46 protein-coding genes are annotated in these 57,671 nt (G+C 64.6%); 14 read left to right on the forward strand and 32 right to left on the reverse strand.

Annotated features, from left to right (window positions below; genetic code table 11):
• Together C0Z19_RS12220 and recC are read right to left on the reverse strand one after the other, a co-directional pair.
• A partial coding sequence (locus C0Z19_RS12220) for a UvrD-helicase domain-containing protein (protein ID WP_199180774.1) occupies window positions 1–1,300 on the reverse strand: 1,300 nt, incomplete at its 3' end.
• Window positions 1,297–4,797, reverse strand: coding sequence for an exodeoxyribonuclease V subunit gamma (gene recC / locus C0Z19_RS12225; RefSeq protein ID WP_102610104.1), 3,501 nt, complete (start codon window positions 4,795–4,797; stop codon window positions 1,297–1,299). The genes recC and C0Z19_RS12220, both read right to left, overlap by 4 nt.
• Window positions 4,798–5,014: 217 nt before the next feature.
• On the opposite strand from recC, the gene C0Z19_RS12230 reads away from it, so the two are divergent.
• Window positions 5,015–7,288: an FUSC family protein gene (locus tag C0Z19_RS12230; RefSeq protein ID WP_102610105.1), complete on the forward strand. Its 2,274-nt coding sequence runs from the start codon at window positions 5,015–5,017 to the stop codon at window positions 7,286–7,288.
• 15 nt (window positions 7,289–7,303) lie between these two features.
• On the opposite strand, the gene C0Z19_RS12235 is transcribed toward C0Z19_RS12230, so the two are convergent.
• Complete coding sequence (locus C0Z19_RS12235) at window positions 7,304–7,516, reverse strand: hypothetical protein (RefSeq protein WP_102610106.1); 213 nt, start codon at window positions 7,514–7,516, stop codon at window positions 7,304–7,306.
• A 114-nt stretch (window positions 7,517–7,630) separates the two neighbouring features.
• Complete coding sequence (locus tag C0Z19_RS12240) at window positions 7,631–8,083, reverse strand: Lrp/AsnC family transcriptional regulator (protein WP_102610107.1); 453 nt, start codon at window positions 8,081–8,083, stop codon at window positions 7,631–7,633.
• 159 nt (window positions 8,084–8,242) lie between these two features.
• On the opposite strand from C0Z19_RS12240, the gene C0Z19_RS12245 reads away from it, so the two are divergent.
• On the forward strand, window positions 8,243–8,911 hold the full coding sequence (locus tag C0Z19_RS12245; RefSeq protein WP_102610108.1) for a cysteine dioxygenase family protein: 669 nt from the start codon (window positions 8,243–8,245) through the stop codon (window positions 8,909–8,911).
• A 47-nt stretch (window positions 8,912–8,958) separates the two neighbouring features.
• Here the strand turns inward: C0Z19_RS12245 and C0Z19_RS12250 are convergent, their stop codons facing one another.
• Together C0Z19_RS12250 and C0Z19_RS12255 are read right to left on the reverse strand one after the other, a co-directional pair.
• Window positions 8,959–9,603, reverse strand: a complete 645-nt coding sequence (locus C0Z19_RS12250) for an NAD(P)-dependent oxidoreductase (RefSeq protein ID WP_102610109.1) — start codon at window positions 9,601–9,603, stop codon at window positions 8,959–8,961.
• A 158-nt stretch (window positions 9,604–9,761) separates the two neighbouring features.
• Window positions 9,762–10,214 (reverse strand): Rrf2 family transcriptional regulator, encoded by a 453-nt coding sequence (locus C0Z19_RS12255; RefSeq protein WP_102610110.1) that lies wholly within the window; start codon window positions 10,212–10,214, stop codon window positions 9,762–9,764.
• Between the two features lie 181 nt (window positions 10,215–10,395).
• On the opposite strand from C0Z19_RS12255, the gene C0Z19_RS12260 reads away from it, so the two are divergent.
• Window positions 10,396–10,977 carry a DJ-1/PfpI family protein gene (locus C0Z19_RS12260; RefSeq protein ID WP_102610111.1) on the forward strand — a complete coding sequence of 194 codons (582 nt, stop codon included), beginning with the start codon at window positions 10,396–10,398 and terminating at the stop codon, window positions 10,975–10,977.
• 18 nt (window positions 10,978–10,995) lie between these two features.
• Here the strand turns inward: C0Z19_RS12260 and C0Z19_RS12265 are convergent, their stop codons facing one another.
• The 5 genes from C0Z19_RS12265 to C0Z19_RS12285 form a co-directional block, all read right to left on the reverse strand.
• Window positions 10,996–12,633, reverse strand: a complete 1,638-nt coding sequence (locus C0Z19_RS12265; protein WP_102610112.1) for an ATP-binding response regulator — start codon at window positions 12,631–12,633, stop codon at window positions 10,996–10,998.
• Window positions 12,630–13,121 (reverse strand): response regulator, encoded by a 492-nt coding sequence (locus C0Z19_RS12270; RefSeq protein ID WP_102610113.1) that lies wholly within the window; start codon window positions 13,119–13,121, stop codon window positions 12,630–12,632. The genes C0Z19_RS12265 and C0Z19_RS12270 overlap by 4 nt, the downstream gene beginning before the upstream one ends.
• A gap of 19 nt (window positions 13,122–13,140) precedes the next feature.
• Window positions 13,141–14,742: a sensor histidine kinase gene (locus C0Z19_RS12275; protein ID WP_102610114.1), complete on the reverse strand. Its 1,602-nt coding sequence runs from the start codon at window positions 14,740–14,742 to the stop codon at window positions 13,141–13,143.
• Window positions 14,743–14,832: 90 nt separating this feature from the next.
• Complete coding sequence (locus C0Z19_RS12280; protein ID WP_102610115.1) at window positions 14,833–15,594, reverse strand: ABC transporter permease; 762 nt, start codon at window positions 15,592–15,594, stop codon at window positions 14,833–14,835.
• Complete coding sequence (locus tag C0Z19_RS12285) at window positions 15,591–16,526, reverse strand: ABC transporter ATP-binding protein (protein WP_102610116.1); 936 nt, start codon at window positions 16,524–16,526, stop codon at window positions 15,591–15,593. Before C0Z19_RS12285 ends, C0Z19_RS12280 begins: the two co-directional genes overlap by 4 nt.
• Before the next feature lie 537 nt (window positions 16,527–17,063).
• Here C0Z19_RS12285 and C0Z19_RS12290 point away from each other — a divergent pair.
• The 6 genes from C0Z19_RS12290 to C0Z19_RS12315 all read left to right on the forward strand — a co-directional run bounded on the left by C0Z19_RS12290 (window position 17,064) and on the right by C0Z19_RS12315 (window position 27,062).
• The gene (locus tag C0Z19_RS12290) at window positions 17,064–17,900 is read left to right on the forward strand and encodes an IclR family transcriptional regulator (protein WP_102610117.1); all 837 of its coding nucleotides are present in this window, start codon (window positions 17,064–17,066) and stop codon (window positions 17,898–17,900) included.
• Window positions 17,901–18,142: 242 nt separating this feature from the next.
• Complete coding sequence (locus C0Z19_RS12295) at window positions 18,143–19,531, forward strand: MdtA/MuxA family multidrug efflux RND transporter periplasmic adaptor subunit (protein WP_102610118.1); 1,389 nt, start codon at window positions 18,143–18,145, stop codon at window positions 19,529–19,531.
• A 24-nt stretch (window positions 19,532–19,555) separates the two neighbouring features.
• Window positions 19,556–22,684, forward strand: a complete 3,129-nt coding sequence (locus C0Z19_RS12300; protein WP_102610119.1) for an MdtB/MuxB family multidrug efflux RND transporter permease subunit — start codon at window positions 19,556–19,558, stop codon at window positions 22,682–22,684.
• Between the two features lie 52 nt (window positions 22,685–22,736).
• Window positions 22,737–26,033 carry an efflux RND transporter permease subunit gene (locus tag C0Z19_RS12305; protein WP_102610120.1) on the forward strand — a complete coding sequence of 1,099 codons (3,297 nt, stop codon included), beginning with the start codon at window positions 22,737–22,739 and terminating at the stop codon, window positions 26,031–26,033.
• A gap of 124 nt (window positions 26,034–26,157) precedes the next feature.
• Window positions 26,158–26,541, forward strand: a complete 384-nt coding sequence (locus C0Z19_RS12310) for a hypothetical protein (protein ID WP_102610121.1) — start codon at window positions 26,158–26,160, stop codon at window positions 26,539–26,541.
• 5 nt (window positions 26,542–26,546) lie between these two features.
• Entirely contained in the window at window positions 26,547–27,062 is a 516-nt protein-coding gene (locus C0Z19_RS12315; protein WP_102610286.1) for a hypothetical protein, read from the forward strand.
• Window positions 27,063–27,073: 11 nt separating this feature from the next.
• On the opposite strand, the gene C0Z19_RS12320 is transcribed toward C0Z19_RS12315, so the two are convergent.
• Together C0Z19_RS12320 and C0Z19_RS12325 are read right to left on the reverse strand one after the other, a co-directional pair.
• The gene (locus C0Z19_RS12320; protein ID WP_102610122.1) at window positions 27,074–27,637 is read right to left on the reverse strand and encodes a peroxiredoxin; all 564 of its coding nucleotides are present in this window, start codon (window positions 27,635–27,637) and stop codon (window positions 27,074–27,076) included.
• A 126-nt stretch (window positions 27,638–27,763) separates the two neighbouring features.
• Window positions 27,764–29,074 carry an EAL and HDOD domain-containing protein gene (locus tag C0Z19_RS12325; protein WP_102610123.1) on the reverse strand — a complete coding sequence of 437 codons (1,311 nt, stop codon included), beginning with the start codon at window positions 29,072–29,074 and terminating at the stop codon, window positions 27,764–27,766.
• Between the two features lie 275 nt (window positions 29,075–29,349).
• On the opposite strand from C0Z19_RS12325, the gene C0Z19_RS12330 reads away from it, so the two are divergent.
• The gene (locus C0Z19_RS12330; RefSeq protein ID WP_102610124.1) at window positions 29,350–31,182 is read left to right on the forward strand and encodes a putative bifunctional diguanylate cyclase/phosphodiesterase; all 1,833 of its coding nucleotides are present in this window, start codon (window positions 29,350–29,352) and stop codon (window positions 31,180–31,182) included.
• 75 nt (window positions 31,183–31,257) lie between these two features.
• Window positions 31,258–32,712: an HDOD domain-containing protein gene (locus tag C0Z19_RS12335; protein WP_102610125.1), complete on the forward strand. Its 1,455-nt coding sequence runs from the start codon at window positions 31,258–31,260 to the stop codon at window positions 32,710–32,712.
• On the opposite strand, the gene C0Z19_RS12340 is transcribed toward C0Z19_RS12335, so the two are convergent.
• From C0Z19_RS12340 to C0Z19_RS12355, 4 genes are all read right to left on the reverse strand, one after another.
• Window positions 32,709–33,395, reverse strand: coding sequence for an IQM protein middle domain-containing protein (locus tag C0Z19_RS12340; RefSeq protein ID WP_158242972.1), 687 nt, complete (start codon window positions 33,393–33,395; stop codon window positions 32,709–32,711). The two genes, C0Z19_RS12335 and C0Z19_RS12340, sit on opposite strands and share 4 nt — an antisense overlap.
• Before the next feature lie 419 nt (window positions 33,396–33,814).
• Window positions 33,815–35,155, reverse strand: a complete 1,341-nt coding sequence (locus tag C0Z19_RS12345) for an EAL and HDOD domain-containing protein (RefSeq protein ID WP_233196117.1) — start codon at window positions 35,153–35,155, stop codon at window positions 33,815–33,817.
• Between the two features lie 181 nt (window positions 35,156–35,336).
• A complete protein-coding gene (locus tag C0Z19_RS12350; RefSeq protein WP_102610127.1) occupies window positions 35,337–36,134 on the reverse strand; it encodes an ABC transporter substrate-binding protein in 798 nt (265 codons plus the stop codon).
• A gap of 331 nt (window positions 36,135–36,465) precedes the next feature.
• A complete protein-coding gene (locus C0Z19_RS12355; protein WP_102610128.1) occupies window positions 36,466–37,101 on the reverse strand; it encodes an FMN-dependent NADH-azoreductase in 636 nt (211 codons plus the stop codon).
• Between the two features lie 132 nt (window positions 37,102–37,233).
• Between C0Z19_RS12355 and C0Z19_RS12360 the strand changes: the two genes are divergently transcribed.
• Complete coding sequence (locus tag C0Z19_RS12360; protein WP_102610129.1) at window positions 37,234–38,073, forward strand: LysR family transcriptional regulator; 840 nt, start codon at window positions 37,234–37,236, stop codon at window positions 38,071–38,073.
• Between the two features lie 199 nt (window positions 38,074–38,272).
• The gene (locus C0Z19_RS12365) at window positions 38,273–39,481 is read left to right on the forward strand and encodes an MFS transporter (protein WP_158242973.1); all 1,209 of its coding nucleotides are present in this window, start codon (window positions 38,273–38,275) and stop codon (window positions 39,479–39,481) included.
• Between the two features lie 53 nt (window positions 39,482–39,534).
• On the opposite strand, the gene C0Z19_RS12370 is transcribed toward C0Z19_RS12365, so the two are convergent.
• Window positions 39,535–39,786, reverse strand: a complete 252-nt coding sequence (locus tag C0Z19_RS12370; RefSeq protein ID WP_102610131.1) for a hypothetical protein — start codon at window positions 39,784–39,786, stop codon at window positions 39,535–39,537.
• Window positions 39,787–40,076: 290 nt separating this feature from the next.
• Between C0Z19_RS12370 and C0Z19_RS12375 the strand changes: the two genes are divergently transcribed.
• Window positions 40,077–40,907: a hypothetical protein gene (locus tag C0Z19_RS12375; protein WP_102610132.1), complete on the forward strand. Its 831-nt coding sequence runs from the start codon at window positions 40,077–40,079 to the stop codon at window positions 40,905–40,907.
• 36 nt (window positions 40,908–40,943) lie between these two features.
• Here C0Z19_RS12375 and astE read toward each other — a convergent pair whose 3' ends face one another.
• The 14 genes from astE to hpnI all read right to left on the reverse strand — a co-directional run bounded on the left by astE (window position 40,944) and on the right by hpnI (window position 57,223).
• On the reverse strand, window positions 40,944–42,002 hold the full coding sequence (gene astE, locus C0Z19_RS12380; RefSeq protein WP_102610133.1) for a succinylglutamate desuccinylase: 1,059 nt from the start codon (window positions 42,000–42,002) through the stop codon (window positions 40,944–40,946).
• Complete coding sequence (gene astB, locus C0Z19_RS12385) at window positions 41,986–43,326, reverse strand: N-succinylarginine dihydrolase (protein WP_102610134.1); 1,341 nt, start codon at window positions 43,324–43,326, stop codon at window positions 41,986–41,988. Before astB ends, astE begins: the two co-directional genes overlap by 17 nt.
• A 20-nt stretch (window positions 43,327–43,346) precedes the next feature.
• The gene (gene astD, locus C0Z19_RS12390; protein WP_102610288.1) at window positions 43,347–44,810 is read right to left on the reverse strand and encodes a succinylglutamate-semialdehyde dehydrogenase; all 1,464 of its coding nucleotides are present in this window, start codon (window positions 44,808–44,810) and stop codon (window positions 43,347–43,349) included.
• Window positions 44,811–44,822: 12 nt separating this feature from the next.
• Window positions 44,823–45,857 (reverse strand): arginine N-succinyltransferase, encoded by a 1,035-nt coding sequence (gene astA, locus C0Z19_RS12395; protein ID WP_102610135.1) that lies wholly within the window; start codon window positions 45,855–45,857, stop codon window positions 44,823–44,825.
• A complete protein-coding gene (aruF, locus tag C0Z19_RS12400; protein WP_102610136.1) occupies window positions 45,854–47,029 on the reverse strand; it encodes an arginine/ornithine succinyltransferase subunit alpha in 1,176 nt (391 codons plus the stop codon). Before aruF ends, astA begins: the two co-directional genes overlap by 4 nt.
• Window positions 47,030–47,053: 24 nt before the next feature.
• Window positions 47,054–48,289 (reverse strand): aspartate aminotransferase family protein, encoded by a 1,236-nt coding sequence (locus C0Z19_RS12405; protein ID WP_102610137.1) that lies wholly within the window; start codon window positions 48,287–48,289, stop codon window positions 47,054–47,056.
• 158 nt (window positions 48,290–48,447) lie between these two features.
• A complete protein-coding gene (locus tag C0Z19_RS12410; RefSeq protein WP_102610138.1) occupies window positions 48,448–49,497 on the reverse strand; it encodes a GlxA family transcriptional regulator in 1,050 nt (349 codons plus the stop codon).
• Between the two features lie 100 nt (window positions 49,498–49,597).
• Window positions 49,598–50,395, reverse strand: a complete 798-nt coding sequence (locus C0Z19_RS12415) for an ABC transporter ATP-binding protein (RefSeq protein ID WP_175083961.1) — start codon at window positions 50,393–50,395, stop codon at window positions 49,598–49,600.
• Between the two features lie 52 nt (window positions 50,396–50,447).
• Complete coding sequence (locus C0Z19_RS12420; RefSeq protein ID WP_102610139.1) at window positions 50,448–51,161, reverse strand: ABC transporter permease; 714 nt, start codon at window positions 51,159–51,161, stop codon at window positions 50,448–50,450.
• A 15-nt stretch (window positions 51,162–51,176) separates the two neighbouring features.
• On the reverse strand, window positions 51,177–51,866 hold the full coding sequence (locus C0Z19_RS12425) for an ABC transporter permease (RefSeq protein ID WP_102610290.1): 690 nt from the start codon (window positions 51,864–51,866) through the stop codon (window positions 51,177–51,179).
• A 679-nt stretch (window positions 51,867–52,545) separates the two neighbouring features.
• Window positions 52,546–53,604, reverse strand: coding sequence for a lysylphosphatidylglycerol synthase domain-containing protein (locus tag C0Z19_RS12430; protein ID WP_102610140.1), 1,059 nt, complete (start codon window positions 53,602–53,604; stop codon window positions 52,546–52,548).
• Entirely contained in the window at window positions 53,601–54,515 is a 915-nt protein-coding gene (gene hpnK / locus C0Z19_RS12435; RefSeq protein WP_102610141.1) for a hopanoid biosynthesis-associated protein HpnK, read from the reverse strand. Before hpnK ends, C0Z19_RS12430 begins: the two co-directional genes overlap by 4 nt.
• Window positions 54,516–54,522: 7 nt before the next feature.
• On the reverse strand, window positions 54,523–55,944 hold the full coding sequence (gene hpnJ, locus C0Z19_RS12440; RefSeq protein WP_102610142.1) for a hopanoid biosynthesis associated radical SAM protein HpnJ: 1,422 nt from the start codon (window positions 55,942–55,944) through the stop codon (window positions 54,523–54,525).
• Window positions 55,945–56,044: 100 nt separating this feature from the next.
• Window positions 56,045–57,223, reverse strand: coding sequence for a bacteriohopanetetrol glucosamine biosynthesis glycosyltransferase HpnI (gene hpnI / locus C0Z19_RS12445; RefSeq protein ID WP_102610291.1), 1,179 nt, complete (start codon window positions 57,221–57,223; stop codon window positions 56,045–56,047).
• Between the last annotated feature and the right edge of the window lie 448 nt (window positions 57,224–57,671).

Genomic DNA, 57,671 nt, shown 5'->3' on the forward strand with positions numbered 1-57,671 from the left:
CATCCCGGCCCGCCCCGGCAAAGATGCGCTGGAAGATCGCGAACTGCAGCGGGTCGGTGTCCTGGAATTCGTCGATGAGCGCCGCCGGGTACCGCGCTCGCAGCGTATCGGCCAGCCAGGGATGGTCCGTCAATGCGCCGTATAGATTGGCCAGCAGATCGTCGAACGAGGCAAGCCGGCGCGTGCGCTTCATCGCGGCCAGCGCGTCGGGGGCCTGCTCGAGCCATAACGCGAGCAAGCCGAGCCAGCGCGCACGGTGAGTCGCCTCCGCCGTCTCGGAGGCCTTGGCGAGCGTGTCGGCCAGCGCGAAGAACGGATGCTCGGGCGGCGCGAACTTGACTTTCGTCGCCTTGGCGAGCGCCGTTGCGGTCAGCTTCAGCGCTTCGCGCGGCGGCGGCGCGTGGCAATCGCCTTCTGCTAAATAACGGCTCCATGCGTCGAGCGCCGCGCGCACCGCTTCGCTCTTGTGCGACGTTTGCTTTAGTCCCGCCTGGGCACTGTCGAGCAACCGCGCGATCGCCTCGCGCTCCTCGCGCCAAAGCGCGCAGGCCGCGTCGAAATGAGTTCGCGCCTCGTCGTCGCCTTCGGGCTCGAGCGCGGGCGCGCTGGCGCCCGCTGCCCCCCACCGCAGCTGCGCGAGCGGTTTCTTCAAGCGCCGGGCAAGCTGCGCATCGAGCGCGAGCGGCGTCGCGCCGCGCGCCACGAGCCACGCGGCAAACGCCGGATACGCGGCCGCAACGGGTTCCACGCGCTCGCGCCAGAACCCGGCGGCGAGCTCGAAGCGCAGCGAGGCGTCGTCGGCCTCCATCTCGAACGCGAACGGCATCGCGGCCGCAAACGGCGCCTCCTGCAGCGCGCGCTGGCAGAATGCGTGGATCGTGTGGATGGCCGCTTGATCGAACGTCGACAGCGCTCGCCGAATACGCTTGCCGGCCAGCTCGCGATCGAGCCCGCCAGGGCCGAGCGTCGTCGCGAGTAACTGCGCGACGAACGGATCGCCGCCGTCGTCGTCGATTTCGATCGCACGCGCGAGTTCGGCAAGACGCGTTCGAATGCGCTCGTGCAACTCGGCCGTGGCCGCCTTCGTGAACGTGACGACGAGAATCTGATCGGCGTTCAGATCGCGCTCCAGCAGCAGCCGGACATACAACGCGCAAATGTTCCACGTCTTGCCGGTGCCGGCCGAAGCTTCGATCTGATTGACGCCCGCCAGCGCGCACGTGAAAACATCGAGCGGCTCAGGTGGCGACGGATCGAATGCGTGGCGATTGCGCCCGCTGTCGTAATCGAAGCCGCTCATGCGTCGCCTCCTGTCAGATGCGCGATCAGCGGTTCGAAGACAATGCGCGAGAGCGCGCCGAACGGCTCGTCGAGCGTCAGGTCGAGACCGCGCCAGGCGATCTCGAGGGCAGCATCGTCCGATTCGCCGCGAACGCGATCGCTGATCCACACGCCCAGCGCCTCCGAATCGCCCCCGTTCGCCTTGGCCCATGCGCTCTTCGGGAAGAAGCGCAAAGGCAACCGGCGACCGGCGAGAAACAGCGCAACGAGCGGCGCGAGGTAAGCGAGCGGCGCCGCCACGCGCGAAAACGCGAAGCGCTCCGAGGCGCCATACCAAACCGTGCGGCACGGCCCGTCAGGCTGCGCCGCACAGTACGCGAGATGGGCGAGCCATGCGTGCAGATATTCGCGCGCGTTGGGACTCGCATAGCGATAGAGAATCTGGCCGGCGCCGGTCACCCGGTTCAGCGCGCCGTGCAACTGCACGGGCGCCGTTTCGCGCAGCGCCTCGCACAACCCCGCGTCGTGCTCGCCGAATAGCGCCACGCCGTCCGTGTCGGGCCAGCACGGGGCCACCGAGAGCGCAAACGGCACGCGTGCCGCGCCCGCGGCCAGGGCCGTTCGGACCTCGCCGGCCAGACGCGCGAGCGAACCGAGCTCGCGGCGCTTGAGCACATCGCCCGTCGCGCCGGCAGGCAGCTCGGGGCTCGTCTGCGCGATCCGCCATGCGCGCGCACGCGCCGTTTCGTCGTCGCCGTCGATCAAACGCGGCAGCAGACGATCGGCGAGCGCATCGCGGCCCGCGTAGTCGAGTTCGAACGGCTCGACTTCGAGCAACTCGCCCTGCGTCTTGTCGAGGACGACGCCCAGGCGCTCGCGCAGCAGCGTGCGCGCGGGGTGTTGCCAAAACCGTTGAAAGTCGACGAAGGCAATCGGCTCGGGCAGCTCGGGCGGCAACGGCTTGGCAAAGAACGCCGGCGCGACGGGGTCGGCCTCTTGCGCCAACCGCTCGGCAAGGCGTGCGCGCTCGGCATCGTAGGTGAAATGAGCGGGCGTGCCGCCGAAATAGGCCGCCGCAAACGGCTGCAGCGGATGCTCGACGATGAACGATTTGCGCGCAGCCTCGAACGCCGCGGGCGCGGCATCGGCGCCGACCTTCGCGCGGGCCAGATGATCGAGCAATTCATCGACGAGCGCCGCGGGCGGCAGCGGTGCGTTGTCGCGAATGCTGCGCCCCGTGTAGCTGATGAAGAAACGATCGCGGGCGGCAAGCAACAGATCGAGGAAGAGATTGCGCTCGTCGGCACGGCGCTGACGGTCGCCCAGCTGGGGCAGGGCCGCCATCAAATCGAATTCGTCGGCGCGCGCGAGACTGGGCAATACGCCGTCGTCCATGCCGATCAGGCAGATCGCGCGATAGGGCAATCCGCGCAGGCTGGTCAGGGACGAAAACGTGACGCCCCCCCAAGGCACGCCGCCGTGCGCGGCATCGTCGAGCGCCACCGTCAACGCTGCCCGCATGACGGCCGCCGGGGCCGCGGCCTCGCGTGCGCCGTCGCGCATCGCATCGAGCGCCTGTTCGATCGCGTCGCGCACGTTCGCGAGCGCATCGGCAAACGGCGGCGCTGCGTCGAACATGCGGGCGAGCGCATCGGCCAAAAGTGCGCTCCAGCCGTCGCACGTCAACGGCTCGCGCAAGCGCCGCACGAAACCGTATAGATCGTCGATGAAGCGGGCGAGCCGGCCCAGCAACGGCGCATCGCCGCCGCGCGGACCGGCGACCGGCAGCCAGGCGTCGACAGGATCGGCGTCGTCCGGCATCGCGTAACCGAGAAACAAACGCGTCAACGCATCGGCGAAGGTGTGGCGCGCGCCCGTCACGGCATGGGCTGCGGGCTCGCTTTGTCCCTCCGGGGCCTCGCTTGCGAGCCCGCGTCGCGCGCCAGCTTGCGCGAGCCAGCTCTGCACGAGATCGAGCGCGACGGCATCGATCCCGTAGCGCGCCGCGACCGCGTCCACGCGCAGCCATTCGACGACTTCGGGCGCCGTCACCCCGCGTTCGGCAAGCGCGAGCCAGTCGAGCAAAACGCGGGCAACCGGGTTGGCTTGCGACGGCGGCAGGCCCGTGATGCGATAGGGGATGCGGCTGCGTTCGTCGTTTTGCGTCGTGCCGAAGACGGCTTCGATGAGCGGCGCGGCCGCCGCGAGATCGGGGCAGGCAACGAGCACATCGGATGGCTGCAGCCCCGGCAGCGAGTCGCCCCGGCTTGCACGCGCCTCGTCGAACCAACCGAGAAGCCGATCGTGCAGCACTTCGAGCTGGCGCGACAGGCTGTGGCACACATGCACCTCGATACCGCGCGCGGCGCTTTGCGCCGCTTCGCTATCGTCATCAGGCGCACCCGATGCTTCCGGTGCATCGGGTGCTTCCGGCACCAGATCGAGCATCGCGTTTTGCACGCGAGCAAGCCAATTCGCTTCTTCGTTCTCGCTATAGCGCGTCGCTTCTCCCGACGCCGCGCCTTCAGTCAGCTCGTGCAACAGATGCAGGTGGGCCTGCGTTTGCCGGCCCCATTGCGCGAGCAGCGGATGACCGACCTCGTGGAAATCGAGCGTATCGGCGGCCTGAAGCGCAAGTGCCCTGCCCTCGGTGACGATGTCGAACCAGAACTGGCGGCACGGGTTCATCACGTAAAGACGCACGTCGATCCAGCGCGACAGCTCACGCAGCAGCGCAATGTAGAGCGGCGCGATCGTCGGCAGCGCGAACACGCTGACCGACGCGGGCCAGCGCGCCCGCATGACGGCGTCCAGATCGAGCGTGCGCACGAGTTCGAGGAAGCGATGCGCAGGCGGGGTGGCGTCGGCTACGCCTGCGACGCCGCTCGCGTCGGCGAGTTCGGTCAGCAGCTCACGCCACAGCGCGGCTTGCCAGCCTTCGTCTTCACGCACCGAGCCCGTGGCGTTCGCCGCGGACAACGGCGCAAGCCCACCCGGACCGGCGTCGAAGATCGAACGCCCCTGCTGCCAGCGCGCCAGCCATTCGGGGCGGTACGTCAGGTAGTGGTCGAAGACGGTGGCCACGCGCCGCGCAAGCTCATATCGCATCGGCAGATCGGCTGCATCGAGATAGCTGCGAAGACGTGCAGACTCGAGCCACGCGGCATGGCCGCGCGCCGGGTCGCCGCCAGCGGCCGTCTCGCTCGGCCCCGCCTCGCCCTGCGCGAACAAGCGATAGCAGCGCCAGGCGAGCCGCTCGATGCCGAGCGGCGAATGTGTCGGCACATCGATGACGCCGCCGATCTGCGTCCATAGCCACTGTGCAAGATAGCTGAAGTTGACGTTCGCGCAGATACCGCGCCGGGTGGCCAATTCAAGTTCCAAACGGCGACGCACGGCCGCGCTCGGCACAACGATCTCTTCGCTCGTCCAGGGATCGGACGGCATCGCGGCGAGGTCTTCGGTCAGCGCTTGGACGAGCGTTTCGTAGCGATTCGAATAGAAAAGCTGGAGCATGAACCCTTGGCGGTCGATGGAGCCTGGCGGCCTTCAGGCCTTGCCTTGAAGAGGCGCGCAAATGCGTCAGCATAGCAAACGCACCCGCCCTCGCGCAGGGCCGTCCGCCCCGCCCGGCCGGTTCGCCGCCGTCCATGGTGCCCGCGGCGCGGGAAATACGTTAGACTCCACGCCAACCCTTGTCCCTGCTCAGCCTGACTCCGCCGCCTCGAGATCGATGCGCTACTCGAAAGAAATCGAAAAATTTCTCTACGGCCAATATTTTTTCGGGGGACTGCGCATGGCCGTCGGCGTTTCGCTGCCGGCCGTTCTGTGCCTCGTCGTGTTTCGCCAGGCCGAGCTCGGTTTCACGATCGCAACCGGCGCGCTGGGCGCCTGCGTCGTCGATATGCCGGGCCCGCTCAAATACAAGCACAACGAGATGCTCGTGTGCAGCGTGCTCGGCTTCGTTTCCGCGCTTGCAACCGGGCTGGCGACGTTCAACGTCTTCGCGCTCTGGGCTACCGTCGTCGCGCTGACGTTCGCGCTGTCGCTGACGGTCGTCTACGGCAATCGCTGGCCGCAGATCAGCTTCGCGACGCTGTTCATGATGGTGATGACGCTCGAAGAGCACTTCACGCCATGGCATGCGCTCACGAATGCGGCCTGGATTCTCGCAGGCGGCCTTTGGTACACCTACTGGGCGACCTTCGTGTCGCAATGGCAGGCGCACCGGATCGAAAAGCAGGCGCTGGCCGAAAACGTGTTCGCCTGCGTCGACTATCTGCTGGCCCGGGCCGATTTCTACGACGTCGACGCGAACCTCGACGACTGCTACCGCAATCTCGTCGAACGGCAAACGACGGCGGTCGAGATGCAGGACGCCGCGCGTGCGATCGTTTTGCGCAATCTGCCGAAGCTGCGGCGCGGCAAGCTCGACGCGGGTCGCGTGAAGCTGTTCAACCTGTTTATCAACACGGTCGATCTGCACGAACTGTTCGTCGGCGCGCATACCGACTACCCGCTCCTGCGCAGCACGTTCGGCAATGCCGACGTGATGATGTTCTTTCGCGATTTGATCCGCAAAGCCGCGCGCGATCTCGAGGACGTAGGACTCGCTGTGCTGCACGACCGGCGGCCCGAAGCGCACGTGAACATGAAGGCGGAAATGCGCGCGATCGAATACGAGATCGAGCTCATGCGCAAGCAGGGGCTGCCCGAGCGCAACCCGGAGGCTTATGCGGCTGCCTCTTCCTCGTTCCGGCGCATCTGGAGCGGCGTCCGGTTCATCGACAAGATGAAAAAGAATCTCGCGGCCGAAACGCCGGTTGCCCAAACCGAGCTGCGCATCGACCATAAGTTGATGCGGTTCCTGTCGGGCAGGCGCGTGCCGCTGCGGCAAATCTTTTCGAACCTGACGATGGCATCGCCGAGCTTTCGGCACGCACTGCGCGTGACGATCGCCGTCGCTCTCGGCTTTTGGCTCGGCCGGCTGCTGCCGCTCACGAACGCGTACTGGATCGTCATGACGACGCTGATCATCATGAAGCCCGGCTATTCGCTCACCAAGCAGCGCAATACGCAGCGGATCGTCGGCACGGCGATCGGTTGCGCGGCGAGCCTCGGACTGATCTGGTTCGTCAAATTGCCCGCGGTGCTGCTCGTTTTCATGTTCGCATCGATGGTGATGAGCTACAGCCTGCTGCTGTTCAACTACGCGGCGAGCGTCGTATTCACCTCCTCGTACGTGCTGCTGCTGTTCCACCTGCTCGCGCCAGGCAGCATGCGCATCATCGGCGAGCGTGCGATCGATACCGTCATCGGTTGCGCGCTCGCGATCGCGGCGAGCCATTTGTTTCCCTATTGGGAATATCGGCTGATGGGCAATCTTGTCGAGGAGATGCTTGCCGCGACGCGCCAATATCTGGACAGCGCCTGGTGGTGGGGCAACGTGCGTCATGTCGCGGGTGGCAAGGCTGCCGAAATGCCAACGAGCGAGACGCCGCGCGACACGGTCAACGCGGACGAACGCGACTTCGGCTATCGGCTCGCGCGTAAGAACGTCCACATCGCATTCGCGAACCTCGCGCAGGCATTCCGACGCATGATGCTCGAACCGAAGTCGCAGCAACGCTTCGTGCCCGAGTTGAACGACCTGCTGGTGCAAAGCCATGCACTGGCCGCGCACATCACGGCCGCCGCGCCGCTGTTGCGCAGCATGGCGCAGCACGAGCCCGACGGCTCGCAGGCGCTGCAACGCGCGCTATCGGCCGTGCGCGAGAACCTTACGCGCGCGCAGGCGGGCAAGCCGCTGCCGACCGATCAGGGCGAAACGACGAAATTGCTCAAGCGCGACCTCGATACGATGGTGGTCGAGATCGAGCGAGCCGGCACCCAAACCGCTGAGTTCGTCGGCGAAATCAAGCTGCTCGCGCTGCAATGCAAGCAGATGCTGGCCGCATCGCTGCTGATCCGCAAAGACGTCGAGGTGATTCGTCTGCCGCAAACTTAAGGCATGAGGCAAGCGCTACTGTGATGCGCCGCTCGAGCTTGCGGCCGCGACGCCGCTCGCCACCTGGGCTGCCGTCGACGTGGCCGCGGCATTCTGCTCGTCGTATTCGCGCTTGCCTTTGATTGCGTTGTAAAGGAACGTGCCGATGACGATCAGCACGATAACGACGACGAGCACGGCGACGCGGGTTGTCGGATTAGGTTTGTTCGGTTGGCGCGGATCATTCATGGGAAGAGGTCTCGACGGGCATCGACAGGCCGCCGGAAAAATAAGAGATAAGGCGGAAGCCGGCATTCTACGCGCATCGGCACGGCGCCGACGCCGCCGCCGAAATGGCGCGCATCACCGCACCGGCAACGCCGTCGAGTACTTGATCTGCTCCATCGCAAAGCTCGAACTGACGTCGAACAGCGCCACCTCCCGGATCAATTGCTTGTAGACCCTGTCGTAATCGTCGATGTCCGACACGACGACGCGCAGCAGATAGTCGGTCTCGCCGCTCATCCGGTAGGCCTCCACGACTTCGGGAATATCGCGCACGGCCTGCACGAACCGGCTCGCCCACTCTTCCGTATGCTGATTCGTGCGCACGGCGACGAACACGGTGGTGCCAACGCCCAGCTTGCGTGCGTCGCATAACGCCACCTGCGCACGAATCACCCCTTCCTCTTTGAGCCGCTGCACGCGCTTCCAACAAGGCGTTTGCGACAGATTGACACGGCTCGCCAACTCGGCGATCGGCAGCGTCGCATCGGCCTGGAGCAGCTCGACTAGCTTCCGGTCGATTGCATCCATTCCCATTTCGATCTCCAGATAGAAAATTTTTCTACATTTGCCCGCTATCGTGAAATTATAGGGAAACTCTTTTTATCGATAAAACGATATAAATGCTCCATCGATCAATCGGACGTAAGCCGTCGTGCGGCGCGTCCCGCAACAAAAGGCACGAAACCCATGGGCCAACACTTCGAATCGTTATCGCCGTCACCCGTTGCGTCGTTCAATACGCGCGGCGTTGCCGTCCAACGCGCGCCGGCGGACGTTCACGCGGAAGCCGCCGCCGCAATCGACCGGTTGCGAGACGCGCTGGACGCCGCGTTCGCGGCGGTCCCTGACGGCGCCGATCCGGCCGAAGCGCAAGGCGCCGCGTTTGCGCAACGCATGCGAAACGCCCTCGCCCAAGCCGCTGCCGAGGAGGTCCTGCTCACACCGGAGCAATCCGAGGGCGCCGCGAACTGTTACCGGCGTCATCTGTTGATCGCCGATCCGCAAGGCCGTTACGCCGCGGCGGCGCTCGTGTGGCAGCCGGGGCAGGCGAGCCCCGTGCATGGCCATCACACCTGGTGCGGCTACACGGTACTCGAAGGCGTACTGCAGGAAACGCTCTACGAATGGGACGACGCCACGGACTGCGCCTCCGCGCTAAGGACGCAGGCGCGCGCCGCCGGCGCCGTTTCGTACGTCCGCGCCGGGCTCGCGGCGATACACCGGCTCGCCAATACGGGCACGCGGCCCGCAGTGTCATTGCATGTGTACGGCGTGCAGGGCGAGCGCATTGCCACGCACGTCAATCGCCTCGTCGCGACAGCGGTGGAACCCTCGCTCGACATGGGCGTGCGCTAGCGCCCACGTGGCGCCGCTTTCGGGGGCGACCGTTTCGCGCGCTTCGATCAATAGGCCGCCGTCGCAATGCGACGAACGAACCGGCCTGCTTCGATTTCATCGACGAACGCGATCGCGTAATCTTCAGCGGAAACCTTGCTTTCGCCATTCGCATCGACGATCAGCGTATCGGTTCCGGTGCGGAACGCGCCCGTTTTGGCGCCCGGCGCAATCAGCGCGGCCGGCGCAAAGAAGGTCCAATCGACATCGGTTACCGTTCGATAAAACGCCAATGCCTCGCGATGTGCCAGGGCCTGCGGCTTGTAGGCATCCGGGAACCCTTCGGTATCGACCAACTGTTTGCCTGGCGCAACTTCCAGCGAGCCCGCCCCGCCCACGGCCACCAGCCGCTTGACTCCTGTCGTGCGTGAGAGCGCCACCAATGCGCGGGTCGCGTCGACGACCTTCGCGGCTTCGGTACGCGGCGGAGCGTAGGCGCTGGCGATCACATCAAAACCCCGCACGCGCTCGGCACTCGCAGCCGCGTCGAACAAATCCGCGGCGATCACCGCCAGCGTGGGCAGCCCATCGATCGGGCGGGGGTGCCGCGCGAGCGCCGTCACTTCATGTCCGCGTGCAAGCGCTTCGGCCGCAATACGCGACCCGATCATGCCCGTCGCGCCGAAAAGGGCGATCTTCAAAGTTTTTTGCATGGCACAGCTCCTGTCAGAATGATATGTAACTATATCGATTACATTTTTTGCGTTAAAAAAAGAGGCCTCGCCTCTTGCCTGGTACCCGCCCGGCGGGCGTTCATCGCCTCGCCTCTCCCATCTCATCCCGCTGCAAGCCCCCCGGTGCCCGAGCGCCTCTACCTGCCCGCCTGCCCTGCGTTCGCCGCGCTTTCAGCCGCGATGACACCGGCAGTGACGTCGGCCAGCGTACGCGAGCCCAGCGACGCCTCCATGGCGAGCTGTGCATCATCGACGATACCGACAAGCACCTGCTGAATGTGCCGCCCGACCAAACAGGCCGGATTCGGTGTGTCGCGGTGAAGCCCGAACAAACGCGCCTCGTCGACAGCGCGATACACCTCGACAAGCTTGATCGCACTTGGCGCGCGCGCGAGCAATGCCCCCCCGCCCGCGCCGAGCTGCGACGTAGTCAGCCCTGCCTGCGCCAACATCGACAAGAGCCTGCGGATCAGCGCCGGATTGGTGTTGACGCTGCCGGCAATGATTTCCGACGACAAAGGCTCGCCCTGCTGCAACGACAGCAACGCCAGAATATGGACGGCGTAGGCGAAGCGACTGCTCGTATTCATGTTCGACCGACGGCTCAAAAGTGTAACCATCATAATTACATTTTAACGGCGATGCAAGGGCGACCGAAACGCGCATCGCCCGACGACGCGATCTGGTCACGCGCGAGGAGTACACTGCCCCTTCGCTCAACGTCTGTGCAAGCTGATTCCGTTTGTCCCCTCACCTGGAAAGGAGAAGGTCATGGCTGCGAAGAAGATTCTGTTTCTGACGGGCGATTTCGCCGAAGATTACGAAACGATGGTGCCGTTCCAGGCCTTGCAGGCGGTCGGACACACGGTAGACGCCGTGTGCCCCGGCAAGAAGGCAGGCGAGAAGGTGAAAACAGCAATTCACGACTTCGAGGGCGACCAGACTTACACCGAAAAACCGGGCCATCAGTTCACGCTGAACGCGAGCTTCGACGATGTCGATGCGAGCAGCTACGACGCGCTCGCCATTGCCGGCGGCCGTGCCCCCGAATACCTGCGGCTCAACCCCGGCGTGATCGAACTCGTGCGTCATTTCGCGCAGAACAACAAGCCGATAGCGGCGATCTGCCATGCCGCGCAGTTGCTCGCGGCGGCCGACGTGATTCGCGGCAAACGCATCTCGTGCTATCCGGCCTGCTCGCCCGAAGTCCGGTTGGCGGGCGGCGAGTATGCCGATATCCCCGTCGATGCCGCCGTGACCGATGCGCCGTTCGTCACCGCCCCGGCTTGGCCCGCGCACCCCGAGTGGCTGCGCCAGTTCCTCGTCTTGCTCGGTACGCGCATCGAACTTTGAGCGCGCGCGGCGGCTGCGCTATGCGCCGTCTGCGAACGCCGTCGTGCGCCCCGCCAAGGCGGCCACGACGACGACAAGCTCGAGCGGATCGATCGGCTTGGCCAAGTGCGTCTGGAAGCCGGCCAGCAACGCGCGGCGCCGGTCTTCGCTGCGCGCGAAGGCCGTCAGTGCAGCGGCCGGCGTCGTGCGACCTCGCTGCGCCTCCGACGTGCGCAAGCGGCGCATGAACTCGTAGCCGTCGACGCCCGGCAGTCCGATGTCGCTGACGATGACGTCGGGTGCATCCTTCAGGCACGCGCTCAAGGCCTCGGTGGCGGAAGCGAACACGAGCGTCTGAGCCCCCCGCTCCTGCAGTACGCGTTCGACGAGCTCGCGCGCGTCGGGCTCGTCTTCGAGCACGAGCACGCGCAACCCTTCGAGCGCGGGCGGCGTATCGAGCGGCAGCGGCTCGCCGTCACGCGCGCGCGCGAGCTCGGCGCCCGCCGCCGGCAATGTCACGACGAACGTCGCGCCGCGGCCCGTGCCATCGCTGCGCGCGGCGATCCTGCCGCCGTGCATCTCGACGAGTTGCCGCGCGATGGAAAGCCCCAGCCCGAGCCCGCCATGCTGGCGCGCGATCCCGGCGTCCTCCTGACAGAAACGTTCGAAGACGTAAGGCAGGAACTCCGCAGTGATCCCCTGCCCGGTGTCGGCAACGGTCAGCTCGACCTCGCTTTCGCCCCCGCGCAACCCGACTTCGACGAGCCCGCCTTTGCCGGTGAACTTGACGGCATTCGACAGCAGATTCCAGACGATCTGTTGCAGACGGGACGGATCGCCCAGCACGGCCGCGCCTGCATCCAGCGAGGAGACGATCCGAATGTCCTTGGCCTGCGCAGCAGGCTCGACTGAGCGGATGACGTATTCGAGCACGTCCACGAGATCGACGCGCTCGGTCTCGAGCCGCAGCTTGCCCGCCAGAATGCGCGAAAAATCGAGCAGATCGTCGACCATCCGCGTCTGTGCGCGCGCGTTCCGATCGATGACGTCCAGGCCCTTGCGCTGCGACTCCGACACGTTCGCATCGCGCAGCAAGAATTGCGTCCACCCGACGATCGCATTGAGCGGCGTGCGCAACTCGTGAGATAGCGTTGCGACGAACTCGTCTTTCATTCTCGACGCGCGCTCGGCTTCGGCGCGCGCCGCACGCTCGGCGGCGAGCAGCGCTTCACGCTCTTCGGCCAGCGCGCGAAAATGCGCCTCGCGCTGCTGAGCACGCTGCGCCTGCGCCAGCTGTCGCTCGATGCGCCGCTCGCGCAGCACGCGCTCGATCGCTTCGGGCAGGTAGTCGAGATAGCCTTCGCTCTTGGGTACGACATCGGCCACGCCCGAGCGCAGCGCCTCGATGACGCGCGCCTCGTCGGCGAACCCGGTGCATAGAATGGCCGGCAGCACGGGGCCTTGCGAACGCAGCGCGCGTAAAAAATCCAGGCCTGTCTCGGGGCCGCCTAGCGCATAGTCGATGACGATGACATCGGGCGCCTCGACCGCGATGATCTGGCGCGCGGCCGCCGCGCTCGCGGCGACGCTGACGCGATAGCCGGCTCGCGTCAACGAACGCGAAGCCAGCCGCAGCAAGCCTTCGTCGTCGTCGACGAACAATGCGTGTGGGTTCATCTGGCGCCCGCAGGCAACTTCACCACCTGCAAGAAAAACCCGAGACGCCGCACCGCCTCGATGAACGCGTCGTACTCCACGGGCTTGGTGACGTAGACATTGCAGCCGAGTTCGTAGCAGCGTTCGATCTCGCGCGGATCGTCGGTCGTCGTCAGCACGATGACAGGCAGCGACGCCGTGCGGCGATCGGCCTTGAGCCTCCGCAGCACCTCGAGACCGTCGATGCGCGGCATCTTCAGGTCGAGCAGGATCACAGACGGCGGCAACTCTTCGCGCGCGAACGCCGAGGTCTCGCTGAAGAAATAATCGAGCGCTTCCTGGCCGTCCGAAAAGCGCGTGAAGCCGTTCGTCAAGCCGGCCCGCCGCAGGTTGCGCTCGATCAGCGTGGCGTGACCGTCGTCATCTTCGATCAGGATGATGCCGACCGATTGCCCCGGAGTCGGCAGCGCCGTCGCGCTCTGGCCCGCGGGCCCGGTTGGGTTGTGCATGGTGTGCTTCCTCTGTTCGTTAAGCGGCGACGACCTGTTTGGCCGCTTCCGGCAGCGATAGATAGAACGTGGTGCCCTCGCCCTCCGTCGACTCCGCCCACACGCGGCCGCCATGGCGCTCGACCATGCGGCGCACGAGCGCAAGCCCGATCCCTTCGCCCGCGGCAATGCTGCCGTGCAGCCGCTGGAAGGCGTTGAACAGTCGGGGCATGGCCCCGGCAGGGATGCCGAGCCCGTTGTCCTTCACGTAAAAGATCCGCAGCGTGCGCACACCGGGCGGCGCGGGCAGCGCGCCGATCTCGATGCGGCCCGGCCGGTCGGGGTCGAGGTAGTTGATGGCGTTGCCGATCAGATTGGCGAAAATCTGCTCGAGCGCCGTCGGATCGCCCCAGACAGGCGGAAGTTCCTCGACGACGATCTCGGCATGACAATCGCGAATGGAGGCCTGCATGGCATCGAGTACGTGGCGGACCACCGAGCCGACGTCGACTTCCTGGCGCCGGTATTCGACGCGCCCCACGCGCGAAAGACGCAGCAGCGAATCGATAATGTGGGCCGCACGCAAAACGGCACTTTGCAGAAAGCGCAACGCCTCGCCGATATCTTCGTCGATGACCCGTTCGATACGTTCGCGCTCGTTCGGCGCAAACGACGATGAGCGCACGGCCTCGCGCAGATCGTCGCACGCATGGGTGAGCTCCTTCGAGAAACCCTGCAGGTTCACGAGCGGCGCGCGCAGATCGTGCGAGACGCTGTAGATGAACATCTCGTTTTCCTGCGTCTGCTGATGCAACGTCTCGTTCGTACGCGTGAGCTCGTCGGCGCGGCGCGCCAAGTCGCTCTGAAACCGCGCTTGCAACCGTTCCGACTCGAGCAGGCGCCGGCTCGTATCGTGCAGGATCTCGTCGAGCTGCGCGATCTCGTCGTTGCCCGACGACGGCGGACCGAGCGGCGAGCTCTCGGCCAAACGTTCGGCATTGTCCGACAAGCGCGCGAGCCGCCCGCGCAAGCCGCGCGTGAACAGGAACACGGCGAGCGCCGTCATCACGATCGAGCCGACGACGACGGCCGCCGTCAATTGCTGCTGCTGAGCGAGCGCATCGGCCGCCTGCACCGAGCGCACGGCGTCCATGCGCAGCTCCTCGTTCTGGAACGCGGCGAGCTGGGCGCGGAAGCGATCGACGACGTCGACGCTGGCCTGGCTGCGGAAACGTTCGAGCACGTCCTCGCGCCGGCCCGTGCGCAGCAAGTCCTGCACGCGATCCGACCACTGCCGATAGGCCTGGATCGTCTGGCGGATCTGCGCCGCGCGTTCGACCTGGACCGGATCGTCGGCGACGAGATCGACGAGGCGGTCGATGCGGCGATCGAGATCGATCCACAGCGTCACGGGTGTGGTCGACGAACGCTCGTTCTTCAGCACGGCGCCGCGCATGCGCACCGATTCGATCAGCACGGGCTCCAGGATGGCGCTCGTCTGCCGCAATACGTCCTTGCTATGCAACGACCATTGCTCCGCCTGCTCGGCGTCGTTTTGCGCTTTCATGAGCCCTGAAAGCAACGCGACCTCGACCAGCGTCGGAATAGCGATCAGCAACAGCCCTTTGGTTGTCAGTCTCATGCGCGGTCAAAGCGAATCGGAGGCCCGGCCGGTCGAGCGCCGGCGATTGACGCATTATGTCGACCTTTTAAGAGAATGACAAAGAGCGCGTCAGTTCTTCAATCGGTAACCGGTTTTGAATATCCATGCCACGATGCCGGTAAAAATGGCAAGAAATACGGCTGTCATCGCCAGGCTGACGCCCACATGCACATCGGCGATGCCATAAAAGCTCCATCTGAATCCGCTGATCAGATAGACGACCGGGTTCGCCAGCGCGATCGTGCGCCAGACCGGCGGCAAAATGCCGATCGAATAAAAGCTTCCGCCCAGGAATGTCAGCGGCGTCACAATCAGGAGCGGGACCACTTGCAGTTTCTCGAAGCCGTCGGCCCAGATTCCGATCACGAATCCGAACAGGCTGAACGTGACCGAGGTCAGGACGAGAAAAACGATCATCCAGAACGGATGTTCGATACGCAGCGGGACGAAAAATGCCGCCGTCGCCAGGATGATCAGCCCAAGCACGATCGACTTCGTTGCGGCCGCGCCGACGAAGCTCACGACGAGCTCGAAGTATGAAACGGGCGCGGCCAACAGTTCGTAGATCGTGCCCGTGAATTTCGGGAAGTAAATGGCGAACGACGCGTTGCTGATGCTCTGCGTCAGCAGCGAGAGCATGACGAGCCCCGGCACGATGAACGCGCCGTAGCTGATCCCGTCGATCTCGCGGATGCGCGAGCCGATCGCCGCGCCGAACACGACGAAGTAAAGCGAAGTCGAAATAACGGGCGAGATCACGCTTTGCATCAAGGTGCGCCAGGTGCGCGCCATTTCGAAACGGTATATCGCGCGCATCGCGTGATAGTTCATGAGCGCTCCTCGTTCTTGACCAGGTCGACGAAAATGTCTTCGAGCGAACTCTGTGTCGTCTGCAGATCCTTGAACCGCACCTGAGCCGCGCCCAGATCGTTGAGCAGCGTGACGATGCCGGCGCGCTCCGATTGCGTGTCGTCGTAGGTGTACGTAAGCGCGCCGCCGTCGGCCGACAAGTCGAGCCGATAGCCGGCCAGCTCGGGCGGCACCTGCGCGAGCGGCGCTTCCAATTGCAACGTCAACTGCTTTTTGCCGAGCTTGCGCAACAGCTGGGTCTTTTCCTCGACCAGCACGATTTCACCGCGGTTGATGATGCCGATGCGGTCGGCCATCTCTTCGGCTTCGTCGATGTAATGCGTCGTGAGGATGATCGTGACGCCCGTCTCTTTCAGCGTACGCATGAGCTGCCACATGTCCCGCCGCAGCTCGACGTCCACGCCGGCCGTCGGTTCGTCGAGAAACAGCACGGCCGGTTCGTGCGCGAGCGCCTTGGCGATCAGCACGCGCCGCTTCATGCCGCCCGACAGCGTCATGATCGCGTTGTTGCGCTTGTCCCACAGCGATAGCGCGCGCAGCACCTTCTCGAGGTGGGCCGGGTCGGGCGACTTGCCGAACAGCCCGCGGCTGAACGAGACAGTCGCCCATACCGTCTCGAACGCGTTGGTCGTCAACTCTTGCGGCACGAGACCGATCATCGCCCGTGCCCGGCGGTAGTCCTTGATGATGTCGTGGCCGTCGACGAGGATCTGGCCTTCGCTCGGATTGACGATGCCGCAAACGGTGCCGATGAGCGTCGTCTTGCCCGCGCCGTTGGGACCGAGCAAGGCGAAGATTTCGCCGCGGCGGATCTCGAGATTGACGCCCCTGAGCGCCTGGAAGCCCGACGCGTAGACCTTCGAGAGGTTCGAGATGGTGAGAATCGTTTGCATGGAACTCCGCGAAAGGGAATCGCAGTGGTCGCCCGAGCACCGGCTCGAGCAGAGAGCGACGATAGCAGAAGCGTGCCGCGGCTGCCGGGAACCCATGCGCCATGCATTCGAGCGGGAACCCCGCGCGCGGCCAGCAGCCAAACAGTGATCGCCGCGACCCGTGCGCCATGCCGAACGCGCGAAAAAAAAGGCGCCACGTTGCCGTGGCGCCTTAAAGAAGTTCTAGCCATTCCGAGGGCCGTGCTAGAACCTGAGAGACGGTATTTCGAACCTGAGATCTCTGCCGTGGCAAGCCGCCGGCCCGATCTGGCATCGCTTGGGACGCCTCGTTTCGAAATCAGATTCCATTCTTTCCCTTTCGGCTGACGAAGTCAAGATAATTTTTTCCGAAAAGGTAACAGGAAGCCCGAAAACGGAAACGATTTCACACTCTGAAAACGGCAAATATTACCTAATGCTGAGTTGATAGGCTTGGCGTAGACTCAGTGATAACCTCAGACTTGAAATCCAATTTCAAAAAACTGTCACGAGCCCACTGTGTCGACACCTTCCGACCCATCCGCCCGAGCCAAAGCCGACAAGGCCAAGGAAGGCTCCAGCGACGAGATCATCGCCCTCTCCCGCGGTCTGACGCTGTTGCGGCGCGTCGCATCCGCCGACGCGCCGATCAGCAACCGCGAGTTGGCCGAATTGACGGGCATCCCCAAGCCGACCGTCTCGCGCATCACGGCCACGCTCGTGAGCGCCGGCTTTCTCTTTCAGTTACCCGACAGCGAACGATTCGTGCTGACGGCCTCGGTGTTGGAATTGAGCAACGGCTTCTTGCGCAACTTCGACATTCGCGCGCGCGCCCGGCCGTTCCTGATCGATCTGGCCGAACGAACGTCGCTGTCTGTTCACCTGGGCGCCCGCGACCGGCTCGATATGGTCGTCATCGACGCCATTCGCCCGCGTTCGGCCGTCCTCGTGTCGAGGCTCGAAGTCGGCTCGCGGATGGACCTGACGAGGACGGCCGTCGGCCGCGCCTACCTGGCGGCACTGGCCGAGCCCGAGCGCCGGGCGCTGATGGCCGGGCTGCAAGCGGCATTGGGCGACGACTGGCCGCATATCCACGCACGCCTCGCCGCTTCGCTCGAGGAAACGCGGGCGCTCGGCTTCGCCATCGCCACGGGCGAGTGGTATGCGGATCTGAACGCGATCGCGGCGGGCTTCGTCGGCCCGTCGGGCGAACGCTATGCGATCAACTGCGGGGGCGCGGCTCACCTCTGCCCCCGCGAATGGCTCATCGAGCATGCCGCACCGGCCTTGACCGAGTGCGTCGAGCATATCGTCCGCGAAATCGGCGGGGCGCCGCACCAACGGCTGCGCGACTGACCGATGGCGGCCCGCCATCGCCGCGCCGGTCTGTAACGCCCGTAAGAAACCGAAAGATCCGGGGCTGGACTGGCCGCGACGGCGGGACGTAGCATCTTGCATCGGTGGGCTGTCCCAGCCGGCCCTTTTTTCGTCGGCCTCGTTGCGCCGCACGGAACGCCCACCGACCATGCCTGCCCTCGCGCTGCCCACGCCGTCAGCTCGCACGCTCCGCCGTTTTGCACTCCGCTTGAATACATCCGATGGCCGAACAAGAAAACCGCTCATCCTCGAACGAAACCGCTCCGCGCACCGAGCCGCCCGCCGCTGATGCCAACGCGTCCGCGCTACGGCGTGCGCGGACGCGGCGCCGCGTCGTCACGGCCGTCGTCCTGGTCGCGCTCGCCCTCGCCCTGGTGCTTTGGCTGCGGCACCGGAGCCAGACCGGCCCGAGCGGCCCGGGCTCGGCTGCAACGGCGCGCCAGGGCGGATCGGGCCGTCGCGGCGCCCTCGCGGGCGCACCGCAGCCGGTTCATGTCGCCAGCGCGGCGACGGGCGAGATGCCGATCGTGTTGACGGCGCTCGGCACCGTGACGCCGCTCGCCACCGTCACCGTCAAAACGCAGCTTTCGGGCACGCTTCAGAGCATCGCGTTCCGAGAGGGCCAACTCGTCAAAGCCGGCGACGTCCTCGCGCAAATCGATCCGCGGCCCTATCAGATCTCGCTCGAAAACGCCGAAGGCGCCCTGGCCAAAGACAGCGCGCTGCTGCAAACGGCGCGGCTGGATTTGAAGCGCTACCAAGCCCTGCTGGCGCAGGACTCGATTGCGCGGCAACAAGTCGACACGCAAGCCTCGCTCGTCAGGCAGTACGAAGGCCAGGTGCAGTCGGACCACGCGACCATCGACACCTACAAGCTCGACCTCACCTACGCACGTATCACGGCGCCCGTGTCGGGCCGCGTCGGCTTGCGTCAGGTCGATCCCGGCAACTACGTGACGCCGTCGGATGCGAACGGCATCGTCGTCATCACGCAACTGCAGCCGATCAGCGTCGTCTTCACGACATCCGAAGACAACCTTCCCGCGATTCTCACGCGCATGCGCGCAGGTGCAAAGCTCTCGACCACGGCCTACGACCGCAACAACACGGTCTCGCTCGAAGCGGGCTACCTTGAAACCGTCGACAATCAGATCGATACGGCGACGGGGACCGTCAAATTGCGCGCGCTGTTTCCGAACACGGAGCAGATGCTGTTTCCGAACCAATTCGTCAACGCGCGGTTGTTGATCGACACGCTCCACCAGGCCGTCATCGTGCCGAGCTCGGCCGTGCTGAACGGCGCCAATGGCCCGTTCGTCTACGTCGTCAAGCCAGACAGCACGGTCACGGTGCGCCCCGTCAAGGTCGGGCCGATCGACGGGGAGCGCACCAGTATCGCGTCGGGGCTGGCAGCGGGCGAACGCGTCGTGATCGACGGTTCCGATCGTCTGCGCGAGGGCGTGAAAATCACCGTCGCGCCCGATGCCGCGAGCGTCGTGCGCGGCGCATCGGGCGCACGCGGGCATGGCGCGGCCGGGGCGTCGGGCGCCTCCGCCGCATCGGCTCACCGTCACCGTCCCGCCTCCGCCGGCAGCGACGGCGCGCAATAACGACGGCCCCGGCCCCGCACCCGCATGAATCCGTCCCGCGCCTTTATCCTGCGCCCCGTCGGCACGGCCCTGCTGATGGCCGCGATCATGCTCGTCGGCCTGGTCGCGTTGCGCTTTTTGCCGATCTCCGCGCTGCCCGAGGTCGACTACCCGACGATCCAGGTCCAAACGTTCTACCCGGGTGCGAGCCCCGAAGTCATGACCTCGTCGGTCACGGCGCCGCTCGAGCGGCAGTTCGGCCAGATGCCTTCGTTGAACCAGATGTCGTCGCAAAGCTCGGCCGGCGCTTCGGTCATCACGTTGCAGTTCAGTCTCGATCTGCCGCTCGACATCGCCGAGCAGGAAGTGCAGGCCGCGATCAACGCAGCGGGGAACCTGCTGCCCGCCGACCTCCCCGCGCCGCCGATCTATGCGAAGGTCAATCCGGCCGATGCGCCGATCCTCACGCTCGCCATCACGTCGAAAACCACGCCGCTGACCGACATCGAGGACCTCGCCGACACGCGGCTCGCCGAAAAGATCTCGCAAGTGGCGGGCGTCGGTCTCGTCAGCATCAGCGGCGGCCAGCGGCCCGCGGTGCGGATTCAGGCGAATCCGCTCGCGCTGGCTTCGTACGGGCTCAATCTCGACGATCTGCGCTCCACCGTCGCGAACCTGAACGTGAACACGCCGAAGGGCAACTTCGACGGCCCCACGCGCAACTTCACGATCAACGCCAACGACCAGCTGACCGACGCCCGCGCCTACAACGACGCCGTCGTCGCCTACAAGAACGGCCGCCCCGTCATGTTGACCGACGTCGCGAAGATCGTCGACGGCGCGCAGAACACGAAGCTCGGCGCATGGGTCGGCACGGGCGGCGCCGTCACGCCGGCGGTCCTGGTCAACATTCAACGCCAGCCCGGCGCGAACGTGATCCAGGTCGTCGACAGCGTGAAGGCGCTGTTGCCGCAACTGCAAGCCTCGCTGCCCGCCTCGATCGACGTGTCCGTCATCACGGATCGCACGACGACGATCCGCGCCTCGGTGCGCGACGTGCAGTTCGAACTGGGCATGTCGGTCGTGCTCGTCGTGCTCGTGATGTATCTGTTCCTCGCCAACATCTATGCGACCGTTATCCCGAGCCTGTCGGTCCCGCTCTCGCTGATCGGGACGCTGGCCGTGATGTATCTGTGCGGCTTCTCGCTCGACAACCTTTCGCTGATGGCGCTGACGATCGCAACGGGCTTCGTCGTCGACGACGCCATCGTCATGATCGAAAACATCGCGCGCTACGTCGAAGAAGGCGACACGGCGCTCGAAGCCGCGCTCAAAGGCTCGAAGCAGATCGGCTTCACGATCATCTCGCTGACGGTATCGCTGATCGCCGTGCTGATTCCGCTGCTCTTCATGGGCGACGTCGTCGGCCGGCTGTTTCATGAGTTCGCGATTACGCTCGCGGTCACGATCGTGATTTCGGCGATCGTCTCGCTCACGCTCGTGCCGATGATGTGCGCGAAGCTGCTCAAGCACACGCCGCCGCCCGAGAGCCATCGCTTCGAAGCGAAGGCCCACGCCGTGATCGACGCCGTCATCGCACGGTACGCCGTGGCGCTGCGCTGGGTGCTCGCGCGCGAGCGCGCGACGCTGGTCGTCGCCGTGTTGACGCTCGTGCTCACGGCCCTGCTTTACGTGCTGATCCCGAAGGGCTTCTTCCCCGTGCAGGACACGGGTGTGATTCAGGCGATCACGCAGGCGCCGCAGTCGATCTCGTACCGCGCGATGGCCGAGCGCCAGACAGCGCTCGCCGATGCGATCCTCAAAGATCCGAACGTCGAAAGCCTGACCTCGTTCATCGGCGTCGACGGCACGAACATCACGCTCAACAGCGGCCGCATGCTGATCAACCTGAAGCCGCACAGCGATCGTTCCGAAAGCGCGACGGAAATCATTCGCGACCTCGAAAACGAAACGGCGAAGGTCGCCGGCATTTCGCTGTATTTGCAGCCGGTGCAGGATCTGACGATCAATTCGACCGTCAGCGCCACGCAATATCAGTTCATGCTGACCGACCCGAACCCCGACGAATTCTCGACCTGGGTGCCCAGGCTCGTCGATCGCCTCAAGCAAGCCCCTGAACTCGCCGATGTCGCGACGGATCTGCAGGAAAGCGGCTCATCGGTTTTCGTGGAAATCGATCGGGCGACGGCCGCGCGCTTCGGCATCACGCCCGCCACCGTCGACAACGCCCTCTACGATGCATTCGGTCAACGCATCATCTCGACGATCTTCACGCAGTCGAACCAATATCGCGTGATTCTCGAAGCCGATCCGGGCATGCAGCACTACACCGATGCACTCAAGTCGATCTATCTGCCTTCGTCGCAAGGCACGGGGCAGCAAGTGCCGTTGAGCTCGATAGCGAAGTTCACCGAGCGCCCCGCCCCGCTGCTCGTCTCGCACCTCGGGCAGTTCCCGGCCACGACGGTCTCGTTCAATCTCGCGCCGGGCGCATCGCTCGGTGCGGCGGTGAAGGCGATCGAGCAAGCGCAGCGCGAGGTCGGTCTGCCCGCTTCGTTCCAGACGCGCTTCCAAGGCGCGGCGCTCGCATTCCAGGCGTCGCTCGCGAACGAGCTGTTCCTGATACTTGCGGCCATCGTGACGATGTATATCGTGCTGGGCGTGCTTTATGAAAGCTTCATCCATCCGATCACGATTCTGTCGACGCTGCCGTCGGCCGGCGTCGGCGCGCTGCTCGCACTGATGCTGTCGGGACACGACCTCGACATCATCGGCATCATCGGTATCGTGCTGTTGATCGGCATCGTGAAGAAGAACGCCATCATGATGATCGACTTCGCATTGGAGGCCGAGCGCGAGCAAGGCAAGAGCGCGCGCGATGCAATCTATCAGGCCTGCTTGCTGCGCTTTCGTCCCATCCTGATGACGACGCTGGCGGCCTTGCTCGGCGCCTTGCCGCTGATGCTCGGGACCGGCGTGGGATCGGAGTTGCGCCATCCGCTCGGCATTGCGATTGCCGGCGGGCTCGTGGTGAGCCAGATGCTGACGCTGTTCACCACGCCCGTGATCTACCTCGGCTTCGATTCGCTGGCGCGCCGTATCCGAACCCGGTTCGGGCACGGCCGCGCCGAAGCCGGCGACGCAGGGGCCTAACGATGGAACATTGCCTGGGCAGATCCTCGTTCGCGCCCCGCGCGCAGGCCTCATGAACCTCTCGCGACCGTTCATCGCCCGCCCCGTCGCGACCACGCTGCTCGCGATCGGGGTCGCGCTCGCCGGTATCTTCGCGTTCGCGAAGCTGCCCGTCGCGCCGCTGCCGCAGGTCGATTTCCCGACCATTTCCGTGCAGGCGCAACTGCCAGGCGCCAGCCCCGAGACGGTCGCGACCAGCGTGGCCAGCCCGCTCGAGCGCCATCTCGGGCAGATCGCCGATGTCACGGAAATGACGTCGATGAGCGGTGTCGGCCAAACGCGCATCACACTGCAGTTCGGCCTGAACCGCGACATCGACGGCGCCGCACGCGATGTCCAGGCCGCGATCAACGCCGCCCGCGCCGATCTGCCGACGAGCTTGCGCAGCAATCCGACGTACCACAAGGTCAATCCGGCCGACGCCCCGATTCTCGTGCTTTCGCTGACGTCCAAGACGATGCGGCCGGGTCAGCTCTACGATGCGGCGTCAACCGTCCTGCAGCAGGCACTCTCGCAGGTCGACGGTATCGGTGAAGTCGATGTGAGCGGCTCGGCGAATCCGGCCGTGCGCGTCGAGCTCGAACCGCAAGCGCTGTTCCATTACGGGATCGGACTGGAGGATGTGCGCGCGGCGCTCGCGGCCGCCAATGCGAACAGCCCGAAGGGCTCGATCGAGTTCGGCGAACGGCGCTTTCAGATCTACACGAACGACCAGGCCAAGGCGGCGGCGCAGTACAAGGATCTCGTCATCGCCTATCGCAACGGCGCTGCGGTCAGGCTATCGGACGTGGCTCAGGTCGAGGATTCCGTCGAAGACCTGCGCAACCTCGGTCTGATGAACGGGCAACGTTCGGTCCTCGTCATCTTGTACCGGCAGCCCGGTGCGAACATCGTCGCAACGATCGATCGCGTGCTCGCGATGCTGCCGCAACTGCAGGCCTCGGTGCCGGCTGCGATCGACGTCACGCCGGTGGCCGATCGCTCGACGACGATCCGCGCGTCGCTGAGAGACACCGAGCGCACGCTGATCGTCGCGGTACTGCTTGTCGTCACCGTCGTGTTCCTGTTTTTGCGCAATTGGCGCGCGACGCTGATTCCGAGCGTCGCCGTGCCGATCTCGATCATCGGCACCTTCGCGGCGATGTACCTGCTGCACTATTCGATCGACAACCTTTCCTTGATGGCGCTGATCGTGGCGACGGGGTTCGTCGTCGACGATGCGATCGTCGTGCTCGAAAACATCACGCGTCATATCGAAGAAGGCGTGCCGCGCATGCGCGCCGCCTATCTGGGCGCCCGCGAAGTCGGCTTCACCGTCACCTCGATCAGCATCTCGCTCGTGGCCGTGTTTCTGCCGATCCTGCTGATGGGCGGCATCGTCGGCCGGCTCTTTCGCGAGTTTGCCGTCACGCTCTCGCTCGCGATCGCCGTGTCGCTCGCCGTCTCGCTGACGGTCACGCCCATGATGTGCTCGCGCCTGCTCGCCGACAGCACGCACAAACCGAAGCAGGAAGGGCCGTTCGCACAACGGCTCGAGCGCGCGTTCGCCCGCCTGCAGGCCGGGTACGGTCGCACGCTCGGCTGGGCGCTCGCGCACCCGCTGCTGATTCTGCTGACCCTTATCGCGACGATCGCATTGAACGGCTATCTCTACGTCGTCGTACCGAAGGGCTTTTTCCCGCAGCAAGACACGGGGCGTCTCGTCGGAGGAATTCAGGCCGATCAGGCCACGTCGTTCCAGGCGATGAAGGTCAAATTCTCGGAGATGATGTCGATCGTGCAGCGCAATCCGAGCGTACGCAACGTCATCGGCTTCACGGGCGGGCGTCAAACCAATTCCGGCTTCATGTTCGTCACGCTCAAGCCCAAGACCGAACGCAAGGCGTCGGCCGACCAGGTCATCGCGCAGTTGCGCGGGCCGTTGTCGCACGTCGCCGGTGCACAAACCTTTCTGCAGGCGGTGCAGGACATCCGCATGGGCGGACGCGCGTCGAACGCGCAGTATCAATACACACTGCTCGGCGATTCGAGTGCCGAAGTCTACAAGTGGGCGCCGCTGCTGGCCGAGGCGCTCAAGCGGCGTCCCGAGCTGGCGGATGTCAACTCCGATCAGCAGCAAGGCGGCCTCGAATCGTACGTGACGATCGATCGCCAAAGCGCCGCGCGCCTGAAGATCACGCCGTCGCAGATCGACAACACGCTCTACGATGCGTTCGGCCAACGGCAGGTATCGACGATCTTCAACCCGCTCAATCAGTACCACGTCATCATGGAGGTCGCGCCGCGCTACTGGCAGGACCCCTCGATGCTCAATCAGATTTACGTGAGCACGTCCGGCGGCAGCGCGGGCGGCACGAAATCGACGAATGCGGTGGCCGGCACTTACTCCGCCGCGCCGGGCAACGGCGCCGGCGGCGCGACCGGTTCCAGCGCCGCGGCGATCGCCACCGATGCCGCGCGCAATCTCGCGACGAACTCGATCGCGCAAACGGGCAAATCGAGTGCGTCGACCGGTGCGGCCGTGTCGACGTCGAAGGAGACGATGGTGCCGCTATCGGCGATCGCCTCGTTCGGTCCCGGCAGCACACCGATCGCCGTCAATCACCAGGGCCCGTTCGTCGCCTCGACGATTTCGTTCAATCTGCCCGTCGGCAAATCGTTGTCGGATGCGACACGCGCGATCAACGAGACGGCCGCCGAAATCGGCATGCCGGCAACCGTTCATGGCAGTTTTTCGGGCACGGCGCAGGCCTTTCAGCAGTCGAATCGCGACATGCCGCTGTTGATCCTGGCGGCCCTCGCAGCGGTATATATCGTGCTCGGCATGCTCTACGAGAGCTACATTCATCCGATCACGATCCTGTCGACGTTGCCTTCGGCCGGCGTCGGGGCGCTGCTCGCGTTGCTGCTGTTTCGTTCGGAGTTCAGCATCATCGCCCTGATCGGGGTCATTCTGCTGATCGGCATCGTCAAAAAGAACGCGATCATGATGGTCGATTTTGCAATCGAGGCGTCGCGGCAGGGGATGTCCTCGTTGGAGGCAATTCGCCGCGCCTGCCTGCTGCGCTTCCGCCCTATCATGATGACGACCTGCGCGGCCATGCTCGGCGCGTTGCCGCTCGCGTTCGGACACGGCGAAGGCGCCGAGTTGCGCTCGCCGCTCGGTATCTCCATCGTCGGCGGCCTCTTGGTCAGTCAGGTTCTGACGCTTTATACGACGCCCGTGGTCTACCTCTACATGGACCGGCTGCGCGTCTGGCGCGAACGGCGGCGCGCCGGTCATAGTGCGACGCAGCAGGGCGCCGGGTAAGCCGCCGAAACCTGCCGAAACAATTTTGACGGGGCTCGATATGGCGTTCGGATCGGCGATCGCCTAGCCTTGAAAGAGTCCCGCCGCCACGGGGGCGGCGACGAACCCCGGAAAGGAGCTCATCGTGCGACGGCTCAATGCTGCTTCCCTCGCACTCGCTTGCGCTTGCGCCCTCGGTGCAAGCGGTGCCGCTCAGGCGGCGCACTGGCGCGTCGGCGTTTATATGGGCGGACCCGCCTACCCGTATTACTACGGCCCCGTTGTCCCGGCGCCCTACTACTACGCGCCCTATCCGCCGCCGGTGATCATCGCGCCTGACGCGCCCGAGACGACTTACATCGAGCGCTCGCAGGAAGCCGACGATCAGCAGGATGGCCAGGCCGGCACACAGCCCCCGCAAGGCAGCTGGTGGTACTGCGACAAGACCAGGACTTATTACCCGTACGTCAAACAATGCGCGAGCGGCTGGCGCGAAGTGCCAGCCACCCCGCCCGCCCCTCGCCGGTGACGAACATGAACGCTTCTTCGCTCCAGCGCGCCAGGCGGCGCGCGATATGGCTGCCGCTCGCAGCGATTCTCGGCCTTGGCGCCTGCACGGTAATGCCGACCGGCCCCAGCGTCATGGCGCTGCCCGGCACAGGCAAAAGCTTCGATCAATTTCGTGTAGACGACTCCAACTGTCGTCAATATGCGCTGGGCCAGGTGGGCGGCGTGAGCGCCAGCCAAGGGGCGACCGCGGCCGGTGTGGGCAGCGCCGCGCTCGGTACGGCGGTGGGCGCAGCGGCCGGTGCGGCGTTCGGCGGCGGACGAGGTGCGGCGGTTGGCGCGGGTGCGGGGTTGCTGACCGGCAGCGCGATCGGCATGGGCACCGCCCAAGGCTCGGGCTACGACATCCAACGCCGCTACGACTACGCGTACCTGCAGTGCATGTATGCGGCGGGCGAGCGCGTGCCCATGCCGGCCGGCACCATCGAAGACCGGCCACGACGGTATTACACGCCGCCGCCTCCGCCGCCGCACGGTTATTGAGGCACGTTGCGCTACTGCGGCCGATGCTGCTTGTCCCAGTCCTTGACGGCGTTCAGCGTATTTCGAACGTGCGCGTCGGGCGACAGGCTCGTGTATTCGTAGATGATGGTGCTGTCCGGTGCGATCACATAGGACACGCGATTGGCCATCGTTTTGATGAGCGGCATTGCCGCGTCATACGCATCGATAATGTGCCGCTGGGGGTCGGCGGCGACGGGGAATTTGCTGCGGCACTCGCTGACTGAGAATTTCTTGAGCGTATCGATGTCGTCGTGCGAGACGCCAATCACCGTCGCGCCGTAGTGCTTGTATTGATCAACGGCGTCGGCAAACTCGTGCGCTTCGATCGTGCAGCCTTTCGTAAACGCAGCGGGATAGAAATAGACGACGACTGGGCCTTTCTTCAACGCGTCGGCGAGCGAATAGGAATAGGTTTTACCGCCGAGCGAAGCCTCGGTCGTGAAATCGGGCGCCTTGTCGCCCACCTTCAGAACGGCCGACGCATCGAACGAAACAGCGGACAGTGCCGTGCATAAAGCTGCCGCGAGCGCGATGCGGCGCGTACTTCGTGTCATGGGTCTCTCCTCGGAACGCGGGCGCGCCGGGTCTCGTCCGCTCGGTCAATGACGCTGCGGGACACTGCGGGGACCCTGCGCGCAAGGGCTTCTATTGAACCACGACCGCGCAATCGGCGCTCGCGATCACGCTGGGTCGTGCGCGCGCCCCCAGGTCGCGGCTTCGAGATTGATTTCAGCCACCGCTGCGGGCGTGAGAGCCTCCAGCTCGGGATGGGCGTGGCGCGCTGCGCGCGCGGCCTCATCGGCTACGCCGGCCTCGGCCGCTTCCGCGATCGCCAGGATCGCCCCGAGCAAGCCGACGCGATGCACGATCGCATCGCCGATCTCCGCAACGAGGCCAACCTGCACCAGCGCTTCTCCGGGGACTGCATCGCCAAGCAGCACATGGACGAGCGAAAACACGCCGGTCATGAAAGCGGCATCGACGAACCGCTCGTCAGTAGGCCGCACACGGCTTGCCGCGAGTTCCATGAAGCGTGAGCGCGCACCGGCCAGCTGTGCGAGCGGGTCCCGGCGCCAGGACAAATCGCCGCTCGAGGCATACAGCAGCAATTGCGCCCACCGGGCGATCTGCCGCGTGCCGGCGGCGAGGATCGCCTCGCGTACGGACGCGATACGCCGCCCGAAGCCAAAGGCGCTCGAATTGGCGAGCTGCAACAGCTGCATGACAACGGCAGGGCTGCGCTTGAGCTCGGTCTCGAGCTCGATCAGCGGCGCTTCGGATGCAATCAGGGCGAGCATGCGTAGCAGTGACTCTCGCGACGGATCGCCGCGCCGAACGGAAAGCACCTGCGGACGCGCGAAGAAATACCCCTGAAACAAGTCGAAGCCAAGGCCGTGCGCGAGCGCATAGTCGTCCTGCGTTTCGATCTTCTCCGCCACGAGCGTCCTGCCGTGTTCTTGCACGGCCGCCGCGAGCGTCGGCAGCCGCTCCCGGTCCACGTGCAGGAAATCGATCTTGACGATGTCGATGTGCGGCAGCAGCGCCACGAGCTCGTCCGACAGCTCGCAGATGTCGTCGAGCGCGATCCGAAACCCCGCGCGGCGCAGCTTGTCGATGCGCTCGAGCAGCAACGCATCGACCGTCACCGTTTCGAGCACTTCGAGCACGAAGCGCTCGGGCGGCAGCAGCATGACCATGTCGTCGAGCAACATCTCGCGACAGACATTGACGTAGCCGCGACGCGTTCCGAGCGTCGCCGCCACGCCGATGCTGCACATCGCGTTGGCTACAACGCGGGCCGTGGCGCGTGCGTCGTGATCGATCAGAGCGCGGTTGGCATTGCTGCCGCGAAACAACAACTCATAAGCCTCGAGTGCGCCGTCCCGGGTCAGGATCGGCTGACGTCCGAGATAGAGGCATTCGACTTCGCAGGCGGCGCGCGCCTCGCAAAACGGCGACGCATGAGTCCGTACGGTTGCAGATTCGGCCATGGATCACCTGGTTCAGCTTCGGTCAAGCAGTGGCGGCCATTGTCCACAAAAAGCGTCGCCCGCGCTGCTCGGGCCAATCCCGAGGTAAATTCCGCATAATTTCGCAGGGTCGCCCCTAAAGAATCGTCGTAGCCTGCCGATATAAAACCGTGATGGGAGGTCTGGCGGCGACGGAACGTAGCGCAATCGGGACACTCCGCGCATGTCGCCCGGCGAACCGGCGCGTCGGACACATCGTCGGCCGGCCCATCGACCTCAGTCGGCAGCGAGAACGAATGCAAGCAAAATCAAACGGCGCATCGCGCCGCAGCACCTGGCGCGCCGCCCTTGACCTGTTGCGCGGCCGCACGGTTGGAGCGCGCACGCCGGCGCCCGCCCCGTCAGGCGGCGCCGCGCACGGCGCATGGCGTTTGCAGCTCGAACAGACGCTCGGCGCGGTCGACTTTCTTGCCCATATCGATGGCGACCTGCGCTTTCTGTACGTCTCCGATGCCAGCGTGCGCTTTATCGGCTATCGCCGCGAATACCTGCAAACGGTCACGCTGCACGAACTCGTGCCGGGCGGCGAGGCGGCGGCGCTCGATGCGCTGCTGGCCCGCGCGAAAGACAGCGGTCGCGTCGAGCGCGCGACGCTGCACCTCATGAAGTCGCTGACCTACCCGATCGCCGTCGAGCTGCGCGTCGTCGCCAGCACCCATCTGGGCCGGCCGGGATTCGCGATCAGCGCGTTCGACGTTTCCGACTGGCGCGCCAACGAGGAGCGCCTGACCTACGAATTGCACAGCGACCCGCTGACCGGGCTGCCCAACGCCCGCGCGCTGCGGGCTGCCGTCAAGCGCGCCCAGGACAGTGCCGATGCCGACGGCACGGGCGCCGCCCTGCTGCTGTTGGATCTGGACGACTATCAGCGCGTGAATCGCGCCCTCGGTTATGACGCAGGCGACACGCTGCTGCGCGACACCGCGCGGCGCCTCGAAGCGCTCGTCACACCCGACGAGACGCTCGCGCGCGTGACGAGCGACGAATTCGCCGTGCTGTTACGGGCCAGCACACGCGAGCGCGCGGCCTTGGCCGCGGAGGCGCTCGGCCGCCGCTTCATGACGGCGGTGCAGCAACCGTACTCGGTGGACGGTCAGCCGGTCCACCTTTCCGCCAGCGTGGGCGTGGCGCTTTACCCGGACGCCGCCTTCGACAGCGGCGCAGCCGGCTACCACGATCAATTGCTGCGACATGCCGACCGGGCGCTCGCGCAGGCCAAGGCGTCGGCCAGCAACACGTTGGCGTTTCATACGCCCCACGCCGACCCGGCGGACGCGGAGCGCCTGAAGCTCGAAGCGGATCTCTACGACGGCGTGCGCAACGGCGAGTTTTCGCTCCATTTTCAACCGATCACCAGCAGCCAGACCGGCGGCGTGGTCGGCGTCGAGGCGCTGATTCGCTGGCATCACCCGGTGCATGGGCTCGTGCCGCCGTCGACATTCGTGCCGCTGGCCGAATCGATCGGCCTCATCAATTACCTCGGCAACTGGGTGCTGAAAATCGCCTGCATGCAGCTTGTGCAGTGGGACGCCCAGGGCATTGCGCTGCAATATGTCGCAGTGAACGTATCGCCGCAGCAATTTCGCGATCCGCGTTTCATTCAGAACGTGCGCGACGCGCTGGCCTTGACGGGCGTCAAGGCCGATCGGCTCGTGTTCGAGATCACCGAATCGCTGCTGATGCAGGATCCGGCTCACGCCAAGGTGTTGCTGGAGCAGTTGACGACGCTTGGGATCCGCTTCGCCGTCGACGATTTCGGCACCGGCTACTCTTCGCTGGCGTATCTGCAACGTTTTCCGCTGGCCAAATTGAAGATCGACCGCAGTTTCGTCGAGAACCTGCTAACCTCTCGCAACGATCAGGCGATCGTCTCCGCCGTGGTCGGGCTCGCCCAGACGCTCGAGCTCGAGCTCGTGGCGGAAGGCGTGGAGACCGAAGCGCAACGCGAACTGCTGACGGCGATGGGTTGCGATCACATCCAAGGTTGGCTGGTCTGCAAGGCGCTGCCGTCGGACGAGCTCGCGAAACGGTTCGAGGATCGCGTGCTTCGCCTGCACGAGGTGGCATGAGGGTTATAGTCGAGCGAAAGCAGGCAATGCGCGACACTCAAATATAAACATCGGTATGGTTCGAACGGGATTCACATGGTAAAGGCGGCGCTGCTCGATAAGCTATGGGCGCGTATGAGCGAGCGCGGCGACTTCCCGATGCTGTCGCAGTCGCTGCGCACGACGATGGCCGCCATGAAGAACGACGATCTCGACTTCACGGGACTCGTCCAGGTCGTCCTGTCGGATTTCGCGCTGACGCAGAAGGTGCTACGTCTGGCGAACTCGGCCATGTACATGGCATTCGGCGGCAACATCACCACAGTCACGCGCGCCCTGATGGTGCTCGGCATGGACGCCGTCGGCCATCTCGTCGTCGGACTGAAGCTCGTCGATCACTTCCAGCACAGCGCGCCGCATCGCATCGACGCCAAGCTCGAACTGAACCGCACGATGCTCTCGGGCTGCGTGGCCCGCAAGCTCACCGAGCGCGGCGATCTGCGCGAGGGCGAAGAAGCTGTCGTCTGCACGCTGATGCGCCAGGTGGGCAAGCTGCTCGTCGTCTTCTACCTCGAAGCGGAATGGGAACAGATCCGGCTAAAGATGCGCTCGGGTGGGCTCGACGAAACCGCCGCCTGTGCCGCGGTGCTGGGCGTCTCCTATGAAGAGCTCGGCCAGGAAGCCGCGACCAGGTGGCGTCTGCCCGACACGATTCGCGCGGGCATGGGCACCTACGAGTCCGAGGATCAAGGCCCGCCGCAAGTCCAGTGGCTGCGCGCCGTCACCAATTACTCAACCGAAGTGGCCGATGCGCTGAGCACGGCCGGCGTCTCGGAACATGCGTGCGAAACGCGCATCGCCGAATTGGCGCACCGCTACAGCCGTGCGCTGGCAACGGACGCGGAAGAACTCGCCGCGATAAGCGTGGCGCTCGCGCGCGAAGAAGCGGGCGAAGGCTTCATGAAAGAGATCGACGAGTTGCGCGCGAATGCCGACGCCATCGCGCGCGCCAGCGTCGACGCCGAAACGCGCATCGAAGCCGGGCTGGAGGATTTGCGCGCGCTGCCCTCGGAGAACGCACTCGCGCCTGTGCTGGCGCTCGCCTCCGAAACCGTGCTGGCGGGGTTGAGTTTTACCCGCACGGTCGTGTTCGTTCGCCAGTCGTCGGGCGTGTATAAAGCACGCCTTGGGTTTGGTCGCGACGTGGAACAGGCTCTGCCTTCGCTGTTCTTCAAGGAAGCGTTCGAGCCCGATGTCTTCCATTTGGCGATCGCCAATTCGGTCGGTATCTTCATCGAGAATGCGCGCGAGCCGAAGATGATTGCACGGCTGCCGCTGTGGTACCGGCATGCGTTCGACGATGCACGCTCGTTCGTGCTGCTGCCCGTGATCGCGCACCAGTCGACGGTTGCGCTGCTCTACGGCGATTGGTCGCTGGCGCAGGAACCGCGCAAGATCTCGCAAACGCAGATGGGAGCGCTCAACGAACTTGCGCGCGAACTCGGGAGATTCTTCGCGCACGCGCCGGCCACGGCGGTCGAGACGCTCTAAGGCTGTTGCGCAGTAGGCAGCTCCGGCGCCTCGGCCATTTGCCGCGTGCGGAGTGTATGCGGCTTACGGCGCCTCAGCCAATTGTCCGCGTGCAGTTCCGCCTTGTCGTCACCATTGTCGGCATAGTATTGCAGCTGGATACGATGTAAGTTGGTGCGCTCGTTTTGCAGCCTGGACAGGAAAGCCTCCAGATCGCTCTCCGTCGGCGCATAGTGGCCGCTGTAACTCGAAATGACGGTGATTCGAAGCGCGGCATCGGTCTTGAGCGTACCGGCCATTCGCACCGGGGCGCCTGCGAAAAACGACGTGTGCTGAAATTGATGCACCCGCTTCGGGGCAGCATAAAGTTGATGATTTTCATCGACCACGAAGATCAACTGGTCCGAACGCCCCCCGACCTGCGCCAGATAATCTCTTACCGCGAGCGCCGATGGGGACAGGAAAATGCGACCGCGATCGATCCTGGCTTTGTACAGATGCCGGTCGGACGCATCCAGATACTCGACCCCACCGCGAGCGGTCGGCGCAAGCTTGTCTTCGTGCTTGTCCAGCCAATCGAAAAACGATAGACGCGGCTTGCGCCTCCTTGTGAAGGCTCGAAACAGCGAGCGAAACAGCGATAGCCCCTTTTTTCCCGAGTGGTTGACATGCTGGTCTAGCCAGATACGGTGCAGCCGCTCCAATTCCAGCCCGTATCGGTGCTTTTTGTCGATTCTTTCCAGGTAGTAATCGCGCTCGACCCGCCTGCCGCTCTTCGAAAAATCGTCGAAGTAAGGCTCCAACGCAGCGGCCAGTTTTCTCCAATTCTTTTGGGCTTCGAGGATGCGACGCCATTCGGGGCTACGCTTTTCGACGTGATTTCGCACCCTCTGCCAGCGTTCGGCCGCGCGAGTGGTTGCGATAGGCGGGTGAGTCGACATGAGAGCCCCCTATCGGGCAAGAGAACGCGCCAGGGCGACGAGCCGATGGCCACCAACGAAGAGGTATAACGTGACCGCCCGCTGCCGGTAAAGCGAATGGGCGGAGCACGGCGTGTCATGCGCTCATCCTGCTCACAGTGTGGACAACCCGCGGCGGTAAGCGCCGCCTTGCCAGACGGCGCTCACTCCTCGAAACGCTCGAGCCCCGCGTTGTCCTTGCTCTGATCGGCCGTGCTGGCCCAGGCGGCCGCGGTAATCGCGATCTGCGCCAGTTCACCCGAAGTCAACGGCGCAAGGGCCGCGCTCGCAGCGTCGAGTGCTTCCCAATCGCCGCGTTCCAGCGCTTCCATGGCGTGCAGCAACGTGCCGAGCTGCCCTTCGCGACGCAGAATCGCGGCACGAATGTGCGTGGCGAGCGTCAGCGCGTCCAAGGTGTTTTCCATCGTATCGCCGAACACGGCGTCGACGAGCGAGAACACGCCCGTCAGGAACGCGCCGTCGACGATCTTGCGGTTCGCATGCGAGAGCCGCATCGCCCCCAGTTCCATGAAGCGTGCGCGCGTCGCTGCCAATTGCACCAAGGGATCTTCTTCGAGGCGCACCTTGCGCCCATCGGCGTAGAGCAGCAATTGCGTCCAGCGCGCGATACGGTTCGTGCCGGTCGCGTTGATCGCATCGCGCAATGTCGCCACCTTGCGCCCGATGCTCATTTCGCCCGAATTGGCGAGGCGCATCAGGTGCATGACGAGAACCGGGTTGAGCTTGAGCTCGGCTTCGAGCTGCGCGACGCTCGGATCCGACGAGAGCAGCCGTAGCAGATTGAGCAACGCCTGACGCGGCGCATTGACGCGGCGAGCGCTGTGCTTGCTGCCGCGCGCAAAAAAATAGCCTTGGAACAGGTCGAACTGCAACGCCTTCGCTTGCTCGAACGCTTCATGCGTTTCGATATTGAGAGCGATCAGCAGCTTGCCGGCCGATTTGAGCGCCGCCGTCAACCGCTGCAGCAATTCGGGCGCGACGCGGGCCGGGTCGATCTTGATCGCCTGGACGTAGGGCAGCAGCTTCGCGAAGGCTTCGTCGGGCTGGCGCATGTCGTCGATCACGAAGCGGTAGCGCTTTGCATGCAGCGTCACGAGGCGTGCGATCAGGTCCGCATCGACCGGCTGCTGCGGCGAGATCTCGAGGTAGAAGCGGTCTGGAGCGAGCCGTGCGATCGCATCGGAAAACAACAGCGGACGGCTGACATTGAGATAGCCGGGATGGCCGGAAAGCGCGGTGCGGACGTCGCTCGCGCCGAGCGCCGCGAGCAATTGCGCTGCGGCGGCATCCGCTGCCCGCTTTGCATCGGGCTCGTCGCCTTCGGCAACAGGTACTTCGCGAAGATGCAACTCGAAGCCCCGCAGCAGGCCATCGGCATCGACGATCGGCGCTCTGGCGGGATATTGCACGGGGCGAGCGGGCGCCGCATCGAATCGGCCTTCGGCGCCGGCCGGGCGCTGTGCCTCGTCGGTCATCGTCCCCATCGCCCCTCTCCTTTTTCTTCTTACGTTTGTCAGCGGCGCGACGTTGGTCCGACGTCTTGGTTGCGCGCGGTAAGTTGGGGGCGATTATAACCGCAAGGGACGTCTGAAAACCGGACGCGCGGCGCGCGTTCGACGCGGTTTCCACCGCCGCCGGACGCCACGCGCGCGCCGCACTCGACACTTACTTCAGCACGACTTTGACGTCGAAGTATTTGGCCGCGATCTTGTCGATCGTGCCATCGGCCTTCAGTTCCTTGAGTGCCCCGTTGAGCTTGTCGAGCAACGCTTTGTCGCTCTTGCGCACGCCGTAGCCGACGCCGGAGCCGAGCAGCTTTTCATCGGCAACGGTCGGGCCGGCGAAGTCGAAGCCCGCGCCTTGCGGACGCTTCAGGAACCCTTTCGAGGCTGCTTCCGAATCCTGGAACGCCGCGTCGAGCCGGCTCGAGGCGAGGTCGGCATAGACCTGATCCTGGGTTTGATACGACACGACGTCGACACCGGCGCTCGCCCACTTCGCCTTCGCGTACGTTTCCTGAATCGTGCCTTGCAGCACGCCGACGTGCTTGCCCTTCAGCGATGCCGCGCTCGGCTGCAGCCCGCTGCCTTTCTTCGCGATCAACTGATTGGGAATCGTGTAGATCGGATCGGTGAAAGCGATGGCTTGTCTGCGCTGTTCGGTAATCGTCATGTCCGAGTTGATCGCATCGAACTTGCGCGCTTGCAACGCCGGAATCAGTCCGTCGAAGTCGTTCTCGACCCAGACGCATTTGACTTGGAGCTTCGCGCAGACGGCGTTGCCTACGTCGATGTCGAAGCCTTGCAACTGGCCCGACGCCGTCTTCGATTCGAACGGCGCATAGGACGCTTCGACGCCGAAGCGAAGCTCCTTCAAATCAGCGGCAGACACGCTGCCGGCCGCGCACGCGGCTGCCACCGCGACGAGCGCGAGCGATACCTTCTTCCTCAAGTTCATTTCCATTCGTCGAATCCTAGACAGTTGATACCGTGAGCCGAACCTCGCGCGCATCGTGGCTCGGCCAAAAAAGCGGTTCAAACACGGGCCGCGCGCGTGGTGCGCCGCACAAGGGCGACGGGACGGGGATTGTACGGGTAGCGCGCGCCTGCGCGGGCTCAGGTGCGCAGCGCGACGCGCGCCCGCGGCGCATCGGCAGGCGGTATGCGCTCGACCGCGAAGACGCAATTGCGTGTCGCACCGGGGCAAGCCGGGGAAGACGGATTCAACGAGGAGGACGACTGGACGATGCGCGGCGCGCACAGCCCGCGCGCCGGCTTTTTCGAGATGAAGAAGGCTAGAGCGCGCGTGCCAGCATGGCCGCCTGGCGGCGTGCCTCTTCCCGCGCGTCCGAGTCGACCTGTGGGCCGAACAACGTCTTTTCGACGACGATCGACGCGATGTCCTCCACGCCGATAAAACGCAGCCACGCCTCCACGTAGGGCTGTTGAAAATCGAACGAATCCGCAGGCGTGCTTGAATGTTTGCCGTAGTCGAGCCCGCGCGCATAGACGACGACGGCGCGCTTGCCCTTGAGCAACCCGCCGAAACCGATGTCCGGGTCGAACGAAAACAGCACATCCTTTTGTGAAACGACATCGATGAAGTGCTTGAGTTTGTACGGAATCGAAAAATTCCAAAGCGGCACTGACAGCAACAGGATGCCGGCCTCGTGCAACGGTCGCGCGAGCGCATGGATCTGGTCCCACGCCGCCTGCTGACGCTCGGTCAACGGGGTACCGCTGAGCCCCGCATGCTTTGCGTCGAGCGCTTCGCCATCGAACTCGGGGAACCGCGTGCTCCAAACGTCCAGCGTCTCAATCGACGCGCGGGGGCGCGAGAGGCGAAAGGCGTCGATGAACGCATGGGCGGTTTCGAGCGAGGCCGATCGCTGCTTGCGCGGCGATGCCTCGATGTGCAGCAAATCGGCCATGCTCTTTCTCCTGCTTCGGTGGGCTAAATGCCTACATGTGGCGGCGTGGGATAGTCGTTATCTGAACATAGTCGTGTTTGAATTGGAAACGAAGTATTCTTCTGCTATTCAATTCAATTCTCACTGAATCGCGTGTTCGACAGCACCCTACTCCGCTCCTTCGTCACCGTTGCCCAGGAAGGCAGCTTCACGCGCGCCGCCACGCGTCTGCATTTGACGCAATCGGCCGTCAGTGCGCATCTGCGCCGGCTCGAGGAACAGGCGGGCGCTGCGTTGGTCGAGCGCACGACGCGCTCGCTTGCGCTGACGCCCGAAGGCGAGGTGCTGCTTGGCTATGCGCGGGCAATCCTCGCCCTCAATCGCGACGCGCGGGCACGCCTGCAACGTCCGGCCGGCGAAGGTCCCGTGCGAATCGGTCTGTCCGATGATTTCGCGCATCCGCGCGTCATGGAGCGACTGCATGCATTCGGGCTGCGGCATCCGGGCGTCGACGTCAGTTTGACGGTGGGCATCCCCGGCACGTTGATACATGCGCTGGATCGCGGCGAACTCGATTTCGTCATGGCCGGGCGATGTCACGGGGAACGCCCCGGACGATCGCTATGGCGCGAGGCGCTCGTATGGGCAGCAGCCCCGTGGCAGGCAATCAATCTGGGGTTACCGTTGCCGCTGGCCGTGTTCCCCGAGCCTTGTCCGTACCGGGACGCTGCGCTCGCCGCGCTGGCTCACGCGGGCGTCGACTTCCGCGTCACGGTTGTCTGCCCTGGCAGTGCGGGGGTCCATGCCGCGGTGCAAGCGGGGCTGGGCGTTGCACCGATGCCTAAAAGCCGCGTCGACGGCTCGCTTGCGATTGTCGGCGAAGCGGCTGGGTTGCCAGCGTTGCCCGAAGTCGAGTTCGCGTTATTCGGCGCAGCGAGCCCCGCAGCGCTGGTTGATGAACTTTGCGAAGCGGCTCGGCGGGATCTGGGTTGAGGGGAAGCGCTTGTTGATTGGCCTCGGTTCCCGCTCCTATTCAGGTGAATAGTCAAGCTTCCGATTTATTTACACGCGGGGGAATCTCCGGTTACATTTCTTGCGAATAAGGCCTTTCTCACTCCACTTATCGCCATTGCATCAAAATCACTCAAGCGAAGGAATCGCAGCCCCCTCGGTTTTTTTCCTTTTGCTCTGCTTGGCCGCCGCCAATTTTTTCCGTATCGGTTGTCAACTTGTGTTGACCGCCTGGTCCGCGGTCCAGATCACGGGCCGTCCCGAATCGGTGGGGCACGTCCTATTGGTTTCGAGTGCGACTAACCTGACGCTTTCACCACTTATCGGCGCGTTCGTCGATCGCTGTACGCGCAAAAAACCCTTGGTGCTGGCAGGCCACTTCGGCATCGCGGTCTGCGGAGCCACGCCGCATATGCTTGCCCTGGCGCTGCCGCACGCGGCGCCGTTTTTCTCGCTGGTGATCACCGCGTTCCTCTCGAGCGTTTCGGGCATCGTGCTTGCCTGTACGATGGATTACTTCGTCAAGCAAGCAATCGCCGCGGCGTCAAGAACCAGAAAGCTGGCGCTCATCAATACGGTCTCGCAATCGACACTGATCGTCGGTACGGCCTTTGGCGGATATCTTGTTTCCTATGCGTCCTGGCGCGACGCATTCCTGTTGATCGGCGGTTGCGGCTTGGTGCTTGCCTCGTTTTCAGGCTGCCTTCTCCCTTCTTTGATATTTGAAGCGCGCGAGCGACGCAGCTCGCATCACGTCGGTCCCGCGCTCTATTGGAAACACCCTCGCCTTTTTGTGATTGCATCATGCTCCGCGCTGGCCTTTGCTGTTGGCCAAGTGACGAACACGTTATTGCCGGCCTTCGTGAGTTTGGATCTGAAATTCTCAGGCACGCGTTATTCGCTTATAGAGGCGGCCTGGTCTATCGGCGCACTCAGTGCGAGCGCCGTCCTGGCCAAAGTGGCGAAGGATCGGTCAGGCCCCATCCATCGAGAACTTTTGGTCATTCTCGTCATCTCCGGGCTCTTATGCCTGGTCCCACGGCTTTCTGCACTCACGGCGCTGCTCGCGATCCATCTGGCGCTTGGGGTCGGCTTCGCGGTCGTTCGCGTGCGCGCCGAGGTCCGATTTCTGACGGAGTGCCCAACTCACCTGCTGGCTCGCTTCAGAGCAAACAGCGTATTTCTCAGTAGCGCAGTCAGTGCGATCGTCTTTATCTCGCCGAGCGTGTCGCACGACGTCGGCGTGCCCGCACTGTACTCGCTGCTCTCCGCGGCAATCGCGGTGTCGGCAACCATGCTCATACGCTTCACGCGGCCCCGGCAAGCGCAGCGATCCACACGACAATCGGTAGCGAAACTGCCGTCCGAAACAATGACGTCGGATGAATAAAGGAAAGCGACAAAGCCAACTTCAGAACGACAACGCGCAAGGAAGACCCGCCCTCACCGCCCATCCACGCGGACGCAGCACATGGCAGGACGGGTTTCGGGAGGGGGAAACACGCACCACGAACCGTCGCCGTGGCGGAAAAGGAAGATGGAACGCGGGCCCGTGGCCGCTTGCATGGCGACACAAACGAAGCGCGCGCGATTATTGGCCATGCGGCCCGTGCGCATCACTCGCGCAGGCGTTGCGGCCGTCGGCGCCAGCCACTTGTCGACCAATGCGCGCAGGGAAATCTTGTCTGCACCCATGGCTCACCTCCTGAAACGTGGGTGGGCCGCCCACTGCAACCAGACCGGCTAGCCCTTGAGAACAGTATCGACAAGAGCGCAGCCGATAAAAATCAGCGCTGGCCGAGAATCGCGTCAAGCGTTGCCACTGCCTGTCGGATATGGACTACATGAGCCCACGTCGCACACGAAGTTGCCGCTCGCGGCGCCGGCCGAATTGCCCCGCCGGGCCGCCGTTGATGGCTATCAATCGGCTTTGCCGATAAACGCCTATTCTGGGAGGTAGGAACGAGGCATCCAGGGAGAGCGTCATGATCGCAAGAACCGTCGTCGCACTCGCTGTGGCCGGCCTGACCGGCATGTCGGCGATCACGGGACTCGCGCAGGAACGCGAGCGCGGCCATGAGTCGGCGCGCGGACCCAGCGCCGCGCCCATGCAAGCGCCAGGAGCCGGGGGACCCGGCTTCCAGGCGCCGAACCAGGGGCGCGCCGAGGGCCGCCAACGGCAACCGGGCGGCGGCGCCGAAAGACGAGGCGGCGAGGGCCCGCCCCCTCGAGGCGCCGGGCCGGCCATCGGCGGCGGGGCTGTTCAGGCGCCGCAAGCGCCGGGGTTCGGCTTACGGCCCTCGCAGCAGTTTCCGGCGCCGGCTCAGGGCCAGCGCGAGGCTCCGAGGCCGAACTACCGGCCCGAATACGGTCACCGCCCGATGGCCCCTGCACCGGGTCAGATTCAGCGGCAGCCGAACGGCCCGGGCGCCGGCCAGCAGTTCGGACATCGGCCCGGCGCCGAGCCACGGGCGCCGCTCAATCAACCGCCGCGCGCTTATGGGCGGGTGCCCGCCCCCTATCGCGGCGATATCCATCGTTTCGTCGATCTCGACGCACGCGTCTGGCGAGGGGGCCGCTGGCGCCATTCGCACCATGACGGACGGTTTGGCTGGTGGTGGGTCGTCGGCGGCCTCTGGTACCTCTATCCCCAGCCGGTCTACCCCTACCCGGATCCGTTCGCTCCCGGCGAAGTCGTTTACGAGTACGGCGGCGCCGGTGACTACTGGTACTACTGCGAGTCGGCCGGTCAGTACTATCCGTACGTGACGGAGTGCCCCGAAGGGTGGCAGGCGGTCATACCTGAAGATGAGTGAGCATCGACTCGGCGGCAATAGACGAAATCGCCCCGCCTATAACCCCAATGCCGCCAGCGTTTCACGCGTCGTTTCGACGACCGTCAGCCCCGCACGCAGCCCGGGCTTGACCGTGCGATTCGGAAACACGATCCGTTCTTCGTCGTGCGAAACCTCATAGCGATAGGCACCGTCGCATGCGAGCACGGCGCCTCTCGCAAACGCGGTGAAATTCGGGACGTCGTCGGCCATAAGAAGCTCAAAGGCGTCGCTTTTCTTTGTGATTTGTCCGATGACTGAAAACACGCGCGGCAAGGGCGAAACGCCCCGGCGCTCCGCTCCCGCCACAAGCTCACGCACGGCCCGGTCGGCGCCCGCAAAACGCGAGAGGTCGTTTTCTCCGAACGGCCGCACCTTGCCGAGTTCGAGCGTACATGCTTGCGCGCCGAACGCTTCGGCCGTGAAGTGCGTGAAGGTATTGCCTTTAGCCGTATGCAGCAAGACGGCTTCGATGCCGGCGTCTGCCAGCCACTCGAACATCGCGCGCGAAAGCGGCGCGCCCGTGTGCGGCAGCAGCGCGAAACGCTCGAATACCGATGCACGGATGGCCGTATGCATATCGATGTGCCAACGCGTGTGCGGAGCCTGGGCAGCGCCGGCAAAAAAACGCTCCGCCGCTCGTTCGAGAGCCTCGGCGCGCGGCGCTTCGCGGCTTTGCGCGAGCTGTGCATACCGACCGCAAAAGAGCCGATTCAAGTCGTCGTCGACATAGCGGCAACCGGCTCGCATGGCTGCCACGTTGCCGAATACGATGCCGACGCGGCAAGCCAACGGCGCCGCCCCGCATGCGATGTCGGCAACCATGCGCGACAGCAGTTCGATCGGCGCAGTCTCGTCGCCATGCACGCCTGCCGAGACGAGCACGCTGCATAAAATTTGCGGGTCGGGCGCCGCGGCCGGTGTCAGTTCGAGTACGCCTTCCCCTTGCCATGCATAGCGGACGCCGCCGACGCACTGTCCTTGCCGATCGGCTGCGCCGGGCAGCCGGCCGCTCAACGTGAAGGCGAGAAAGTCGGCCAGCATTGCCGGCGTAGACGCGTCAACGTTGGAAGTCATAGAGCGAACCGAGCCCGAGAATCTGCGTGAGTTCGTCGAGCGCCGTGCGCGATTCGTCGAGCAACTTCGGATCGGCCAGGTCGCTCGGCGCGAGCCGGTCGCGATAGTGCTTGCCGATCCACGCGTCGAGCCGCCCAAACAGCGCATCGTCGATCCAGACGCCGGGAGCCACGGCCTGGCGCTCGGCCTCGTTCAGCACGACACGCAGGCGCAGGCAAGCAGGCCCGCCGCCGTTCTTCATGCTCTCGCGCAACTCGAACACGAGCACCTCGTCGATCGGCCCCGCATTGACGACGAGGTCGTCGAGATAAGCGGCCACACGCGGATTTTCGCGGCATTCCTGCGGGACGACGAGCACGTCGCGACCATCGGGGCGCGTCAGGAGCTGACTGTTGAACAGATACGACGTGACGGCATCGGCGACACTCACGCGCGCATCGGGCACTTCGATGACGTTCAGCTGAGCGCCTGCCTTCGATAGTTGTGCGCCCAACTGATCATAGACGGCGCTTTGATCGACGAATGCGCGTTGATGGCAAAACAGCGTCTGCCGATTGCCCACGGCGATCACGTCGTTGTGGAACACGCCCGCATCGATCACTTCAGGACTTTGCTGGGCGTAGACCGTCCCGTCCTCGCTCAACCCGTGACGCTGCGCCACGGCGCGGCTCGCCTCGAACGTTTGGCGCGCCGGGTAGCGCACGGGCTCCGGACCGCGCCGATATTCGCTGCGCCCGTAGACGAAGAACTCGACGCCGCGCTCGCCGTACTGCGAACAGAAGCGCGTGTGATTGGCCGCCCCTTCGTCGCCGAGTGCCGGAGTGCCGGGCAACGCTTCATGGACGGTGAAATGCGCCGGATCGGCGAAGATTGCCTGCAGCGTGCGGCGCGTGGCTTCGTGCTCGATCGCGCGGTGCAGTTTGCTGGTCAGGTTGGCCGGCGTGAAATGAACCCGGCCGTCGCGCGTATCCGCCGACGGACTCACCGTCGCGGCATTGGCCGTCCACATCGCGGACGCCGAACTGGCCGCGGCCAACAGTTCCGGGGCATCTTTCGCCGCACGCTCGATCACAGCCGTATCGGAACCCGAAAATCCGAGCTCGCGCAATAACCGCAGCGACGGCCTTTCCTGTGGCGGCAGCACGCCCTGCAAGAAACCGAGGTCGGCGAGCCGCTTCATTTTCCGCAGACCTTGCTTGGCGGCGGCGAGCGGATTGGCGACCGATTTCTCGTTCGTCTGCGAGGCCACGTTGCCGAACGACAGTCCCGCGTAATTGTGCGTCGGACCTACGAGTCCGTCGAAGTTGGCTTCCCGTGCTTGCATCGTCGATCCTTGCTCGATCCTTAGAATTGAAGTCCCGGCGAGACGCTCGCGGGCATCGTAAGTTGCGCGCTTTCGACCGAGGCCATCGGATAGGCGCAATAGTCGGCCGCGTAATAGGCGCTCGGCCGATGGTTGCCCGACCGCCCCGTGCCGCCGAACGGCGCCGCGGAAGACGCGCCGTTGGTCGGGCGATTCCAGTTGACGATGCCGGCGCGAATCGTGCGATGAAAACGCGTCCAAAGCGCTTCGTCATCGGCGAGCAACCCTGCCGACAAACCGTAGACGGTATCGTTCGCGCGTGCGATCGCTTCATCGAAATGCGTATAGCGCACGATCTGCGCGAGCGGGCCGAAGTGCTCCTCGTCGGGCAACGCCGCCACATCGGTGACCTCGAGCATCGCGGGGCTCACGAAACCCAGCTGTTCGTCGCGCTGCTCCATCGTCAGAATCGGGCGAGCGCCGGCCGCTACGAGCCGCTGCTGCGCTATAACGAGCCGCGCCGCGGCGCGGGCCGAGACGACGGCGCCCATGAACGGTTGCGGATCGGCGTCATACAAGCCGTAGGCGATGCGCGCAGTCACTTCGGTCAACCGTGCAAGGAAGCGATCGCCGAACGCGCCGCGCGGGACGAAGATGCGACGCGCGCACGTGCAGCGCTGGCCTGCCGATAGATAGGCCGATTGGATGGTGTGATGGACGGCCGCATCGATATCTTCTACATCGGCGACGACGAGCGGATTGTTGCCGCCCATTTCGAGCGCGAGCACAATTTCGGGCCGTCCGCCGAACTGCTTGTGCAGCAGCGTGCCCGTGTCGGAGCTGCCCGTGAAGAAAAGGCCGTCGATTTGCCGATGATTGGCGAGCGCGACGCCCGTGTCTTTTTCGCCCTGCACGAGGTTCAGCACGCCGGCAGGCAAGCCGGCATCGCGCCATGCTTCGACCGTGGCGCGCGCCACCTCAGGCGCCAGTTCCGACGGCTTGAACACGACCGTATTGCCTGCAATCAGCGCCGGCACGATGTGGCCGTTCGGCAAGTGACCGGGGAAGTTGTACGGCCCGAAAACGGCGACGACACCGTGCGGACGATGGCGCAACACGGCCGTGCCGTCTGCCATCGGCAGGCGTTTTTCCCCCGTGCGCTCCTGGTAGGCCGTGATCGAAATGTCGACCTTCGCGGCCATGGCGGCCACTTCCGTGCGCGCTTCCCACAGCGGCTTGCCCGTTTCGCGGCCGATCGCGTGCGCGAGTTGCTCCTTGCGCCCGGTCAGCGTCGCCGCGAATCGGCGCACGATCTCGACGCGCGCATCGAACGAAAGCGCGGACCATGTTTCGAACGCGCGGCGCGCGCTCGCAACGGCGCGATCGACATCGGCCGCCGACGCGCTGTTGCCTTCCCATACCACCGCGCCCGTTCCGGGATTGCGTGAGGCGAAGGCCGGCCCACCGGCCTTGCACCATTGCCCGTCGATAAAAAGCTCACCCATTTCCATCTCTGTTCAATCCTTGTTCTGTTTCGTCACAAGCGCGAGCACGCGCACGGCATCGCCTTCGCGCACGTCGAGCGCGGCTGCATCGACCGCCGACAGCATCATCGATCCGCCCTCGACGGTGCCCGCCGCCACACCGACGCGAAAGCCCGCCATCGACGTATTCGAGACCAGCGAGCGCACGCCTTCAGGTGCGAGGGTTTCACCGATGACGACCGGCACCACCACGCTCTCGCGCACGGTGCGCAGATCGTTGATATGGCATTCGAGCACCGGGCCCGCGTCGAAGATATCGACGTGGTTCTGATACCGGAGCCCTTCGGCTTCGAGCATCTTGCGCGCCGGCGCCGTGTCGCGATGCGTATGCCCGATGACGTCCCGCGCCTCCTGCGGCAGCAAATCGGCGTAGACGGGGTAGCGCGGCATCAATTCGGCAAGGAACGACTTGCGTCCATGCGCGCTGAGGTAATCGGCCGCGTTGAAGTCGATCTGATAGAAGTGCGAACCCACGGCGCGCCAGAACGGCGAAGTGCCGTCCGCGTCGAAATGGCCCCGCAGTTCCGCGCAGAGCCGTTCGGGAAATTGATCGCGGAACTGCGCCATGAACATGAAGCGCGAGCGCGACAGCAAGCCGCCGACGCCATGCGCGCGATAGCGCGGCGACAAGAACAGCGAGCACACTTCGGCATAACCCGTGAGGTCGTGCGAGATGTTGAGCAGCGACATCTTCGTCCAGACGCCGAGCTCCTGGCTCGCATGCACGACCGTGCTCACGCGATAGTTGTAGAACGGCTGTTCGAGGCCCACTTGAACTTCGATACCGCACACGCCCGCGACATCGCGGGTGGCCGTGTCTTCCATCACGAAGAAGTAGCCGGCCTCATGCGGCGCCGCGCGCCCTTCCATCGTTTTCCTGGCGCGACCGATGCGCGCGGCCAATGCGTCGCGATCGGGCTTGAACGTCGTCAGGCCCGGGCCCGTTTCCTGTGCAAGCGACACGAGCGCGTCGAGGTCTTCCGTCTTGACAGCGCGAACGACGATCATCGCCGATCTCCCGAGGGATGAGTCTGGGTGGTCGAATACGAATCGGGGTAGCTGTCGTTGCCCTCCTCCGCTTCGGCTTGCTCGGCGCCACGGTGCAGCGGCACGCAGCGCACGGGATCGCCGTGCATCACATCGAGCGCCGCGCGCGCGTGCCCGGCGAGCGGCGCGTCGCTGTGACCCGCACTCGGCAGCTCGGCCAACACGCAGCGAAAATCGCCGCCGCGATTGCTGGCCACGAGATAGGTGGTGCATGCGCCCCGCTCGTCGTGCACGGCACCCACGGCGCTCGTGGCACTCATGGCACTCATGGCACTCATGGCGCTCTCGCTGGCTTCGCGCACGGTCCGTGTTTCGTTGAATGCCACGCATGCGCTGCGATCGACCTGCGCCGTCAAGACGGGGCCCGCATCGAAGATGTCGACGAATCGATCCGGCTCGAAACCCTCTTCGAGATGAATGTCGTACGAAAGCAGCGCCTTCGCGTTCGGCTCGCCGATCACGCGCTGCGCCGCATCGGGCAGCAGCGGCACATAGAGCGGATAGCTGGGCATGACTTCGGCGATGAACGTGCGGCTGCGGCCGCCCGAGGCCATTTCGATCTGCGCGAAATCGCGGCCGAAGAACCTGCGGCCGACGGCTTCCCAAAACGGCGACGTCCCCTCCTCGTCGGTCACGCCGAGCAGCAGCGAAAACACCTCGGGGGTGAAGCGCCGGCGGTTGGCCGCCACGTACATCATGCGTGCGCGCGAGAGCAGATGCGCCGCGGCGTCGCCGCGCAGCGACGGATCGATATAGAACCCCGCGAGCCGGCTCTTGCCCGTCAGTTCGTGCGACATCGTCAGCGCGTGAATCTTGCGGTTGACGTGCAGTTCGCGCGACGCATGAATCAACGCGTCGTTGCGGAACACGTAAAACGGCTCGGCATAGCCGGCTGCTGCGACGACGCTCGCCGTGCCCAGCAGCTTACCCGTCGCGCCCTCCTCCAGCACGAAGAGATAGACCTCCTCGCCCGGGAAATCGACATCGGCGCGAAACGAGTCCTCCGACAGCGCGACGCGCGCTTCGAGCGCACGCCGATCGTGCGGCAGCGAGTGCAGCACGGGGCGCGCCGCCCGCGCCATGTGCTCGAGCGCGTCGAGATCCGAAAGTCTTGCGGGGCGTACGAAGAGCATCATCGTTCCTTCAGAGCGGGCCGCTTAGCGCGTGTGCGCGTCGGCCGTGGCGCCTACGATCTGTTCGATCGCCTTCGTGAGGCGTGCGAAGCCCTCGTCCAGATCGGCCTCGGCAATCACGAGCGACGGCGCAAAGCGCAGCACGTTCGGCCCCGCGATCAGCAGCATGACGCCCTGCGCAGCCGCGGCGTTGACGAAATCCTTCGCGCGCCCTTCGTAGGCCGCGGACAGCTCCGCGCCGATCAGGAGGCCCTTGCCGCGCACTTCCTTGAACATCGCGAAGCGTTCGTTGAGCTGGGCGAGCCTCGCCGTGATCATCTCGCCGCGACGCTTGACGCCTTCGAGCAGCGCCGGCTCGCTGACGAGTTCGACCACTTTGTCGGCCACGGCCGCGCCGAGCGGATTGCCGCCATAGGTCGTGCCATGAACGCCGACCTTGAAATGCGCTGCGATCTCCCTGGTGGTCAACATTGCGCCGATCGGGAAACCGTTGCCGAGCGCCTTGGCGGAGGTCAGGATGTCGGGCGTCACGCCCGTATCCATATAGGCGTAGAAAAAGCCCGTACGGCCGACGCCCGTTTGCACTTCGTCGAAGATCAACAGCGCGCCGTGGGCATCGCAGGCCTCGCGCAGCGCACGCAGGAACGCCGGATCGGCCGGAATCACGCCGCCCTCGCCCTGGATGGGTTCAACGATCACGGCGCAGGTTTTCGGGCCGATGGCGGCGCGCGCGGCTTCGATGTCGTTGTAGGGCAGATGAATGATGCCCGCGGGCACGGGGCCAAACCCTTCGGCGTATTTCGGCTGGCCGCCGACGCTGACCGTGAAAAACGTCCGGCCGTGGAATGATTGCTTGAACGAGACGATTTCGATCTTTTCGGGGCCATGACGCTCGATCGCGACGCGCCGGGCCAGCTTGAGGGCGGCTTCGTTCGCCTCGGCACCCGAGTTCGCGAAGAATGCGCGATCGGCGAAAGTCAGCGATTCGAGCCGCTTGGCAAGGCGCAGCACGGGCTCGTTCGTGTAGGCGTTGCTGACGTGCCAAAGCGTTTCGCCCTGTTCGCACAGCACCCGCACGAGCTCGGGGTGGGCGTGACCCAGGCCTGTCACGGCAATCCCGCCCGTGAAGTCGACGTAATCGCGGCCCTGCGTATCCCAGACCCGCGAGCCCTCGCCGCGCACCGGCACGAAAGACGCAGGCGAAAAGACCGGCACCATGACTTCGTCGAAAGTCTGGCGGTTGACAGCGAATTCGTTCATGGCGAAGCCTCGCAAGGTAAGGGGAATGAATACACGCTAGTTTAGAAAACGTTACGCCGTGTCGTCTTGCCTGTTGGCGACGCGATCTATCGCCTATCGGGTCCATTGGCGTTCGTCGGACTTCGCCGGCAGGGCTCCTGCGCGTCCGACGGCGGCCGTCAGACCTCGTCAGGCGGCTCGATCATGGCTCCCGCCCGTGGCTCGCCCGCATAGGGCAGGCCCGCTCCGTGCTGCTTGGCGATCCAATTGCGGCGCTCCTCGCGCGGCGTCACGCCGAAGCGCTCGCGATACGCGTTCGAAAAATGGGCGGCCGACGAAAATCCGCACGCGAGGCTGACCTGCACGATCGATTTGCTCGTCCGTTGCAATTGCATGCGCGCCTTCGAAAGCCGCAAGCCGAGGTAGTACTTCGACGGCATCGCCCCCAGGTACTGCCGAAACAGCCGCTCGAGCTGACGCCGCGAGACGCCGACGAGGCCCGCGATGTCATCGGTCGTCAACGGATCTTCGATGTTCGCTTCCATCAGCAGCAACGCGTCGTTCAGCCGCGGATGCCGCTCGCCCGGCGCCGTGACATAGGGAATCCGCTGACGTTCTTCGCCCGAGCGCAGCACGCCCACGCCGAGCGCATCGGCGATGCGTTCCGACAATTCTGGCCCATGTTCGCGCGCAATCATCGCCAACATGAAATCGACGTTGGCCAAACCGCCCGCGCACGTGGCGCGATCTCGATCGATCTCGAAGATCTGCTGCGTAACGATGGAGCGCTCGAACTGTTCCGCGAACTGCTGATAGGTCTCCCAATTGACGCTGACGCGATAGCCCGAAAGCTGCCCCGCCATCGCCAGCCACCAGACGCCATGATGGATACCCGTGACGAGCGCGGTGCGTTGGCCCACACGAGCAAGGCTGGACAGAAACAGCTTGTAGTCGGCGAACTGCTGAAACCGCTCGGTGGCGACGATGAGCCAGTCGCAGCAGAGGCCGTCGCCGAACGCATCGTCGACGGGCAGCGTCGCCCCACCCGCGAGCGGCACGGCCCGGCCATCCCACGAGAGCACTTGCCAGCGGTATAGCGCGCGGCCGTCGATTTCGTTCGCGAGCCGAAGCGCGTCGATCAGCGGCGCCACGCCCGACATCGACACGGGCGGCAGCACGACGATCGCCACTTGCGTCGTTTTGGCCTGGGCCGATTGCGTACGCGGCATCAATGCGCCCCGCTCGCGCGACGCGCAGCGGTTGCGCGCGCGATATACGTTGCATGGGCCCTGCGCGCCTGCCCGATCATTGCGTCCACGCGCATGCCTCTTACTTCAGGCTACCCGAGAGGAACTGCTTCAAGCGCTCGCTGTCGGGCTGCGCAAGCACGACGGCGGGATCGCCCTCTTCCTCGGTACGGCCTTGATGAAGAAACATCACGTGATTCGAGACGTTGCGCGCGAAGCCCATTTCATGCGTGACGACGATCATCGTGCGCCCTTCTTCGGCCAGCTTCTGCATGACCTTCAGCACTTCGCCGACCAGCTCGGGATCGAGCGCCGACGTCGGTTCGTCGAACAACATCACATCGGGGTTCATCGCCAGCGCGCGCGCAATGGCGACGCGCTGCTGCTGCCCGCCCGACAAGTGCGACGGGTACTGCTTTTCGAGTCGCGGCGCGAGGCCGACCTTCTCCAGGTACATGCGGGCGCGCTCCTCGGCCTCGCGTTTCGAGAGACCGAGCACATGCACGGGCGCCTCGATGATGTTCTCGAGCACGTTCATATGCGCCCACAAGTTGAAATGCTGAAACACCATCGCCAGCTTCGTGCGGATGCGCTGCAGCTGCTTGTGATCGGCCACTTCGAGGTTGCCGGCGCGATCGGCTTTCGTGCGCACCGTTTCGCCGTCGACGACGATGCTGCCCGCGTTGGGCCGTTCGAGGAAGTTGATGCACCGTAAGAACGTGCTCTTACCCGAGCCGCTTGCGCCGATGATGCTGATGACGTCGCCGGCTTTCGCCTTCAGCGTCACGCCTTTGAGCACCTCGTTGTCGCCGTAGCGCTTATGGATGTCGAGCGCCGCGAGCTTGACTGCGGCGGATTGAGAAGTCGCTTCGAGCACCATGCTCTCCCGTATGATTCGATGGCGTTGGTTCAAGGCCGGCGGCAGCGCGGCGTCAATGGCGGCCGACGGCCAGATAAGCAAGCCAGTGCCGCTCGGCGCGCCGGAACGCCGCGACGAGCGCGAACGATACCGCAAGATAAATCAGCGCGGCGATGCCGAAAGCCTGGAACGACATGTACGTGGCCGAATTGGCGTCGCGGGCGACCTTCAGCACGTCCGGCACCGTCGCCGTGAACGCCACGGTTGTCGCATGCAGCATCAGGATGACCTCGTTACTGTACAACGGCAGCGCCCGGCGCAGCGCCGAAGGCAAAATGATGCGACGGTACATCGTCCAACGGCTCATGCCGTATGCGCGCGCCGCTTCCACCTCGCCGTGCGAGATCGCGCGAATTGCGCCAGCGAAAATCTCGGTCGTATACGCGCCCGTGTTCAAGCCGAACGCGAGAATCGCGCAATGCAGGCCGCTGCGAAAGAATTCGTTGAGCACGGCGTGCGCACGCACGAACTCGAGGCTGTATACGCCGCTATAAATCAGCAACAGTTGCACGTAGAGGGGAGTGCCGCGAAACACATACGTGTAGCCGCGCACCGGCGTAGACAGCCAGCGATTCTTCGACACGCGCGCCACCGCGAGCGGCACGGCCATGCAAAAGCCGATGACGAGCGAAGCGACGAGCAGCCACAATGTCACCACAAGGCCCGACAGGCCCTGGCCGTCGTAATAGATGAACGCGCGGCCATACTGCGACAGGATTTCGATCATCTTGCGTGGGCTCCTTCAAAGTTCCGCATGCCGGACGCCGATGGAATAGCGCCTGTCGAGCCACAGCAGCACGACGTTCGAGGCGGTCGTGATTGCCAGATAGATCAAGGCCGCGACCAGGATGAAAAAGAACATATTGAAGGTGCTCTTGCCGGCGTCTTGTGCCGCCTTGACGACATCAGCGAGACCGATGATCGACACGAGCGCCGTCGCTTTGACCAACACCTGCCAATTGTTGCCGATGCCCGGCAGCGCGAAGCGCATCATCTGCGGAAACAGAATGCGCGAAAAGACGCTGATACCGCTCATGCCATAGGCGCTGCCCGCTTCGAGTTGGCCGCGTGGCACCGAGAGAAATGCGCCGCGAAAGGTCTCGGTGAAATACGCACCATAGATGAACCCGAGCGTCAGCACGCCCGCGACGAACGGATCGATGTCAATCTGGTCCATCCCGAGCGCGTCGGTCAGTTGATTGACGGCGATCTGAATGCTGTAAAACAGCAGCAGCATCAAAACGAGATCGGGCACCGAGCGGATCAACGTCGTATAGGCGGTGGCCACGCCCGCGACTGCACGGTTGCGCGAAAGCTTGGCACACGCGCCAACGAGCCCGAGCAACACCGACACGGCAAGCGAGAGCACCGACAACTCGATCGTCTTGATCGTGCCGGCGAGAAGGATCGGGCCGAAGCCATATAAAAGCACGCGCGTCTCCATTCGAATAGGCTTTGTTCGCGTTGGCGCATAGCGCGCCGCGAGCAGCGACCGCGGCGCATTTTGCACCGGGCCGATACTCGCAAGCGAATCCGGATTATTCAAACAGGACGCGGGCGTTTGCTGCGCCGCAACACAAACGATTTGCACGGCCGCGCATAGCCCGAAACCGCTTGTTAGGGCAGATGACGGGCGCGAGCGCGCCCGCGCGTCCCACAGGAGCGGACGGCGGTTTTGCAAGTTTCCGGTCGCATTTTCGATATTCCGGAAAGCGACGGCGCTCAGCGAATACGCACGATCTTTGAACACCGAGCCCATAAAAACAGAACCGGCCGTCACGCAAAGTGAACGGCCGGCAATCTTGATGGCGCGCGACGCAAGAACGTCGGCAAAACAAGCCGAACACCACAGAGCGACGTCGTCCCTTGCGCTGCGTCATTGGCCTGCGTCCGCCCGCCCGTGCAATGCACGTGACGTCCGATCGCCCCCCGTGGCCGGCGCTGCGCTGCGTCCCCTGACCCTTAACCGTTTCTATATATTCGATATGACGTGTTCGGTGGATGTAATGTAGGACGAGACGTGGCCTGAAGACAAAGCGTGTTTACGCTCATAGGGAAGCTCTGAGGACCAAACCGCGGGGGCGCGTGCGCGGGCGAACGGACGCGCGATCTCAGCGCGTCAGATCGAGGTCGTGGGTCTTACGGCGATCGCGCGTGGACGTCGAGGCTGCAGGATCAGTGGTGGTGTGCGCGCCCGGTGCGGGTGCATACCGGCGCGCGCGTGCGACTTCGGCAAGCTGCCAGGAACCGAGCGCGATACAGCCGAAGACAACCTCCCGCATACGCTTGACGAGCGCAAGCGAAAGCCCCACTTCGCGGTCGATGCCGAACATTTGCGCAAGCAATACCACCGCCACTTCCTGCACGCCGAGGCCCGCGGGCACCATGAAAGCCGCGTGCCGCACGGCTTGCGTCAGCGCTTCGATGGCGATCGCGCCGCCGATCGATACGGGATGACCGAGCAGCGCCAACGCCCAATACGTTTCGAATGCACCGATGAGGTAGCCGGCGAATTGCCACGCGAACGCGCTTAGGAGCACGCCGGTGCGCGTCATCAACGCGTCGATTTCGGCATCGAGCCTGGCCCCGTCGATGCCCTGCAAGAACCGATGCTCGCTGCCGAGCGCCCTCGCCGCGAACCGCTCGATCGCAAGAAAAACGCCGCCGCGACGCAACAGCAGCGCGGTAATGATGGGCAGCGGCAAGGACAGCACAAGCGCGAGCGCAATCGTCTTCGCGTGGTCGCTGCCTGTCGCCGACAAGATCAGCACGACACCGAGGGCCGAAAACGCGTACTGGACAGCGATCGTGACGAGCACTTCGACAATGACCGACGCGCTGACGCAACTCGCGTCGCGCACACGCCACCGCGCCAGCCGAATCCCGACGATCTCTCCGCCCACGGCCAAGACAGGGAGCAAGCGGCTGACGGCCTCGCGCACGGTGGCAACCCACCAGAGAAAGCCGAGCGACACACGGCCGCGCAGCAACACGCGCCAGCCGTAGGCGTCGAGCAGCAACGGAAGCGCATGAAACGGTACCAGCCACAGCAACGCAGGGCCGGCCTGACCGATGACATGGGCGACGTCGGCCGCCCCTTCACGCACGATCAGCGCGATGAAGATGCCAATGCCGAGCGGCCAACCGGCCCATTTGAGCCACTTTGTCATAGCGACGAGCCTCGCCGAGCAACATCATGACCACGCTTGAGATGCGCATCGGTCGTGCCACCTGCGCTCGCACCGCCGCCGAATCCGTCGGCGAATATGTCTGCGAATCCGCCGCAGGGCAACCCCGCGGCGGCGATCGCCGCGGCCACGCGCGGCGACAGCAACGCGTCGAGTTCGTCGAGGTGACGATACGCCTGCATCGAAGCGGTGATCGGCCCCTCGCCTGCTTCGGCCGGATGGCAATAAATTTCAGCGACTCCCTCGGCCGGCATCCGAGCGAGCGCATCGAGCAGCGCGGCTTCGTCCATCCCGCCCGTGTGCTCGATACCCGCCACGTAGTCGTTATAGGCAATGCCGGCCCGGGCGAGCCTGCGCCGCATGAGTGCGATCCAGGGCCTTAGCCACCAGGGCGCGTTCGCTTCGAACGGCAAACGCACGGCACGCAGCCCGAACTCGCGGCCGATCGAGAGCACGAGGGAAAGGACGGTCGGGTGAAGATGAAAATGCTTGTGAGCGTTGACGTGATCGAGCGGCAGGCCCGTTGCCGCGAACGCTTCGAATTGGGCGCGGATTTCGCGGGCCAGCGCTTCTCGCACGGCCGGCAGAAAGAAGAAGCGAAACCCGTCGCGCACCATGGCATCGCCGAAGCGGCCGTCCGGCCCAACGAGCGCCGGAATTTGCACAGCGGGCAGCGTGGCCGGGCCATCGGCGAGCACGAGGTGCAGACCCACGCGCAAATTGGGCAAGCGCCGCGCACGCTCGACGGCGTCCCGCGCCGCCGGCGCGCCCACCATCAGGCTCGCGGCCTTGAGCACACCGTCCCGATGCGCGCGCTCGACGGCCGCATTCACGCGTGGATGCAACCCGAAATCGTCAGCGGTGACGATCAGGGCGCGGCGGCCCGAGCGCATCACGAATTTACGCCTCGTGCGCGCGCAGGAAGCGGAAGAACTCGACGCCTTCGCGCAGACGGCGCTTCATCATGTCCCAGCTCGTCAGCATCTCGCGCACGATCTCCCAGATCTTCGAGGGCCGGAAATAAAACTGACGATAGAACTGCTCGAGATGGTGGTAGATCTCATCGCGCGACAGATGCGGATAGCCGATCGCAGCGAGCTGCACGCCTTCCTTGCTGACGAGGTTGATCGTCTTGTTCTCTTCCATCCAGCCGTTTTCGACCGCTTGCTTGTAAAGCGTCGTACCGGGATAAGGCGCGGCGAGCGAGACCTGGATCGTGTGCGGATTGATTTCCTTCGCATACTCGATCGTCTTCTTGATCGTCTCTTGCGTCTCGCCCGGCAAGCCAAGAATGAAGGTGCCGTGAATCTTGATGCCGAGCTTCTTGCAGTCCGCACTGAAGCGGCGCGCGAAGTCGGTGCGCACGCCCTTCTTGATGTTCACGAGGATCTGATCGTCGCCCGATTCGAAGCCCACGAGCAACAGGCGCAAGCCGTTTTCCTTCATGACCTTGAGCGTCTTGTACGGGACATTCGCTTTTGCATTGCACGACCACGTCATGCCGAGCTTGCCCAGGCCGAGCGCGATCGCTTCGGCGCGCGGCAGGTCGTCGGTGAACGTGTCGTCGTCGAACATCAGTTCCTTGACTTCGGGCATGTTGTCGCGGATCCACTTCGCTTCCTCGAGCACGTTCTCGACCGAGCGCGTGCGATAGCGGTGACCGCTGACCGTCTGCGGCCACAGGCAGAACGTGCAGCGCGACTTGCAGCCGCGGCCCGTATAGATCGACACGTACGGGTAGTTCAGATAGCCGATGAAGTAGTTCTCGATCTTCAGGTCGCGCTTGTAGACGGGCGCGACGAACGGCAGCTCGTCCATGTTCTCGAGAATCGGACGCGCTTCGTTGTGCTCGATCGAGCCGTCCTTGGCGCGCCAGCTCAACCCCTTGATCTCGGCGAACGGCTTGCCTTCGGCCAGCTCCTTGCAGGTGAAGTCGAATTCCTCACGGCAGACGAAGTCGATCGCTTCGGACGCCGTCAGCGAGTTGTGCGGATCGACCATCACCTTCGCACCCACCATGCCGACGATCAGCGACGGCTTGCGCTTCTTCAGATCCTGCGCAAAAAGCGCGTCGGTCGGGAACGACGGCGTGCTCGTATGGATGATGATGAGTTCGTAGTCGTCGCAAATCTTCAGCGTTTCTTCGACCGACAAGCCGTCGGCCGGCGCATCGATCACGCGGCTTCCGGGAATGAGCGCCGCGGGCTGCGCGAGCCACGTCGGATACCAGAACGAGCGGATTTCGCGCTTGGCCTGGTAGCGCGAACCGGCTCCGCCATCGAAGCCGTCATAAGACGGGGCCTGCAAGAACAGCGTTTTCATGGATGAAGCTCCGGCAACCTGTTGGGTGAAGCAAATCATGTAAGACGACGGCCGAACCCGCATGGCCATCGACAAAAACCTGAAAGACTAATACGTTCGCTTAAGAACCGTCCGATCCTTCGGCGATTCGCGCGACGACGGGCATACGCGCGCCGCGCCAAACGACGTGCGAGCCGAACGCCGCGATGAACCATTGCGCGGCCAGCAGCGCATCGCGCAGCGGCACGAGCGCTAGATCGCGCCAGAACTCGCCGCGCTCGCGCGAGGCTCGCGCATGCAGGCCGACGCGCGCCGCGATCCCGAGCGCCGACGATACGGTCAGCGCCCTTCCGTACGCGCCAGCGCCGCCGTGGACGGCGAACAGCGCACCGGCGAGCAGCCACGGCGACGTGAACGTGATGAACAAGAACGCGAAGCCGAGCGGATTGATCGAGCGGATCGTGCGCAGCCAGCGCGTCTCGCGCAACCACAGCGTGCCGAAATCGGGCTCGATGACGTCGGTGTCGACAACGACTTCCGAGAGCACCGTGGTCATGCCGCGCTGGCGCGTGTGCTCGGCCAGCCAGTAGTCGTCGGCCAGGCAATCCTTGAGCGCGTCGAAGCCGCCGATCTCGGCCAGCACCGAGGCACGCAGCGCGAGCGTCGCGCCGAAGCCGAAGCTGCGCGAACCGCCCGCATGCGCAATGCGCACCGACGGCGCAAACCATTCGTTAATGAACAGCGCGCCCACGCGCGTCCAGAACCCGCCGACGCTTTTCGCGTGATAGAGGCAGGTCACGATGCCCACCTGAGGGTCGGCCAGCGGCGCCGTCACGGCTTCCAGGTAATCGGGCGCGACGGCGATATCGCTATCGGCCAGCACGATCAGCGCATGCTTGGCGCGCGCGGCCAGATTGATCAGATTACTGACCTTCAGGTTGTGCCCATGCACGCGCGAATCGACGACGAGCACGATATCGCGCTCGGGGAACGCCGCTTGCAACCGGCGCACGACTGCGATCGCCGGATCGGACGACGACGACACGCCGAACAACAACTGATAGCAAGGATGCGTTTGCGCGCAAAACGTCGAAAGGTTTTCGTAAAGCCTCGGCTCGGCGCCGCACAGCGGCTTGAGCACGCTTACCGGCTGTGCGGGCCGCCCGTCGAAGCCGCGCACGCGTTTGGCGAGCGAGCGCGCCGACGGCAACGCAAGTGCGGCGACCACGGCGTAGGCCGTCGCCACGCAGCACAATGCGACGAGCAGCCAATCCCAGAGCGTGGCAGGCGAAAACGTCATCGGACGCCGCCGCCGTAAGCCGCGCGAGCCCATGCAGCGCCCGCACACCGGCGGCGCACGCAGGACCCGTGGGATGAGACGCTTGCTGGCACGTTCGCTACTCCTTCGTTATTCTCGGCGCTGCGCGAGCGCCACGCCGGAACGCGCGCGGCGCCTCTCAAGGCTCGCTTTGGAAACAGGCAATTGTAGCAGCGCGGCCGGCAGAACGCTTCGGGGCCGGCCAGGAACGCGGATTTCGTCGGCCGCAAGCAACGGAGCATTGGCGCAGACGTGCAGGTCGACGCCGCTTCGGCGACATTGAGGGACAGGTCAGCTGCATCACCGCCGCGCATAAGTGCTACCGACTGCGTTGCAACCGATGACGCGACGCAGCAAGTCCTGTATCTTGATAGCGTCGGTGCGCTGCGCCAAAGGGCGCGGCGAATGCGCGCAAAACCGAGCGCAAAAC

Source organism: Trinickia soli (assembly GCF_002879855.1).
GTDB classification, from domain to species: domain Bacteria; phylum Pseudomonadota; class Gammaproteobacteria; order Burkholderiales; family Burkholderiaceae; genus Trinickia; species Trinickia soli.

What these genes read in the sequence shown, in the direction of transcription:
- recC (WP_102610104.1), bottom strand. Translation starts at nt 4,797, where the DNA reads ATGCTCCAGCTTTTCTATTCGAATCGCTACGAAACGCTCGTCCAAGCG.
- C0Z19_RS12230 (WP_102610105.1), top strand. Translation starts at nt 5,015, where the DNA reads ATGCGCTACTCGAAAGAAATCGAAAAATTTCTCTACGGCCAATATTTT.
- C0Z19_RS12235 (WP_102610106.1), bottom strand. Translation starts at nt 7,516, where the DNA reads ATGAATGATCCGCGCCAACCGAACAAACCTAATCCGACAACCCGCGTC.
- C0Z19_RS12240 (WP_102610107.1), bottom strand. Translation starts at nt 8,083, where the DNA reads ATGGATGCAATCGACCGGAAGCTAGTCGAGCTGCTCCAGGCCGATGCG.
- C0Z19_RS12245 (WP_102610108.1), top strand. Translation starts at nt 8,243, where the DNA reads ATGGGCCAACACTTCGAATCGTTATCGCCGTCACCCGTTGCGTCGTTC.
- C0Z19_RS12250 (WP_102610109.1), bottom strand. Translation starts at nt 9,603, where the DNA reads ATGCAAAAAACTTTGAAGATCGCCCTTTTCGGCGCGACGGGCATGATC.
- C0Z19_RS12255 (WP_102610110.1), bottom strand. Translation starts at nt 10,214, where the DNA reads ATGAATACGAGCAGTCGCTTCGCCTACGCCGTCCATATTCTGGCGTTG.
- C0Z19_RS12260 (WP_102610111.1), top strand. Translation starts at nt 10,396, where the DNA reads ATGGCTGCGAAGAAGATTCTGTTTCTGACGGGCGATTTCGCCGAAGAT.
- C0Z19_RS12265 (WP_102610112.1), bottom strand. Translation starts at nt 12,633, where the DNA reads ATGAACCCACACGCATTGTTCGTCGACGACGACGAAGGCTTGCTGCGG.
- C0Z19_RS12270 (WP_102610113.1), bottom strand. Translation starts at nt 13,121, where the DNA reads ATGCACAACCCAACCGGGCCCGCGGGCCAGAGCGCGACGGCGCTGCCG.
- C0Z19_RS12275 (WP_102610114.1), bottom strand. Translation starts at nt 14,742, where the DNA reads ATGAGACTGACAACCAAAGGGCTGTTGCTGATCGCTATTCCGACGCTG.
- C0Z19_RS12280 (WP_102610115.1), bottom strand. Translation starts at nt 15,594, where the DNA reads ATGAACTATCACGCGATGCGCGCGATATACCGTTTCGAAATGGCGCGC.
- C0Z19_RS12285 (WP_102610116.1), bottom strand. Translation starts at nt 16,526, where the DNA reads ATGCAAACGATTCTCACCATCTCGAACCTCTCGAAGGTCTACGCGTCG.
- C0Z19_RS12295 (WP_102610118.1), top strand. Translation starts at nt 18,143, where the DNA reads ATGGCCGAACAAGAAAACCGCTCATCCTCGAACGAAACCGCTCCGCGC.
- C0Z19_RS12300 (WP_102610119.1), top strand. Translation starts at nt 19,556, where the DNA reads ATGAATCCGTCCCGCGCCTTTATCCTGCGCCCCGTCGGCACGGCCCTG.
- C0Z19_RS12305 (WP_102610120.1), top strand. Translation starts at nt 22,737, where the DNA reads ATGAACCTCTCGCGACCGTTCATCGCCCGCCCCGTCGCGACCACGCTG.
- C0Z19_RS12315 (WP_102610286.1), top strand. Translation starts at nt 26,547, where the DNA reads ATGAACGCTTCTTCGCTCCAGCGCGCCAGGCGGCGCGCGATATGGCTG.
- C0Z19_RS12320 (WP_102610122.1), bottom strand. Translation starts at nt 27,637, where the DNA reads ATGACACGAAGTACGCGCCGCATCGCGCTCGCGGCAGCTTTATGCACG.
- C0Z19_RS12325 (WP_102610123.1), bottom strand. Translation starts at nt 29,074, where the DNA reads ATGGCCGAATCTGCAACCGTACGGACTCATGCGTCGCCGTTTTGCGAG.
- C0Z19_RS12330 (WP_102610124.1), top strand. Translation starts at nt 29,350, where the DNA reads ATGCAAGCAAAATCAAACGGCGCATCGCGCCGCAGCACCTGGCGCGCC.
- C0Z19_RS12335 (WP_102610125.1), top strand. Translation starts at nt 31,258, where the DNA reads ATGGTAAAGGCGGCGCTGCTCGATAAGCTATGGGCGCGTATGAGCGAG.
- C0Z19_RS12345 (WP_233196117.1), bottom strand. Translation starts at nt 35,155, where the DNA reads ATGGGGACGATGACCGACGAGGCACAGCGCCCGGCCGGCGCCGAAGGC.
- C0Z19_RS12350 (WP_102610127.1), bottom strand. Translation starts at nt 36,134, where the DNA reads ATGGAAATGAACTTGAGGAAGAAGGTATCGCTCGCGCTCGTCGCGGTG.
- C0Z19_RS12355 (WP_102610128.1), bottom strand. Translation starts at nt 37,101, where the DNA reads ATGGCCGATTTGCTGCACATCGAGGCATCGCCGCGCAAGCAGCGATCG.
- C0Z19_RS12370 (WP_102610131.1), bottom strand. Translation starts at nt 39,786, where the DNA reads ATGGGTGCAGACAAGATTTCCCTGCGCGCATTGGTCGACAAGTGGCTG.
- C0Z19_RS12375 (WP_102610132.1), top strand. Translation starts at nt 40,077, where the DNA reads ATGATCGCAAGAACCGTCGTCGCACTCGCTGTGGCCGGCCTGACCGGC.
- astE (WP_102610133.1), bottom strand. Translation starts at nt 42,002, where the DNA reads ATGACTTCCAACGTTGACGCGTCTACGCCGGCAATGCTGGCCGACTTT.
- astB (WP_102610134.1), bottom strand. Translation starts at nt 43,326, where the DNA reads ATGCAAGCACGGGAAGCCAACTTCGACGGACTCGTAGGTCCGACGCAC.
- astD (WP_102610288.1), bottom strand. Translation starts at nt 44,810, where the DNA reads ATGGGTGAGCTTTTTATCGACGGGCAATGGTGCAAGGCCGGTGGGCCG.
- astA (WP_102610135.1), bottom strand. Translation starts at nt 45,857, where the DNA reads ATGATCGTCGTTCGCGCTGTCAAGACGGAAGACCTCGACGCGCTCGTG.
- aruF (WP_102610136.1), bottom strand. Translation starts at nt 47,029, where the DNA reads ATGCTCTTCGTACGCCCCGCAAGACTTTCGGATCTCGACGCGCTCGAG.
- C0Z19_RS12405 (WP_102610137.1), bottom strand. Translation starts at nt 48,289, where the DNA reads ATGAACGAATTCGCTGTCAACCGCCAGACTTTCGACGAAGTCATGGTG.
- C0Z19_RS12410 (WP_102610138.1), bottom strand. Translation starts at nt 49,497, where the DNA reads ATGCCGCGTACGCAATCGGCCCAGGCCAAAACGACGCAAGTGGCGATC.
- C0Z19_RS12415 (WP_175083961.1), bottom strand. Translation starts at nt 50,395, where the DNA reads ATGGTGCTCGAAGCGACTTCTCAATCCGCCGCAGTCAAGCTCGCGGCG.
- C0Z19_RS12420 (WP_102610139.1), bottom strand. Translation starts at nt 51,161, where the DNA reads ATGATCGAAATCCTGTCGCAGTATGGCCGCGCGTTCATCTATTACGAC.
- C0Z19_RS12430 (WP_102610140.1), bottom strand. Translation starts at nt 53,604, where the DNA reads ATGACAAAGTGGCTCAAATGGGCCGGTTGGCCGCTCGGCATTGGCATC.
- hpnK (WP_102610141.1), bottom strand. Translation starts at nt 54,515, where the DNA reads ATGCGCTCGGGCCGCCGCGCCCTGATCGTCACCGCTGACGATTTCGGG.
- hpnJ (WP_102610142.1), bottom strand. Translation starts at nt 55,944, where the DNA reads ATGAAAACGCTGTTCTTGCAGGCCCCGTCTTATGACGGCTTCGATGGC.
- hpnI (WP_102610291.1), bottom strand. Translation starts at nt 57,223, where the DNA reads ATGACGTTTTCGCCTGCCACGCTCTGGGATTGGCTGCTCGTCGCATTG.